This window comes from Myxococcales bacterium, assembly GCA_016716835.1.
Taxonomy (GTDB): Bacteria; Myxococcota_A; Polyangia; order Haliangiales; family Haliangiaceae; genus JADJUW01.
This window is the reverse complement of record JADJUW010000001.1, coordinates 3,031,374-3,089,044: the sequence shown is the minus strand read 5'-3', so window position 1 is coordinate 3,089,044 and position 57,671 is coordinate 3,031,374. Positions and strand designations below refer to the sequence as shown.

46 protein-coding genes and 2 pseudogenes (1 of these 48 only partly in view) are annotated in these 57,671 nt (G+C 63.9%); 29 read left to right on the top strand and 19 right to left on the bottom strand.

Annotated features, from left to right (window positions below):
• The first annotated feature begins 126 nt into the window (after positions 1-126).
• Positions 127-1,185: a hypothetical protein gene (locus tag IPL79_13745; GenBank protein ID MBK9072047.1), complete on the top strand. Its 1,059-nt coding sequence runs from the start codon at positions 127-129 to the stop codon at positions 1,183-1,185.
• Positions 1,186-1,351: 166 nt separating this feature from the next.
• Here IPL79_13745 and obgE read toward each other — a convergent pair whose 3' ends face one another.
• A complete protein-coding gene (obgE, locus tag IPL79_13740; protein MBK9072046.1) occupies positions 1,352-2,380 on the bottom strand; it encodes a GTPase ObgE in 1,029 nt (342 codons plus the stop codon).
• Between the two features lie 493 nt (positions 2,381-2,873).
• Here obgE and IPL79_13735 point away from each other — a divergent pair, with 493 nt between their 5' ends.
• From IPL79_13735 to IPL79_13695, 9 genes are read left to right on the top strand one after another with little or no spacing between them, the layout of a single operon-like run.
• Positions 2,874-3,644 carry a hypothetical protein gene (locus tag IPL79_13735; GenBank protein ID MBK9072045.1) on the top strand — a complete coding sequence of 257 codons (771 nt, stop codon included), beginning with the start codon at positions 2,874-2,876 and terminating at the stop codon, positions 3,642-3,644.
• 26 nt (positions 3,645-3,670) lie between these two features.
• Complete coding sequence (locus IPL79_13730; GenBank protein ID MBK9072044.1) at positions 3,671-6,085, top strand: tetratricopeptide repeat protein; 2,415 nt, start codon at positions 3,671-3,673, stop codon at positions 6,083-6,085.
• 26 nt (positions 6,086-6,111) lie between these two features.
• Positions 6,112-9,615 carry a tetratricopeptide repeat protein gene (locus tag IPL79_13725; protein ID MBK9072043.1) on the top strand — a complete coding sequence of 1,168 codons (3,504 nt, stop codon included), beginning with the start codon at positions 6,112-6,114 and terminating at the stop codon, positions 9,613-9,615.
• Between the two features lie 8 nt (positions 9,616-9,623).
• Positions 9,624-10,727, top strand: a complete 1,104-nt coding sequence (locus IPL79_13720; GenBank protein MBK9072042.1) for a tetratricopeptide repeat protein — start codon at positions 9,624-9,626, stop codon at positions 10,725-10,727.
• Between the two features lie 11 nt (positions 10,728-10,738).
• The gene (locus IPL79_13715; GenBank protein MBK9072041.1) at positions 10,739-11,116 is read left to right on the top strand and encodes a hypothetical protein; all 378 of its coding nucleotides are present in this window, start codon (positions 10,739-10,741) and stop codon (positions 11,114-11,116) included.
• The gene (locus IPL79_13710) at positions 11,116-12,519 is read left to right on the top strand and encodes a hypothetical protein (GenBank protein ID MBK9072040.1); all 1,404 of its coding nucleotides are present in this window, start codon (positions 11,116-11,118) and stop codon (positions 12,517-12,519) included. The genes IPL79_13715 and IPL79_13710 overlap by 1 nt, the downstream gene beginning before the upstream one ends.
• 13 nt (positions 12,520-12,532) lie before the next feature.
• Complete coding sequence (locus tag IPL79_13705; GenBank protein MBK9072039.1) at positions 12,533-13,006, top strand: hypothetical protein; 474 nt, start codon at positions 12,533-12,535, stop codon at positions 13,004-13,006.
• A gap of 18 nt (positions 13,007-13,024) precedes the next feature.
• Positions 13,025-13,627 (top strand): polysaccharide export protein, encoded by a 603-nt coding sequence (locus tag IPL79_13700; GenBank protein ID MBK9072038.1) that lies wholly within the window; start codon positions 13,025-13,027, stop codon positions 13,625-13,627.
• 1 nt (position 13,628) lies between these two features.
• Positions 13,629-15,989 carry an O-antigen ligase family protein gene (locus IPL79_13695; protein ID MBK9072037.1) on the top strand — a complete coding sequence of 787 codons (2,361 nt, stop codon included), beginning with the start codon at positions 13,629-13,631 and terminating at the stop codon, positions 15,987-15,989.
• Here the strand turns inward: IPL79_13695 and IPL79_13690 are convergent.
• The 4 genes from IPL79_13690 to IPL79_13675 all read right to left on the bottom strand — a co-directional run bounded on the left by IPL79_13690 (position 15,961) and on the right by IPL79_13675 (position 22,832).
• Positions 15,961-17,103 carry a hypothetical protein gene (locus IPL79_13690; protein ID MBK9072036.1) on the bottom strand — a complete coding sequence of 381 codons (1,143 nt, stop codon included), beginning with the start codon at positions 17,101-17,103 and terminating at the stop codon, positions 15,961-15,963. The genes IPL79_13695 and IPL79_13690 overlap by 29 nt on opposite strands.
• A gap of 354 nt (positions 17,104-17,457) precedes the next feature.
• Entirely contained in the window at positions 17,458-18,729 is a 1,272-nt protein-coding gene (locus IPL79_13685; GenBank protein ID MBK9072035.1) for a lipopolysaccharide biosynthesis protein, read from the bottom strand.
• Positions 18,719-20,599 (bottom strand): polysaccharide biosynthesis protein, encoded by a 1,881-nt coding sequence (locus IPL79_13680; protein MBK9072034.1) that lies wholly within the window; start codon positions 20,597-20,599, stop codon positions 18,719-18,721. The genes IPL79_13685 and IPL79_13680 overlap by 11 nt, the downstream gene beginning before the upstream one ends.
• A 7-nt stretch (positions 20,600-20,606) precedes the next feature.
• Positions 20,607-22,832, bottom strand: coding sequence for a polysaccharide biosynthesis tyrosine autokinase (locus IPL79_13675; protein MBK9072033.1), 2,226 nt, complete (start codon positions 22,830-22,832; stop codon positions 20,607-20,609).
• Between the two features lie 140 nt (positions 22,833-22,972).
• Here IPL79_13675 and IPL79_13670 point away from each other — a divergent pair, with 140 nt between their 5' ends.
• From IPL79_13670 to asnB, 4 genes are read left to right on the top strand one after another with little or no spacing between them, the layout of a single operon-like run.
• On the top strand, positions 22,973-24,145 hold the full coding sequence (locus IPL79_13670; GenBank protein ID MBK9072032.1) for a glycosyltransferase family 4 protein: 1,173 nt from the start codon (positions 22,973-22,975) through the stop codon (positions 24,143-24,145).
• A 14-nt stretch (positions 24,146-24,159) separates the two neighbouring features.
• On the top strand, positions 24,160-24,813 hold the full coding sequence (locus tag IPL79_13665) for an acetyltransferase (GenBank protein MBK9072031.1): 654 nt from the start codon (positions 24,160-24,162) through the stop codon (positions 24,811-24,813).
• An 18-nt stretch (positions 24,814-24,831) separates the two neighbouring features.
• Positions 24,832-28,293: a VCBS repeat-containing protein gene (locus IPL79_13660; protein MBK9072030.1), complete on the top strand. Its 3,462-nt coding sequence runs from the start codon at positions 24,832-24,834 to the stop codon at positions 28,291-28,293.
• A gap of 19 nt (positions 28,294-28,312) precedes the next feature.
• A complete protein-coding gene (gene asnB / locus IPL79_13655; protein MBK9072029.1) occupies positions 28,313-30,253 on the top strand; it encodes an asparagine synthase (glutamine-hydrolyzing) in 1,941 nt (646 codons plus the stop codon).
• Here the strand turns inward: asnB and IPL79_13650 are convergent.
• Positions 30,243-30,903: pseudogene (locus IPL79_13650) on the bottom strand (sugar transferase). The gene asnB and the pseudogene IPL79_13650 overlap by 11 nt on opposite strands.
• A 140-nt stretch (positions 30,904-31,043) precedes the next feature.
• On the opposite strand from IPL79_13650, the gene IPL79_13645 reads away from it, so the two are divergent.
• Positions 31,044-31,853: a glycosyltransferase family 4 protein gene (locus IPL79_13645; protein ID MBK9072028.1), complete on the top strand. Its 810-nt coding sequence runs from the start codon at positions 31,044-31,046 to the stop codon at positions 31,851-31,853.
• Here the strand turns inward: IPL79_13645 and IPL79_13640 are convergent.
• From IPL79_13640 to IPL79_13620, 5 genes are all read right to left on the bottom strand, one after another.
• On the bottom strand, positions 31,850-32,575 hold the full coding sequence (locus IPL79_13640; protein MBK9072027.1) for an aldo/keto reductase: 726 nt from the start codon (positions 32,573-32,575) through the stop codon (positions 31,850-31,852). The two genes, IPL79_13645 and IPL79_13640, sit on opposite strands and share 4 nt — an antisense overlap.
• Positions 32,572-33,360, bottom strand: a complete 789-nt coding sequence (locus tag IPL79_13635; GenBank protein MBK9072026.1) for a TauD/TfdA family dioxygenase — start codon at positions 33,358-33,360, stop codon at positions 32,572-32,574. The genes IPL79_13640 and IPL79_13635 overlap by 4 nt, the downstream gene beginning before the upstream one ends.
• A gap of 13 nt (positions 33,361-33,373) precedes the next feature.
• On the bottom strand, positions 33,374-37,018 hold the full coding sequence (locus IPL79_13630; protein MBK9072025.1) for a VCBS repeat-containing protein: 3,645 nt from the start codon (positions 37,016-37,018) through the stop codon (positions 33,374-33,376).
• A gap of 76 nt (positions 37,019-37,094) precedes the next feature.
• Positions 37,095-38,309 carry a radical SAM protein gene (locus IPL79_13625; GenBank protein ID MBK9072024.1) on the bottom strand — a complete coding sequence of 405 codons (1,215 nt, stop codon included), beginning with the start codon at positions 38,307-38,309 and terminating at the stop codon, positions 37,095-37,097.
• Positions 38,310-38,341: 32 nt separating this feature from the next.
• On the bottom strand, positions 38,342-39,253 hold the full coding sequence (locus IPL79_13620) for a hypothetical protein (GenBank protein MBK9072023.1): 912 nt from the start codon (positions 39,251-39,253) through the stop codon (positions 38,342-38,344).
• 90 nt (positions 39,254-39,343) lie between these two features.
• Between IPL79_13620 and IPL79_13615 the strand changes: the two genes are divergently transcribed.
• Positions 39,344-40,588: a hypothetical protein gene (locus IPL79_13615; protein MBK9072022.1), complete on the top strand. Its 1,245-nt coding sequence runs from the start codon at positions 39,344-39,346 to the stop codon at positions 40,586-40,588.
• A gap of 22 nt (positions 40,589-40,610) precedes the next feature.
• Here IPL79_13615 and IPL79_13610 read toward each other — a convergent pair whose 3' ends face one another.
• Positions 40,611-41,324 (bottom strand): class I SAM-dependent methyltransferase, encoded by a 714-nt coding sequence (locus IPL79_13610; GenBank protein ID MBK9072021.1) that lies wholly within the window; start codon positions 41,322-41,324, stop codon positions 40,611-40,613.
• Positions 41,317-41,595: a PqqD family protein gene (locus IPL79_13605; GenBank protein ID MBK9072020.1), complete on the bottom strand. Its 279-nt coding sequence runs from the start codon at positions 41,593-41,595 to the stop codon at positions 41,317-41,319. The genes IPL79_13610 and IPL79_13605 overlap by 8 nt, the downstream gene beginning before the upstream one ends.
• 35 nt (positions 41,596-41,630) lie before the next feature.
• Here IPL79_13605 and IPL79_13600 point away from each other — a divergent pair, with 35 nt between their 5' ends.
• From IPL79_13600 to IPL79_13555, 10 genes and pseudogenes are all read left to right on the top strand, one after another.
• Positions 41,631-42,689 (top strand): nucleotidyltransferase family protein, encoded by a 1,059-nt coding sequence (locus IPL79_13600; protein MBK9072019.1) that lies wholly within the window; start codon positions 41,631-41,633, stop codon positions 42,687-42,689.
• Positions 42,690-42,828: 139 nt separating this feature from the next.
• Positions 42,829-43,524 (top strand): hypothetical protein, encoded by a 696-nt coding sequence (locus IPL79_13595; protein ID MBK9072018.1) that lies wholly within the window; start codon positions 42,829-42,831, stop codon positions 43,522-43,524.
• Positions 43,525-43,529: 5 nt separating this feature from the next.
• A complete protein-coding gene (locus IPL79_13590) occupies positions 43,530-44,840 on the top strand; it encodes a hypothetical protein (protein MBK9072017.1) in 1,311 nt (436 codons plus the stop codon).
• 24 nt (positions 44,841-44,864) lie between these two features.
• Positions 44,865-45,917: a Gfo/Idh/MocA family oxidoreductase gene (locus tag IPL79_13585; GenBank protein MBK9072016.1), complete on the top strand. Its 1,053-nt coding sequence runs from the start codon at positions 44,865-44,867 to the stop codon at positions 45,915-45,917.
• A gap of 11 nt (positions 45,918-45,928) precedes the next feature.
• Positions 45,929-47,173 (top strand): glycosyltransferase, encoded by a 1,245-nt coding sequence (locus IPL79_13580; protein ID MBK9072015.1) that lies wholly within the window; start codon positions 45,929-45,931, stop codon positions 47,171-47,173.
• Positions 47,174-47,189: 16 nt separating this feature from the next.
• Complete coding sequence (locus IPL79_13575) at positions 47,190-48,329, top strand: aminotransferase class I/II-fold pyridoxal phosphate-dependent enzyme (protein ID MBK9072014.1); 1,140 nt, start codon at positions 47,190-47,192, stop codon at positions 48,327-48,329.
• 32 nt (positions 48,330-48,361) lie between these two features.
• Positions 48,362-48,532 (top strand): hypothetical protein, encoded by a 171-nt coding sequence (locus IPL79_13570; GenBank protein ID MBK9072013.1) that lies wholly within the window; start codon positions 48,362-48,364, stop codon positions 48,530-48,532.
• 30 nt (positions 48,533-48,562) lie between these two features.
• Positions 48,563-48,922, top strand: a complete 360-nt coding sequence (locus IPL79_13565) for a S24/S26 family peptidase (protein MBK9072012.1) — start codon at positions 48,563-48,565, stop codon at positions 48,920-48,922.
• Positions 48,923-48,942: 20 nt separating this feature from the next.
• A pseudogene (locus IPL79_13560) lies at positions 48,943-49,356 on the top strand (molybdopterin-dependent oxidoreductase).
• Positions 49,357-49,390: 34 nt separating this feature from the next.
• Positions 49,391-50,947 (top strand): molybdopterin-dependent oxidoreductase, encoded by a 1,557-nt coding sequence (locus IPL79_13555; GenBank protein ID MBK9072011.1) that lies wholly within the window; start codon positions 49,391-49,393, stop codon positions 50,945-50,947.
• A 2-nt stretch (positions 50,948-50,949) separates the two neighbouring features.
• Here IPL79_13555 and IPL79_13550 read toward each other — a convergent pair whose 3' ends face one another.
• On the bottom strand, positions 50,950-51,867 hold the full coding sequence (locus tag IPL79_13550) for a hypothetical protein (protein MBK9072010.1): 918 nt from the start codon (positions 51,865-51,867) through the stop codon (positions 50,950-50,952).
• 218 nt (positions 51,868-52,085) lie between these two features.
• On the opposite strand from IPL79_13550, the gene IPL79_13545 reads away from it, so the two are divergent.
• A complete protein-coding gene (locus IPL79_13545) occupies positions 52,086-52,454 on the top strand; it encodes a DUF1801 domain-containing protein (protein ID MBK9072009.1) in 369 nt (122 codons plus the stop codon).
• On the opposite strand, the gene grxC is transcribed toward IPL79_13545, so the two are convergent.
• The 4 genes from grxC to IPL79_13525 form a co-directional block, all read right to left on the bottom strand.
• Entirely contained in the window at positions 52,451-52,720 is a 270-nt protein-coding gene (gene grxC, locus IPL79_13540) for a glutaredoxin 3 (GenBank protein MBK9072008.1), read from the bottom strand. The two genes, IPL79_13545 and grxC, sit on opposite strands and share 4 nt — an antisense overlap.
• 274 nt (positions 52,721-52,994) lie before the next feature.
• A complete protein-coding gene (locus IPL79_13535; GenBank protein ID MBK9072007.1) occupies positions 52,995-53,198 on the bottom strand; it encodes a hypothetical protein in 204 nt (67 codons plus the stop codon).
• A gap of 120 nt (positions 53,199-53,318) precedes the next feature.
• Positions 53,319-53,813, bottom strand: a complete 495-nt coding sequence (locus tag IPL79_13530) for a hypothetical protein (GenBank protein MBK9072006.1) — start codon at positions 53,811-53,813, stop codon at positions 53,319-53,321.
• A 10-nt stretch (positions 53,814-53,823) separates the two neighbouring features.
• The gene (locus IPL79_13525) at positions 53,824-54,597 is read right to left on the bottom strand and encodes an OmpA family protein (GenBank protein ID MBK9072005.1); all 774 of its coding nucleotides are present in this window, start codon (positions 54,595-54,597) and stop codon (positions 53,824-53,826) included.
• A 71-nt stretch (positions 54,598-54,668) separates the two neighbouring features.
• On the opposite strand from IPL79_13525, the gene IPL79_13520 reads away from it, so the two are divergent.
• Together IPL79_13520 and murG are read left to right on the top strand one after the other, a co-directional pair.
• The gene (locus tag IPL79_13520; GenBank protein MBK9072004.1) at positions 54,669-56,102 is read left to right on the top strand and encodes a sigma-54-dependent Fis family transcriptional regulator; all 1,434 of its coding nucleotides are present in this window, start codon (positions 54,669-54,671) and stop codon (positions 56,100-56,102) included.
• Positions 56,099-57,217: an undecaprenyldiphospho-muramoylpentapeptide beta-N-acetylglucosaminyltransferase gene (murG, locus tag IPL79_13515; protein ID MBK9072003.1), complete on the top strand. Its 1,119-nt coding sequence runs from the start codon at positions 56,099-56,101 to the stop codon at positions 57,215-57,217. Before IPL79_13520 ends, murG begins: the two co-directional genes overlap by 4 nt.
• Before the next feature lie 9 nt (positions 57,218-57,226).
• Here the strand turns inward: murG and IPL79_13510 are convergent, their stop codons facing one another.
• Positions 57,227-57,671: the 3' portion of a hypothetical protein gene (locus IPL79_13510; GenBank protein ID MBK9072002.1), read on the bottom strand. 278 nt of this gene lie beyond the right edge of the window; 445 of the gene's 723 nt are visible here — the last part of the coding sequence; the start codon falls outside the window, past its right edge; its stop codon occupies positions 57,227-57,229.

Here is a 57,671-nt window from a genome sequence, read left to right as displayed (position 1 = left end):
GCTAGGTACCGGCTACGCTAATCCGGACCCGGACATCCGCGCAGACCGTGCCCTAATTCACAATAAATGATAATTATTTCGGATATCTGCCCGTATATGGCAGCGCAATCTGATTATCATGTGGTGATGAACGTACGCATGAACCGCGGCCCCTGTCTGCCCTTTGGTTGGCTCGCGTGCCCAGGGCTCGCACTGGCGCTAATGTCTGCTTGTGGCGACAATCGGGCGCCCATCGTCGAACCGCCTCCACCACCCCCGCCGCCCGAGTGCCCCGCTCGCGAATTTGGCCAGCTAGGCGGCCAGTGCGAACAGCACGCCGACTGTGATTCCGCGCCCGATTCTGGCGATGGTTATTGTCTCGACGATCCAAACGGGCCGGTGCCGTTTGACGCCGCGGGCTTTTGCGTGCGTTTTGTCGCGACCTGCGAGGGCACGCCATGCGGCGACGATGTTTGCGCCTTGCTCGAGGCGACGCCGACGTGCCTGCCGGCGTGTTGCGAGGCCGAAACCTGTCCCACAAGCCAGGCCTGCGTCGACTCATATTATGCCTCGCCGCTTGGCGTGATGGCGTGCTTTCCTGGCACGGCGGATGCTAGTGACGGCGACGCTTGCACCTCGATCGCACAATGCACGCAAGACTCCAATTGTCTCAACGACGGCATCGAATATCCCGATGGCCAGTGTTTCCGCGTGGGCTGCACGGTGGGCAACGACACCACGTGCGCTGGCGGCCGCTGCGTCGAGTTCGCCTTTCCTTCGGGGCTCGATACCGCCTGTGTCGATACCTGCGCCAGCGATGCAGATTGTCGCGAAGCCGACGGCTACGAATGCTTTGACGGCGGCGTTGGGGTTGGACTGTATTGCCGACATCCACAAGTGGGCGACGCGTGCACGTCCGATGTCGATTGCGGCGATGCGGGGCTGTTTGATTGCTTGCAGCCCACCGACGGCTTTGTTGGCGGCTATTGCACGGTGCCGCAATGCGACGCCATCGCCGGCACCGGCTGCTCGCTGGGTCATTCGCTTTGCCACGATCCAGACCCAAACAATCCGCCATCGACCGATGAAAACTTCTGCGTCGACCGCTGCCTGCTCGATGTTAACCCGCCGCAAAGCACCTGCCGCGGCGGCTACGAATGCGTCGAAATCCTGCCGACCTTTGGCGCCTGCCTGCCGGCGGTGTGATCGCGGCCAGAGATGAGCTCGCTAGGATCGAAAAAAAGGCGAAGAACAGAGCGCAGTGGGTGGCGGAGATTGCGGTGCACGCCTGCAGCGATGCCGAGGCGCATCCGTCTGGATGTAACGAGGCTCGCGAAGCCGTACACCGGGCACTATTGCCTCCGGTACCCACTCAATGCGTTTCTGTTCGAGCCTTGGGCTTGGCGACGAATTTCCAGAGGGCCTCAAGCACCTCGGTGACGCCGTCGCCGGTGGCGGCTGACATCACGTGCAGCTCGATGCCGAGTTTTTTAAACGCCGCCGTGTGCTGCTCGAGGGTGCCGCGGTGGCCGCTGACATCGATTTTGTTGAGCACGACGATCTGCGGCTTGATCGCGAGCTCGGGCGCGTACTTGGTGAGCTCGTTCATCAGCACGCGATAATCGCCGATTGGATCGCGATCTTCGCCGGTGCTCTCGCTGTCCTCCACGATGTGCAGCAGCGCGCGGCAACGCTCGACGTGGCGGAGGAATTGATGCCCCAGGCCGGCGCCGTCCGCCGCGCCTTCGATGAGGCCGGGAATGTCGGCAATAACAAATGTCCGGTAATCGGACAGCTGCACCACGCCCAAATTTGGCACCAAGGTGGTAAAGGGGTAATCCGCGATTTTAGGTCTAGCGCGCGATACCGCGCTGATAAACGTCGATTTTCCAACGTTCGGAAATCCAAGCAGGCCGACGTCGGCGAGCAGCTTGAGCTCCAGCCGCAGCGTGCGCTCTTCCCCTGGTGTGCCGGGCTCGGAGGTTCGCGGCGCCTGATTCCACGCCGTCTTGAAGTGAATATTGCCAAGCCCGCCCTTGCCGCCTTGCGCGACGACGACGCGGACGCCTTGCTGGTCGAGATCGGCGATAAGTTCATTTGTGGTGTCGTCGTAGACGACGGTGCCAACCGGGACGCGCACCTCAAGATCTTGACCGGCGGCACCGTATTGATCTTTGTTGCGGCCGTGCTCGCCGGGTGTCGCTCGATAATGGCGGCGATAATTAAAATCCATCAGCGAGCCGAGCTGTTCGTCGGCGACAAATACGATGCTGCCGCCGTCGCCGCCATCGCCACCCGAGGGGCCGCCGTGCGGCACGCCATCCTCACGACGCATCGCGGCCGAGCCGTTGCCACCGTCGCCGGCTTTTACGTAGATCCGCGCTTCGTCAATAAAATGCACGCTGCACTCCTACACGGCTGCCCCCGCGGGCTCAAGCCATGACTTGCGCCGTCGGCGTCGCGTCAGTTATCCACAGCAGCTGATTGCGCTAGTTAAAGGCGACACGATACAGGTGAATTATATTCTAGCAAGTAATTACGATATGTTACATTGATTTAGTTCCCGCGCCGTGGTCGCGACATGAGGAACTCGCGATGCATCTTATTCGTGGATTCTTGCTTGAAGACCAGAGTGAAAAGCGGCGATTGGACGCATAGCGTCAATCTACCGGATGCGTGGATGGCAATTGTGAGCTTCTGCACGCTCTGCCAACGACGCCGTCGCCTGCGCCAGCAAACCGTCAACCCCGCGTTGCCAAGGCGGTCGCTTAGTTGCCGCTCCCTCGTCAAAAGTGATACTAATTCAATGTTTACACCCTAAAATCGGGCGGGCTCGTCCGCGGCTAGGGTCGCGCTAGATTTTGAATTGTTAATCTGAGAAGGGTCATCACGCCATGGGACGCCTGTATTGCACAACGCTACTTTCGATTGCCTTCAGCGTCGCCATCGCCCCCGCCTTCGCGCAACCGGGAGCCGCGCCGACGCCGGCACCCGTGCCTCCCGCCTCGACACCGGGTGCGACGCCCGCGTCGCCGGCCGCACCTGCGCCAGACGCGGCGGCCCCCACCGAGCTCGTCACCACCGGCGATTCCGTCCCAACAAGTATTCGCCTACGCGGCCTTGAGCAACGCGTGCAAGCGCTCAAGGAGCGTTCGTGGCGCACCAAGGCGCGCATCACGATGCTCAAAGAACGCGTGCTCGGCGGCGGCATCGGCGCGCAGCTCGCGCTGCTCCACAGCAATAAGATGAGCACCAAGTTTCGCCTCGTCAAGCTCGCCTACGCGCTCGACGGCGCGCAGGTGTTCACGCGCGCCGACGAAAGCGCGACCTCGCTCTATAGCGTCAAGTCGTTTGACATCCTCACCGGGCCCGTCGCGCCGGGCAGCCACACGATCAGCGTGGTCGCCGTGTACCGCGGCTACGGCTTCAAAGTGTTTGGTTACATGGACACCGCCACCTTCACCGCGCGCGGCAGCCATACCTTCACCATCGAAGAGGGCAAGGCGTTGCGTGTCGAGGTCGTCGGCTATGAGCGCGGCAACGCGACCACGCCGGTGCAAGATCGCCCCGCGATCGATTTCAAACTCACCTTCGTCGAAGAAAAAGTCGCTGAACCGACGCCTAGCGTGCCCGCTGCGTCCGTGCCAGCGGAGCCGAAAAAATGAATTTGCCAGCGCGTGGTGAAGGCACCATGAGGCGCGCGATGTTCGCCATCGCCGCGTCGGTCATGGCGATCGCAACGACGGCCGCGCCGGCCAGCGTCCGCGCGGATCTCGCATCGGCGAGCAAGACGATCGACGCCCTCGCGCGCGAGCTGCGCGATCTTAACGGCAGCGTCGCAACGCCCCAGTGGCAACGGCCCAAGGCCGAGACGTACACCCGCCGCCTGATCGACGCGCAAGTCGCCTATGGCACCGGGCGCTTCGAAGAGGCCGCCATCCTCTTGTTCGACTACATGTTGCAGCCTGGCCTGCGGGATCGCGATGTCGCGCTCTACTACCTCGCCGAATCGCTGTATCGCCGGCACGACTACATGAGCGCGCAGCGCTACTTCGGCGATTTGGTGCAGACCTTTCCCACCAGCAAACACTATCAGTCGGCGCTCGAACGGCTGATCGAGCTCGCCGTCGATCTCGACGACAACGCCTCGGTGACGCCGCGGATCGCCGCGCTCGACGCGATACCTGCCGATAAGAAACGCCCGTCGGCGCCGTACGTCCGCGGAAAATACGCGTACGCCACCGGCAACAACGCCGAGGCGCTGACCTTCTTCGCGCAGGTTAAGCCTGGCAGCGCATACGAATTCCAAGCCCGGTTCTTTGAAGGCGCGGTGTTCGTCGCCGGCAAGGAGCTCGACAAGGCGATCGAGGCGTATGCGGGGCTGCTCAAGCTACGGCCGCGCACGGGCGCCGATCGGCGCATCATCGAGCTGGCGCAGCTCGCGCTGGGACGCTTGTATTACGAGAAAGATCTGACCAGCGCGGCGGTGGACGCCTATCTCATGATCGATCGCCGGTCGGATTTGTTTTCCGAAGCCCTCTACGAAATTGCGTGGGTCTATATCAAGGCGCAAGAGTTTGAGAAGGCCTTGCGCGCGCTGGAGCTGCTCGCCTTGACGGATCCAACCTCGTCGCGACTGCCGACCGTACGCATCTTGGAGGCGAATTTGCGCGTGCGCAAAGCGCAAGCCGTGCGCGCCCGCATCATCGTTGGCGTCGAGGCCGAGGCAGGCAATCCAAGCGAAGAGTACGATCGCGCCGAGAAAATATTTATCGCGACCGCCGATCTGTATCGCCCCGCGCATGACGAGCTCGCCACGATTGTCGGCGAGCAGCGCGATACGCGGCTCTATTTGGGCCAAATCACCTCGCGCGCGGCAGACGCCTTTACCGCCTCGGCGACGATGCCAGAGTTGGCAGCAGCATGGGTGCGCGACGATGCCGCGGTTAAGCGTCTTACGGTTGCCAACCAAGACCTCGGCGACATCGGCGACGACTTGCGCACGGCGGAGGACATGATCGCCCGCGTCGACGCGGCACTCTCGGCTGAGCATCGCGTCAGCTTGTTTCCCGCGCTGGCTAAAAAGCGGCAGCGCGCGCTCGCGGTGCGTGAGGAATTGCTCGCCATATACCTCGAGCTGGCGCGCGAGGGCGCCGCTCGTGAAGCCGCGCACGTGCAAGGCGGCGAGGGCAGCTCGATCAAAACCGCCCGCGACGCGCGCCAAGCGCTGGAAACAGAATTGGCGGCATTGCCTGGCTCGGACAAGCCGGCGGCCGACCGCGTCGCCGCGGCGCGCGCCGAATATGACAGCCTCGCGCAAGACGCCGCCACCATGGAATTGCAGCTCGATGGGCTCATCGCCACCTCGAAGGCGCTGCGCAAGTACGCAAGCGAAGCCAAGCCGCCGCTGACCCCGGCGCAAAGGCTTGAAACCGACCAGGCCTTGGCCGCCTATGACATTGAGATCGACCTGCAGCGCCAAGAGTTACAGGTGCTGGCGCGTGAGATCGACGTTGGGCGCGATCAGGCCGGCGTGAGCGACGAAGTGGCCTTGAGGCGGCGCGATCTCATCGCGGCCCTGGCGGGCGCGTACGCCGCCGAATTTGCCGTTGCCTTGCCGGTGTGGGCCCGCGCCTCGCAGCTCGCCAAGGCTGGCGATATCGCCACACGTGGCGGCGCCGCCTGGACCACGGCGGATGAATTGATCGCGCGCATCGACAGCTTGGTCGATGGCCAGCTGGTTGAAGTACGCGCCGAGCTTGAACAGATCCGCGCCGATTTGCTCGCGCATCGCGGCGAGTTTGAGGGCACGCAAGGCCAGTCCGATGTCATCGGCACCGACGTGTTGGCGTTCGCGTTTCGCGAGGTGATCGGCAAATTTTACGAAATCTTGGTGCGCAGCGACGTCGGCGTCGTCGACGTGCACTGGTCGCAACGCGAAGAAGGCCTAGAAGATTTGACCAAGCTGACACTTGAACGGAGCCGCGAGCTCAAACATCTGCGCGATGAGTTTCGCGATCTCATCGAGGAAGACCAAGCCGCCAAGGCCGGCGAGCCCACCACGCCCACCGCGCCCGCCCCGGGCGGCGAAGGGAGCCAGCCATGAGCCGGGTAGCCCAAGCAAGTTCATTAATGGCCGCATCAACGGTGCGGCACCGCCTCATGGCGTCGTTGCTTGTCGTCACCATGCTGCCGCTAGCGGCCAGCGATCGTGCGCTCGCGCAGCCAAGCGCGCTGCCTCCACCACCACCGCCGGTAAGCACGCCGGCGCCCGGATTGGCGGTTGGCGCACCGCTTTCACCCGACGAATTCGTCGCGTTGCGCGATGTCGAGGACGATTTTCTCCGCTTCATGCGCGCGGCGGATTTGCATCAGCTTCGGCTTAAGAGCATCGTGCGCCGCGAATTTGATGACCGCATGTCGACGCTGGAAAAGCGTTATGCGCAGCGCATTGCGGCGGCCGAACGCATCGCCGGCGAGCGCGGCGTCGACATGATCGCGCGCCTCGAGGCCTTTATCGCGCGCTATCCCGAACATAAAAAATTTACCCCCGACGCGATGTTTCGCCTTGCCGATCTATATCTCGACAAGGCCGAGACCGATTTCGAAAACGATACCAATCCCGACGTCGAGCCGATCGTCGACTACTCGCGCGCGGTCGCGCTATGGGAAACCATTCTCGGCAAGTTCCCCGATTATCGCCAATTCCCCAGCGTGCTGTACTTGGTTGGTCACTATGGCAAGAGCAAAGACGAGCGCCGCTCGCTGATCATGTTCCTCGCCCTGACCTGTGCCAATCGCTTCAAATACACCGACGTCGCGCCGCCGGTGCCGACGCGTGAGGAGTTCCTCGCGCGCAAGAAGGTCAAGGAGCTCAATGACCTTTACGCCGGCTGCGAACCGTGGCCAGACGCTGACCCTGAGCTCCTCCGCCATGCATGGGTGCGCGGCGTCGCCGACTACCACTTCAACGTGCCGGGCGAGATCGACGAAACCATCTCGGCGTATCTGCACGTCGTCAAAGAAGGCAACGCCTCGCCCATGTATGCCGAGGCGCTCTATAAGCTGGCGTGGTCGTATTACAAGCGCGATTTTCTCAAGGAAGCGATCGATCGCTTTGACGAGTCGGTCATGCTCTACGACGCAACCGTCGCGGGCAACCAGACCCCGAGCCTCGAGCTGCGCGAAGAGTCGCTGCAGTACATCGCGGTCGCGTTTACCGATCCGTGGGAAGGCGAGACCGACACCGATCCGATCAAGGCGTTTGCCCGCGCCAAAGAATATTATAACGGCCGCGAAGACGAGACCCATGTGCGCGATATCTGGGTCGCGATGGGCAATGCCTTTCTCGAATTGCAGGCGTTTGACCAGGCCATCGAGGCCTTTCGCATCGCCATCGGGCCGCCGTGGGAGCTCGAGCCAACCAACCCACTGGTGCACCAAGAAATCGTCAATGCGTACGACGCCAAGGGCGACAAGAGCGGCGCCGATGATGCCGCGGCCGAACTCGCCGCGCGCTACGCCGAAGGCACGCCGTGGTTTCGCAAGAACGAAAAAGATCGCGTCGCGATGGAAGCGCAACGCCGCATTGCCGAGCGCGCGCTCTACGCGGCGGCGCGCAATACGCACGTTACCGCCGGCACCCTGCGCCGCGAGTGGGTCGAGGGCGGCAAGACCGATGTCGAGCTCCGCGCCGCCTCGATCGACGAGTATCAAAAGGCCATCGAACTCTATCAGGCCTTTATTCGCCAATACCCCGAGTCTGAGTACGTCTACGACTTTACGTTCTATATGGCCGAGGCGCTCTTTTTCAGCGAGCGCTACGACGACGCCGTGGTGCAGTACAGCTGGGTGCGCGACCACCGCGACCTCTCGACCAAATTCTTGATCGACGCCGCCAAGGGCACGCTGGCTTCCTATGAGGCCGAGGCCGCGCGGCAAGTCGCCGCCGGCACCGTAGCTGAATTGGTGGTGCCAACGCCTCAGGAGCTCGCGGCCATGCCAAAGCCCTTGGTGGCCAAGCCTATTCCGCGCATCTATCAACTGTTGCAAGCCGAGTGGGACACATATCAAGACGTTGTGCCCGATCCGGCGACCGCGCCGCAGCAAGGCCTAAACGCCGCGCTTGTTAGCTTGGCGTACCTCCACATCGATGACGCGGTAACGCGGCTGTCCAAGGTGCAGAAAAATTTCTGCGGCTCGCCGGAATCGGTCAAGGCCAAGGACGGCCTGCTCGGCATTTACGAAGCCACCGGGCGCCTCGATAAATTCGAAGAAACCAACGCCGCCTTTATCGCCGCCAAGTGCGGCGACGCCAAGGCGCTTGAAATTGCGCTCGGGCAAAACCGCAGCCTCGAGTTTCGCAAGGCCAACGAGCTCTTTGGCAGCGGGCAATACATGCTTGCCGCCGAAGCCTTCTATCGCTACTACAAGACGACTGCGGCCAGCGATCCCGATGCGCCGACGGCGCTCTACAACGCGGCGGTGGCCTATAAGCTTGCAGATCGGCCAAAGACCGCGATCGCGTTGTTTAAGCAATTTACCGAGAACCGCGACAAGCCGTATCGCGAAAGCGCGTACTACCTTGAGGCGATGCGGCTGACCGCGGCGAGCCACCAAAGCGTGTTTGACTATCGCACCGCGATCGCGCAGTACCTTGAGCTCTACGAGGTCGCAAAGTCGGCCACCAAGCGCGGCATCAAGCCACTGCCCGCAACGGCGGGGCAGCCGGCGCAATCGTTTGAGAAGGTGGCGCTCGACGCGCTTTATAACGCCGCCGCGCTCGCCGAGCTCGATCGCGATTTCCGTCGCGCGCTCGACCTCTACACGCGCTACGAGCGCGAGGAATCGGTGCGGCGGCAAAAAGATCGCGCGCTGTGGGCACTCGCTCGCATCTATCGCGCGCAAGGTGACACCGCCAAGCTCGCCGCGGCTTACGATCGTTGGCGCAAGGCCTATGGCGCCGATGCCGGCAACGAGGAAGACTACGTCGCGAGCTATTATGAGCTGGCCAAGGCGTATCAGCGCAAGGGCCGCAGCAAGGACGCCGACGATGCTGGGCGCCAGGCCATTCGCGCCTGGGACGAGCGCAAGGCAATCAAGAGCGGCGGCGGCGCGCGCATGGCCGGCGAATACGAATTGCTGTTCGCCGAGCGCTACTTTGCAAGTGAGTTCGATCCGTTCCGCATCACCAAGGCGGCCAAGAAGCCCGAAGACTTCAAGAAGGACAAGGCGGCCCTTGAGCGGCGCACGCTCGACACCCAGGCCAAGTACGACGTCATGAAGCGCTTTGGCATCCCCGAATATCTCATGGCCGCCGAAGTGCGCTATGGCGAGACCTTGGCGCGCCTGGCCGAGAAGCTGGCCCAAATGCCGATTCCGACCTTTATCCAAAAACTCGCGGATACCAACCCGGACGCGATCGCAGCCTACGAAGAGGGCGTCGCCAAAGAAATCGCAACCAAGGGTTACTTGACCAAGGCGAAAGAGGTTTGGTCGAGCGTGGTCGAGCTTGGCAAGACGCGGGGCATCTCGAATGAGTGGACCCAGCTTGCGCTGGAAAATCTCGGTCGCGAATTTCCCGACGAGTACACCGTGCAGCATCAAGAACTGTTCGAAGGGACGACAAAACCGTGAGGCACTTCATGATGACGCCCGGGCGTGCGCGCGCATTGGTTTGGCTGTTGGCTGGCGTCCTGTTGGCGGGCACGCCCGCGTGCAAAAAGAAAAAGAAAACAGAAACGCCGGACGCCACGACGCCTGGCAGCATGAGCGACAAGGACCCAGTCGGCGGTGAAGGTCTTGATGGCGGCGGCGACCTACCAGGTAGTGGGGGTGGCGACGCCGGGGGTGACGCGGGCGGCGATGATACGGACGCGCCTGATAGCGGAGCGCCGCGCGACCCCGACAAGCCCGCCGAGATCGTGTTTCCAAATCTCGACACGCCGCCCGAAGAGGCGCGCAAACAAGTCGTGCAACACCTCGCCACCGCGCGCGCCTTGCTCGCCGCGAGCACGCCTGATCCGGACGCCGCGATTCGCGCGGCTCAACAGGCGCTTGCCGCCGATTCCACCAGCATTGACGCTCAGGTCACCATTGCGCACGCCTATTATATCAAGCGCCTCTACGACACCGCCGAGGTCCTGCTCGATATGCTGCATGGCAGCCGCGCCGAGGCCAAGCAAAACGCCGGCGTCTTTTACGTCTACGGCCTCATTTACGACCAAAGGAAAGACTACGACCGCGCGCTAAAAGCCTACACCATGGCGGTAAATCTCAACCCGGCGTTCGCCAGCGCCCACATTAACCTCGGCGTGCATCAGCTGCGCAACAAGCAATATGACATGGCCGTGGCTACCTATGAGAAGGTCTCGGGCGCGCTCGGCCAAACCAGCGCTGAGGTCTACAACTCGCTGGGGAGCGCCTATCGCGGCCGCAGCGCAGGGTGGCCCGCCGGTGCCCCCGACAACACCGCCTATCTGCGCAAGGCCGAAGACGCGTTCAAGCGCGCGCTAACCCTGCGCCGCGACTATGCGACGCCTTACTACAACCTGGGCCTGCTCTACCTCGACGCTGACCCCTTTCCGGGACCGGCCGGCGCGCTGGACACCCTAGTGCGCCTAGGCCAGGCCAAGACGTACTTTGAGGAATACAAATCCAAGCCCGGCGCAGATCTTTCGCTGGTCGAGGCGCGTTTAAAAGATGTGAGCAAGCTCATCAAGCGCGAAGAAAAGAAACGCAAGAAGTAGCAGGGGGCACGATGACGTCAAGCAACACCTCATACAGTAAGGGCTCCCGCGGTAGGGCGGGGGCAGGCGCGCTTACCGGCGCCCCGCTGCTCGCGCTCGCGTTGACGATGGCGTTGGCCGCGATGGCGGGCCCGGGCGCGATGTCCGCGTTTGCCGATGACTGCGCCGACAGCGAAGATGGCAAAAAAGAAGGCAAGAACTTCCACATCGAGTATCGCAACGGCCAAAAAATCACGGTCATTGATACGGTGGTGACGGTTTGCGGCAAGGTGCCGCGGCCGAGTGTTGTCTACGTGCTGCAACCAAAATCGATCAACTACGAGTGGGAGAGCCTCAAGCAAGACTTTCTCCCGCTCATCCTCGAAACCCTTAAGAAGGCCCCTTTCTAATGGCGCGCGCATCCACCTCATCATCGTCGCGCGGCGACGGCGCCAAGCGTGTCCTACGCATCGGCCTCGTGCTCGGCAGCAAGATCATCGAAGAGCGGCTGGTGCATAAGCACGAGAACGTCACGATCGGGCAATCGAGCCACAATATGTTCGCGGTGCCGATCGAGCAGTTGCCACGCACCTTCACCGTGTTGGTGTGGGCAAATGATCACTATGAGCTGCGCTTTCCCGCCAAGATGGAAGGCCGCATCTCGAGCGGCGATCAGGTCTTGACGCTCGAGCAGCTCAAGGCCAAGGCCCGTCGGGTCGACGACTACTTTGTGGTCGATCTCGGCAACGACGCGCGCGGCAAGCTGTGGATCGGCGAATTCTCCATGCTGTTTCAGGTCATTCCTGAGCCGCCGCCGCAGCCCAAGCCCGTGTTGCCTGCCGCCGTGCGCGGCAGCCTGATGGATCGCATGGATCCGCTGCTCATGGCGTGCATGGGCATTACCAACGCCGTCGCGATTGTTATTTGGGTCTATGCCTTTTTTATTGTCGACCGGCCGGCGCCACGCACGCTCGCGCAACAGGCGCGGCAAAAAGCCGGCATCGACGAATACGTGGTGGAAGATTTCACGCAACCCGTAACGCCGACCGAGGTGGCCAAAGCTGAGGACACCAAGCCGGCGCCCGATGCTGGCGGCAAGACCAAAAACGAGAAGCCAAAAACTGACCCCGCACCCGCAGGCGGTGGCCGGACCGCCGCCGATGTCGCGGCAGAAAAGCAAGCCGCGGTTGACGATGCGCAGCGCTATGCCAGCGAGCTGTTTGCCTCCGGCGGCGACGGGCCATCGGATGTTGAGCGCGGCATGGCCGACCGTCGCCCCAGCGAAGATATTGGACGCAGCATCGATGCCGTACGCGAAGGCGGCGGCAAGATCGCGGTTGGCGGCACCGGCAGTGGCGGGACGCGCGATGGCGATGCGCGCACGGGGACCTCATCAGGTCCAGGCACGGGCACTGGCGCGGGCGGCATTGCGAGCGCCGGCGACGCCGCTGGCAAAGATGAAAAGACGCCAGGCAGCCGCGTCACCGTTTCGTCCAAGAAGGCGTTTGACGAATCCACGCTCACGGCAGACTCCGTGATTGCGAAGATCAAGAGCGCGTACATGGCCGGTCTGCAGCGTTGTCACAAAGACTTGCTCAAGACCGATCCGACCGCGGCTGGCACCGTGACCATTGCCTTTACCGTCAACGAAAAAGGCCGCGTCGTATCACCCAAGGCCACCGGCTTTAACAGCGAGCTCGATGCTTGTATTGAAACGCGCATGGCCGGTTGGAGCTTTACGCCCCCGGTCGACAGCGATGGCGATCCGACGGACGCGGGCTTTGAAGTCAAGTTGCCGTTCCAGCCCAACTAAGCGCACAGTTCGCATGAAACGAATCAGCGTAGCGGGGGTTCTGATTGCACTTGCGGCGATGGTGGCCGCGTGTGGCGGCAGGGCCGCGCCTGAGACGCAGACGCTTCCCGAGGGCGAAACCGCGGTTGTGCAACAAGCTCCCGATGCTAGCGACCCGGATGCGCCGGTCGACATCGGCGACGCCACGAATTGCTATCGAGATCCGGACGCCATGGGCAAGTACGCCTGTTTTTCGACCGACCAGCTGGCGCTCGCAGATCGTCGCGCCAAGTTCTTCCGCTGTGCGACGACCACGAAGGTAACGTGGCCTGTAACCCTAATCGCCAGCCGGACGACCGACGCCAATAATGAATGGGGCCCCCTCGTGGTTAGCGGCGACGAAGCCATGGTCGCGTGCTTAAGCGACGTGGTGGCTGCCGCGCCCACCGCGATGGCGACGCCAGGCGCTTCATTGAAAACGGTCATTCGGTTGCGCCGCAACGACTAAGCGCCGTATATTGCGGCGGTGTCAGTGTTTGCGCTTCGCGTGCTAGTGATTGTTGGGCTCGGCGCCGCCGCCCTGCTCGGCTGCGGCGATCCGCCCGCTAGCAAGTATCCGAGCCAAGCAATCTATAATGAAGACACCACGCTCGATGCCGGCGACTTGTTCGAGGTGCGCGTGTTTCGCCATGAAGACATGTCCGGGACGTTTTCGGCCAGCCAAGAGGGCACGATCTCGTTTCCGTACATTGGCCAGGTGACGGTGGTCGGCAAGACGCCGGCGCAGATTGAAGAAGATATTCGCGGGCGGCTCGCTGATGGGTATTTGGTCAACCCGTCGATCGCGGTTTACGTCAAAGAGTATCGCTCCAAGAAGGTGTCGGTGCTCGGGGAAGTGCGCAAGCCAAGCGCGATCTTGTTCACGCCTGGCATGACGGTGGTCGAGGCAGTATCGCAGGCGGGTGGTTTTACCGCCGGCGCGCGCGAGAACGCGGTGCAGGTGACGCGCACCGTCGACGGCAAGAGCGAGACATTTACCGTGCCGGTGCAGGCGGTGGCGGAGAATAAAGCGCCGGTTTTCTACATGCGCCCGGGCGACTCCGTGTTCGTGCCGCGCCGTCGCTTTTAAGATGGCGGCGACGCGCCCACGGCGGCTGACCGATGTGTCCGGATCGCGGACACACAAGTGGGCCTTGGCGGGCCTGGCGCTCGCGATGGTGGTGCTGATTGGCGGCGCCGGCGGCGTGTTGCGGTGGTCGGTCGCGATCGCCATGGCGGCCACGGCGGGAACGTTTGCGCTGGTGGCAGGCATCCGCGCCGAGCAAGGCGCCGAGCTTGGCGGCGTGCTGCCGCGCTATAGCTGGCCGTTGGTGGTGGGCTTGGCCTTCGCGCTGCTGCAAGTGCTGCCACTGCCACATGCCCTGGTGTCTTGGCTATCGCCCGGCAAGGCGGCGTTGGTGGTGGCCAACGCGTCGGCGCTGCGCGTGGCGCCACCGGAGTGGTACGCGCTGAGCTACGACGTGCCGCTGACCTTGCTGGCGATTGGCAAGCTGTTGCTCGCGATCTCGATAGCGCAGCTGTCAATGCGGCTGGCGATGTCGTCGCATGGGCGGCGCAACCTGGCGGCGCTGGTGGTCGGCACGGCGTCGCTCGTGGCCCTAGTGACGTGGGCGAACACCTTGCTTGCGCCAGGTTTTTTGTGGGGCGTGCTGCGGTCGCCGGTCGTCGATGGCCTCACCTCGCCGCTGCTCAACCTGAACCATCTCGCGGGCTTTTTGAGTTTGGCGTGTCCGCTAGCCGTGGCGCAGGCGCTGCGCAGCGAGGGCGCCCAGCGCGCGGTGTACGCGGGGGCGTTGACGTTGCTCGTGGCCACGGTGCTGGCGACGGGATCGCGCGGCGGCCTGCTTGGGCTGTGCGTGGCCCTAATCATCGCCGTGCCGATGATTGTCCAAAGCGAACGCCTTGCCATGCGACACGTTCGGCGCGCGCAGTGGATGGCCATCGCACTGGCGGCGGTGGCGGCGCTGGCGATTTATGGGATTTCGTCGCAGACGCTTGGGCGCGAACTTGCCAAGACCGAGGTCGCTGAATTATCGCAGCGCGGCTCGAAATTTTGGGTGTGGCGTCAAAGCGTCGACCTGCTCGGTGAGGCGCCGCTGGTGGGGGTGGGCACGGGTGCGTTCGAGCCGGCGTTTGCAAAGTACGCGCAGGTGGCAGGCGTGCGCTATTCGCATCCTGAAAATGCGGTAGTGCAGCGTGCGCTCGACGTGGGGTTTTTGGGGGCCTTGGCCATTTTAGGACTGTGGCTGTGGCTGATGGCAGCAGCGTGGCGTCATGCCCAGGAGAGCAGCCTGCGAGCGGCGGCGTGGGCCGGGCTCTTGGGCCTGCTCGTACACGACCTGTTCGACTTTAGCCTCGAGATGCCGTTGGTTCTCGGAGCCGCGCTTGTCTGTGCGGCGATCGCCGTGCCGGTGCGCGCTGTACGGGTTGCGAGCCCACGCGCAGGACTCTGGACAAAAGGGGGCGTGGCCCTCGCCGCAGTGGCGACGCTCGCAATTACCGCCATGGCGCGGCCGACCTCCGCCGAATTGGCGCCGCATAGCCTTGTCGATGCGCAGGCTGTTGCCGAGCTGGAGCGCATAGCCACTCGCCATCCCGCGGATGATCAGGCATGGGCGCGCCTCGGCGAGGCCATGATGCGTCGGCACGATCCGCGCACCTTTGCCGTGCTCGCGCGCGCGGTGACGCTAAATCCCAGTAACGTCGCGGCTCACATGGTGCTGGGCACCGCGATGAGCCGGGCGTCGGCACGGCCTCAAGCACCTGCCGCATTTGCGACCGCGCTCGCGCTGTCGCGCAACGTCAGCCTGGTGCGCGACATCTCGGCCGCGCTGCCCAGCGCGCAAGAGGCCGCGTTGGCGATCCCGATTAATCGCGAAGATGGGGCGTTTTGGCTGCATGAGCTGGCGCGCGCCGGGCACAAAGAAATCGCCCAGGCGTATGCGCGCCGAGTTGGTCAGCTATTTATTGGTGACGGCGCGGTGCAGCTCGCCGCGGCGCAAACGCTCATGACCGCGGAGCCGCACGCGGCGCTGCGGCATGCGCGCGCCGCCGAGGCGCTAGCACCCTCCGTTGATACGGCCGTCGCGCTGGCCTATGCGCACATGCAAACCCAGGCGCCGGAGCAGGCGCTGGCGATCATCGTCGATCCGCGGCTGGACGCCCGCGCTGCCACGCCACGCGGCGCATACCCCTTGCACGTGGCGCGGGTTGAAATTGGCCTTGTGGTGATAGCCACGCGCGCCGACCCGGCCATCGGCGACATGATCGAGCGCTCGCTCGCCGCCCGCGAGCCCTTGCTGCAGTCGACCGCCGAGCGCAACTATTGGTACGAGCAAGGCGCGCGCTGGCATGACCACAACGGCCACACCGAGCAGGCCGCCGCGCTTCGCCGGCAGATCGTCACGTCGCCGCCGTCACCATCGCCTTAGGCCGCGCCCGCTGGCTGCCCACCAACACGAGCAAGATGGGCAGCAGGCCCTGCTTAAAGACGTAGAAGGCCAACACGTCAGAGTCCATCGATAATACCAAGAAGCAAAAAGTCGACAAGAACGGCAGCAGCAGCACGCGACAATCACCTGGCAAGAGGCTGGCGGCGAATTGCCGATAGCGATGAATCAGCAGTCCGAGCAAGAGAAATGAAACCGGTACCGACCACATCCCAAAATTTAGCACCGCCTCGCCGGCGAGACCATGGACCTTGCTCGAGCGAAATTCGGTGCGTTCGTATGTGTTGGGGCCGAACACCACATTGGTGCTTTCGCGCACCTTGGTATCGGGCCTCGACGGCCAGATGCGCGCGGGCACAAACAAGGCCAGTGCCCCGGCATACGTCCGACCGAGCGCCCACTCGTAGCGCATGCGTGGGTGGGCGGTCGCGTACAAAATATAGGCCTGCACGTCGGCTCGGGCGAGGTCGCCGAGCAAGGTGAACTCCGCTGATCGCCCTGTGTTTTCGATCTGCTCCTCGCGCGCGGATTCGCTCGAGATCGCATCGAGGCCGCGACGGCCGCCGGCCTTATAAAAGCCATAGACGTACATGAATGCGACCAGCAGCGGAATCGCAGCCACGAGCCAGCGCCGCGACAACGGCCGAATCATCATGTGGACGATGCCGACCGCCCAGAACAGGCCCCACACCAGATTGGCACGGCTGCCGGCGAGTCCTCCAAAGATTAGACGCAGGCCGAAATAACAGACAAGCATGATGAGCAGCGGGCCCCAGGCGCGTAGCAGCGGCCGCGTTTGTGCGATGGCGGCGTAGATCATGACCAGCAAGATGGGCAGCGACTCGGCGATGGTGAGGACGAAGCCGTAGCCACGAAAGTTGTCGATGCCGCGCTCGAACGTGTCAATGTAACCGCTGATGCCGCCAAACTGGGCAAAAACGAGAATCTGAGCCGTCAGCGCCACGGCGGCGAAGAACGCGCCAAAAAGTATAAAGCGCGTACGATCGATCTTCCAAAAGGGTCGCGGGACGGGCAGCACTTGTTTCCCGTGGGCCCAGCGGTACAGCACCAAGCCCGCACAATTGAGCGTTGCCATGATGCCAAGCCATGGGCGCCAGTCGCGAGGCGGAGCGATGACGGCCAACCAATAGCCGTTCCACATCCATATGTCCCACAGCACATGCAGCAGCGGCGCAAAGAAAAAAGTGCACGCCAAGCACGCTGAGAATGCCCGCTGGATCAAATAAATCGCCGCGGGAGCGCAGCCATTGCAGCAGATCCGTGACGATCAAGGCACCGCTAAAAGCCACTGGAACCAAGAACCAATGTCGATATCGATCATCAAACGTGGCAAAAGCCAACGCGACGACCCCTACCAATGCGAGCGCCCACCAGAACTCCACCGACTTGCGCCAGCGCAAGGCGCGTGGTAGAGGCAGTGCATGGTCGGTCATCGCGCCGCCTCGCGCATGCTACGGCGCGCGTAAACAAAGGCGCCGAGGGGCGGCAGGGAGGAAACGGCGGCTGCGAGCACTACGGCCCACCCTGCCGCAATCAGGCCATGAGGCACGAACAACCAACACGCCAGCGTCGTTAATAGGGCGGAGGCGACTTGCAGCAGGGAAACCAAGCGAAACGTGCGAAGCGCCAACGCCGCGGTGCCAAGGATTCCGGAAATGCCAAACAGGCCGGCGGCAAGGCACATCTGGGCGAGCAAGGTTTCCAGCCCGTGGTACTTGCCCCCGAAGGCAAGTGGAATCACCAGGTCGCCCACGCTAAGTGCCAGCGCAACGCCGACGCCCGCGATTGCCAACATCATGGCGATCAGGCGCGCGGTTAGGTTCGCAAACGCGCGATATGAGCGTTCAAGCCAGAGCTGCGCCAACCGCGGGCCATTGGTCTGCCCAAGCGCCACAAGTACGGTTGAAGATATTGCGAGCACGGCGGAGATGGCGGTGAATCGCCCCAGTGCTTCGGTGCCGAGGTAGGCTCGCACGAAACCGCGCGGCAGGTTGATCTGCAGCGATACGATCGCGGCGACGATGCCCATGGGCCACGCCAAGGCGGCGAGGGCGCGCACGCCCTCACGCGACGATGAGGAGAGCGGGCCATCGGCCCGATCGACCGTGGCCCGGGCCCCGGGCTCGGACGCGACGTGAAAGCCATCAAACCACTGATATACGATTGCCCACACCAGGCTGGTGGCTAGCAAGGCCAAGGGCACAATGCGGGTGAAACGCAGGACGATCACAAAGGCGCAAAGGCCGACCACCGCGCGCAGCGCCAGGGAGCGTGCCACGGCGCTATGATTCCCGTCGCGCTGCCACAGGCCGTAGCGCATCTCGCACAGCGACTCGATCGCCTTGACGATGGCGACCGCCGCGATGGCGGTGAACTCCTCGCGCGACGCCGCGACAGCCGCACCGAGGGCAAGGCAAAGCCCTAGCGCAATCGAGGTGGTGATGTGGCGCAGTCGAACATACGAATCGGCGAGATGCGAGTGCGCCGCATCAGTAAACGCCACCTCGCGCAGCGCCATGCCGGTCGCGAGCATGATCGGCGTGGTGAGCGCCAGCCCAAAGCCGTAGAAACCTGTCTCCGCAAGCGTGGTCCACCGCGTAATTGCGACCAGCATGAGCAGTTGCGCGCCCGCATACACCGCATTGGCCGCAAATATCACCGCGAAGTTTTTACGGCGCTTGGCAGGCCGATCATGGGGCATGGCGCGGGCCAGTTTCTTGATAACCGATGTCGAATTCGCTTAGTACGCGGCGCACGTCGGCCGCATCGCGTGCCGATACCGCGGCCTGCAATGCCACCAACAATTGTGCGATCCGGTCGTGCTCGGCGGCGATGGGGCGACAGCGAAAGACCTTGCGCAAATCCGTCGCCGAAAGGTCTTCGCTCGCAGTCGATAGCTCCTCGAACAACTTCTCGCCCGGCCGGGTGCCGATGATCTTGATCGGGCGCTGTGCCTCGCTAAAGCCGGAGAGGCGAATCATCTGCCTCGCCAGATCGATAATCTTGACCGGCTCGCCCATGTCGAGCAAGAAGACCTCGCCTCGGGCGCCGAGCGTACCGGCCTGCAGCACCAAATTCGCGGCCTCGGGAATGGTCATAAAATATCGCGTGGCATCCGCGTGAGTGACGGTGACCGGGCCCCCGCTTGCGATCTGCTCGCGGAAAATTCCGACCACTGAGCCCCGGCTGCCCAGCACGTTGCCAAAGCGCACGCACGAGTACTTGGTGGTCGCGGTCTTGGCGAGGTCCTGCACCACCTGCTCGGCAATGCGCTTGGTCGCGCCCATGACTGAGGTTGGGTTGATCGCCTTGTCGGTCGAGATCATGACAAAGGCGCCGACGCCGGCCTCGTTCGCAAGCTCAGCGAGGTGCTTGGTGGCAAACACGTTGTTGCGGGCGGCCTCCCACGGAAAGCGCTCCATCATCGGCACGTGCTTATAGGCCGCGGCGTGAAACACCACGTCAGGCGCAAATTCCGCGTACATGCGGGCCACCGCCTCGCGGTCCATAATGTCGATGAGCAACGGGCGTATCTCTACGTTCTGGCGCAGCGCGGCCAGCTCGTGTTCGATGGCAAAGAGATTGGTCTCATCGCGCTCGGCGAGTACGAGCAAGGCAGGTTCGAGCAGCGCGAGCTGGCGCACCAACTCACCTCCGATAGATCCGCCGGCACCGGTGACAATAATGCGCTTGTGGCCATAGCGAGCGCGCAGGTCAAGCATTGACAGCGAGGGGGCCACGGGCTCACGCGCCAGCAAGTCTTCGATGCGCACCTCACGCATGCTGAGGCTAGATTGAGGCGACGGGTCGTCGGTAAGCGATTCGTAGAGCCCCTTGACGATGTTTACGGCGACGCCGTGCGGATTGCAGGCATCCATGATGGCCGCGATCTGCGCCGGGGAAATGGCCTGCGTGGTGATGATGACGCGCTTGCAGCTAGTGCGTTCCAACACGGTAGCGATATCGGGCAAGCCGCCGAGTACCTGACAACTGGAGATCTTCATGCCTTGCTTGGCTGGGTCATCATCTAGAAGGCCTACGGGGGCCATCTGGAGCTCGGGATGCCGCCACGCCTCGCGCAGAATGGCGGTGGCTCCTTGTCCCGCGCCGATGAGCAGCGTGGGAATGCCGACATTGCGCACGCGCTCCGCCATGATGCGCGGCACGAAGCGTATGCCTGTCATGGCAAGCGAGACGAGGAGGCCCTCCATCGCTACAACGGAATAGGGCACGACCAGATCCGGTAGCCGAGCGCCGACGCTCCAGCGAATCGCGACGATGATCGCGCTGACCATGGCCGCGGCCTGCAGGCAGCGGAGCGCGTCGTGCAAGCCCATGTAGCGCCATACGACGCTATAGACCCCAAACGCATGATTAGAAAAAACCCGCGCAATTGACACGATCGGCATCAGCCACAGCATCTGCGTCGCGTAGCTGGCGGGAATCTTAAATTCATAACGGATGGAATACGCGACGAGCAGCGCGACGCAGGTGATGACGATGTCAGCCACCACCGGCTGGTACTGGCTCACGCGACGCGCGTGATCGGTTTGACGACGGGAGCGACTCATGGCTGGCCTAAGAGGCTTGTGCGGCGGTCTCACTGTAGTTGCCGTAGGTGGCGTAGTAGCCGCCATACTGCCGGTCATCTACATTGATGTCGTTGAGAATAACCCCGAGAATTGGCGCGTTGATGGCACGCAGGTGACGGGCGGCGGCGCGCAAGTCGTCAACCGTTGTGGTACCCGCGTGCGCCACCAAGATCACGCCTTCGGAGATGCGTGCCAGCACCACGGCGTCGGTAACCGCCAGCACGGGGGGCGAATCGAGCAAAATCAGATCGTAGTGTTGCTCGAGTTCGGCGAGCACGGACTTAAACTTATCGGTGAGCAAGAGCTCGGCCGGGTTGGGCGGTAAGGGTCCGCATGGCAGCACGAAGAGGTTGGGGATGTCGGTCGACTTGATGCATTCGGCATGGGTTGCATCTCCCAGGACGAGATTGGTGATGCCCTTGGCTTTGGAGACGCCAAGCGACTTGTGCAGGCGGGGTTTGCGCATATCCGTGTCGACGACGAGCACTCGTTGTCCGCTCTGCGCCATGGTGGTGCCGAGGTAAATCGCCGTGGTCGTCTTGCCCTCACGCGGGCGTGGGCTCGAGACGGTGATGGTCTTGATGCGACGATCCGTCGAGGCAAACAGGATGTTGGTGCGGATGGCGCGGCAGCACTCGGCCGCCCGCGACGTGGGGTTGCGAAAGACGAACATATCTCGCGCCTGCATGGCCTGCGGCGTATCGCCAGGGCTCTCTGGTACAATGGGGATGACGCCCAGCAAAGGCGCACCGGTGAGCGCCTCGACGTCGCCCGGCGTGCGAATGCTTTGGTCGAGATACTCGAGGCCAAACGCCAACGAAATGCCAAGGATGAGTGACAGCACCGCGGCTACCACAAGATTTACGGTAAGGCGCGGGCTGACCAGGTAGGCGTCACGTGCCTGCTCGAGCGGCTCGATATTAATCAGCTCGTTGCGCCCTTCGGCTTGCGAATTTTGCAGCTGGGAATATTTCTCTTTGTAACTTGTATCGGCGGCGTCGTGCTCGCGCGCGAGTTCGCTGTAGCGCTTGGCTACGGGGCCGAGGCCGCTGGCTTCGAGCTTTAGACGTTCGAGTTCGGCCGACAGCCCTTGTTCGGTGCGTACCGCAACCATGTACCGCTCTTCGACCTCGCGCACCGCGCGATCCGCCTCGTTGGTGATGGCGGTGAGCACATCGGCAACCTTGCCTTTTTGTTGGATATATTTTTCACTCTTGGGGCCAAACTCGCTCGCGACCTCGCGGAACGTTTTGGCCTCGGCGTGGTACTGCGCCTTGAGCGACTCGACGATGTCGTTGTTGGAGAGCAGCGCGAACAAAGGCGACTTCAGCACGTCATCGGCCTGTAACGACTTGATGCGGGTGCGCAGCGATTCGAGTTCTCTCCGCTTGATCTGCGCGTCGGTAAGCGCCGCGGTGTAGCGCGAGATTTGGTCTGAAAGCACGCTTTGCTTGCCTTCGATGGAGCCGGCGCCGAGATCGTTTTTGGCGCGAAAATCGTAAAGCACCGCCGCCGCGGCATCGAGCTGTGCGCGGGCGACATCGACCTCTTTGGCCAAGATGAAGGAGGCCTTTTCGGTACCGATGGTGCGTTTACCGCGCATGGAGGCGAGATAGCTTTCGACGTGTGTGTTGGCTAGGTCGCGCGCAAGGTCGGCATCGACGTGCTGTACGCTGATGGCAATGATGCGGCTCTCGGGCGCTTGTTCGGCCGAGATCATGCGCTTGAGGCGCGTCGCGGCGAGCTCGACGCGTTCGGTCTCGCTTAAGAGGGGCGCCTTGGCGGCTGGCACGAGCTCAGCCGCGAATTGCCCGGCGCCCGCTCGCGTGGCGTTGACCGTGGCCAGCGCCAGTGGAAAGCTGCGGATGACGTCGAGCTGCGTGTTGTAGTATTCTTGGTTGGACCAGTAGCTGCCGGTGCCGAGTTCGATCACTTCTTCGGACTTGCTGCCAAAGACGCGCGGCGATTGCGGGTTGACCACCACCGTTGCCGTGGCCTCGTAAATCTTGGGCTGACGGAGCGTGTAGAGCACCGCGAGGCCAAGGCCAGCGACAAACACGGCCAACAACAGCCACGCGCGCTTGCGCAGGATATCGAAATAACGGGTGAGCCGGGCGCGGTCAAATAGCGCCTCATCGGTGAGCGCACCAAACCCTCCGCCTGGCGGCGTCGACGGGGTGGTCGGAGGGTGTGCTTGGGCGGGATCTGCCACGATAACTCTTTCCTAACACGTCCCGCCGGGCAGCGGCCGCATTGGAGTGAACTCTAGCATGAGAATTGCGTAAATCCTCAATGTTCATAGTATGATATGGGCACGTGCTGGGTTGTCACCTGCGCGCAAACGCGGTCGCCATGCGCCTGGTTATTACGTCGGAATACCACTTCACGCACACTTCGGAAGGGGTGTTTGCCGACGCGCTGTACGGCTATGATTTTTGGTCTCGCTATCTAGAGGTATTTTCAGACGTCGTCGTCATCGCGCGCAGTGGCGAGCGGGGCGGGTCGGCCGCAGATCAAGCTGCGACAGCGACTCAACTTCGAGTCACCGGTCCAGGCGTGCGTGCGTGTCTTTTACCGAGTGTGCGCGGCGCAAGCTTGCTGCAGCCGGGCGTGGTCGCGGCGGTGGTACGCGCGGCGCGTGAGGCATTCGAGCAACCAGCCGCGCTGTTGTTCCGCGCGCCCGGCGTGGTGCCGCTGCTGATGACGCCGCTGGTACCGCGTGCTCGGGCGCTTGGCGTGCAGGTGGTTGGTGATCCGCAGCAGTCGCTGCGGTCGGCCGGAATGGCCGGTGCCGTGGCGGCCCCCATGTTGGCGCGGCACTTGTCATGGCTCGTCGCGCGCGCCGATGCAACGCTCTATGTGACGGCTGAGGCGCTGCAGCGGCGGTATCCGCCAAATGCCGCTAAACCAACTTTTTCGGCGTCAGATTTGGATTTGCCAGCCGAGCTGTGGGGTGCGCCGCCACCGCCACAAGGCGCGGGGCCAGCCATGGCGCTTATTTTTGTCGGCATGCTCGATCGGGAGTACAAGGGCCTCGACGTGCTGCTGCGCGCGCTCGCGATGGCGGCCGCGGCGCACACGTTAACCGTGGTGGGCGACGGGCTCTTGCGCGCACAATACGAGCATCTAGCGCTTACGCTAGGTCTCGGCACGCGCGTACGGTGGCGTGGCGCGCTGCCGTCGGGCGCCGCGGTGCACGGCGCGCTGGCCCAGCATGAATTATTCGTGCTGCCGTCGCGCACTGAGGGCATGCCGCGCGTCTTGCTGGAAGCAATGGCGGTCGGCCTGCCGTGCATCGCAACGCCAGTGGGGGGCGTGCCGGAGGTGCTGGGCGAGGAGGCCTTGGTGCCCGTAGGCGACGCGATGGCTTTAGCCAGCCGGCTGGATGCGTGGGGTGCCGCGCCTTGGTTGCGGCAGCAGCAGGCGACGCGCAATCGCGCCTATGCCCTGCCGTTTGAACAAAGTGCCCGCGATGCGCGGCTTTTGGCGTTTTGGCGGGCGCTCCGCGCGGCGGCAATCAAATAAGGTATCGTCGCGCCATGGACGTAGTGATCATCGGCGTCGGTGGGATGGGACGCGAGGCCCTGCAGTGGGCTCGCGAGCAGACGGCGCAAGCGCCCTTTGCCGACCCACTCAACGTGATTGGATTTGTCGATGACGATTCGGCCAAGCATGGCACATTAGTGCATGGCACCGCTGTGCTTGGCGACGTCGCCTGGCTAGCCCAAGAGGCGTCGCGCCGTGGTGGGCTTGGGGCCGTGCTAGCAATTGGAAATCCCACGGCCAAACGCGCAATTGTCCAAAGGCTCGCCGCCGCGCCGTTGGCGTGGCCGGTCTTGGTGCATCACACGGCCCTTGTGGGCGAAGGCGTATCGCTTGGCCGCGGCACGATCATTTGTCCGCTCAGCACCATCACCGTCGATGTTCGCATGGGCGCGTTTTGTACCGTCAACGTGCACGTCAACGTCGCGCACGATGTGGTCCTTGAGGATTACGTAACGCTAGCCCCAGGCGTAATGGTCTCGGGCGGAGCGTACCTGCATGAGGGCTGTGACCTCGGTACCGGAGCCGTTGTGATTCCAACCGCACATGTGGGTGCGTGGTCCGTTGTGGGCGCTGGTGCGACGGTCGTCAAGCATGTGCCGCCGGGGTGCACGGCGATTGGCACGCCGGCGCGTCCGATCGTGCGCTAAGGTGCCGTTATGAGGCAAATGCGGCCAATACGGTCGATGCTCGAGTGGAGCGCAAGATCGTGGCCCTCGCTCGCTATGATGGCGTTGTTGGTTTTCGGCACCCGCATCGCCAATGCCGATTGGCCAATGGCCCGCCACGACGCCGCGCGTACTGGCGCCGCGAACGGCGTCAGCAACATCACCTCACCGGCGCCGTATTGGAGACAATTTCTTGGTGGCCGGGTTGGATCGCAGCAATTGCTCACGGCCTTTGAGCCGGGCCCGCTTGATGGCAACGGTGACGCGACCGATGACGTGGTCGTTGCCTACGTCGTCGCCGCCGGCCGTCTCGTCAAGTTTGATGCCTCTGGTGACGTCTCCTGGCGTTCGGCCAATCTCGAGTTAACCAATGTTATCGCGATCGCGGATTTTGATGGCAACGGTGATGTTCAAGTCGCGGTTGCATCGAGCGCCCAAGTCTACTTGTTGCGGCCAGGAAACGGTACCGTGCTGTGGGCCGAGCCATTTGGCGAGATGGGAACTATTGGCGCCGTCCGGGCCGCAGATTTTAATGGCGACGGGTCCACCGAGCTGTGGATCCAAGAATGTTATTGCTGCGGGCTCAATAGCGGCAACACCGGCTACATCTACGACTTCGCTTCGGGGCTCACCAATGCTGCGATCATGGCGGAGTTGCCACACGCTTATTGCGGCGGTGGCACCTCACTTGTTGTTGACGATTTCGACGGAAATGGCCTGCTCGAGGGCAATCTTGCCGATTTTGACACCTGGTCTATGTTTGCGCCGAGCGACGCGGCGGCGCCCATGGCGGCAACGGCACCCTTGTCGGCATGGCTGGGCCTCGCGCAATGCGAGCCGGTGCCACCAGATCAGCAGAGCTCGGGCGCGCCGCGCGATTTGCTTTGTGCGCATTCGAGCCAACTGGCCACCGCTGGGCATGGACATCGCGTATTCCGCCTCGCCTATGTAGCCGCGACAAATGATGACCCGGCGCGACTGGACGTGGTGTGGTTCTTTGATGCCGGCGTGATCGACGGCGGCATGACGCTGGCGCCGAACTCGCTGCTCGATCTAGATGGCGACGGCGCGCGCGAGGTGGTCATTAGCGGCACCTTGGCGGGCGGGCAGTTCGTGACGTATGTGCTCGATGCAGATACGGGCGCGGTGCTTGCGGCGATCCCAGATGCCGTGGTGACCGCCTTGGTGCCGATGCGGTTGGAAGGCCAACCGCCCGTTGCCGCCGGAGAAGTACCGTTTGCGCTCATTGCGACGCAAGCGGGCAAGGATGCCGGATTTTGGCGATTTAGCCGCGGCGGTGCCGAGCCGGTGACGTCTTGGCTTAAGCTAGCAAATCGCCGCATCGCAATGAGCCAAGACTGGCTGCTGCGCGCGCGCCAAACCACCGCCGCGCGACCGCTGACCTTTGACATCACGGGTGACGACTTGCCCGAGCTATGGATGACCGACGCCGCCGCGACGACGCTGTTCGTTTATGACGTCGCCGACGTGCCGGTGACCGCGCCGGTGGTGCGTGCGAGTCGCTCGTTTGGCGCGGCGCAACTGGGTGCGATTGGCGCCTTACATGTGCGGTCGCCCGGTTCAGCTCCGACGGCGCCGGCCGCCGCGCCAGCCCGCCTCATTGTCACCACGAGCGATGGCTACGTGCATGGACTCTTGACGGCCAATCTCGCGTCGCGATGGCGTGCACCGGCGGGTAGCTACTACGATCACGGCGGATGGAATCACATGCCCATGGCGCCGGTTGTAGGCCTGCTCGGAGCCGCTTCGCCTGACGCGATCGTCGTTAGCGATAGCCGAGGTGTGTTGGTGGCGAGCAGCGCCAGCGAGGCGCTGATGGTGCGGCCGCCCGCGCTGCTGTGGGAAGTCCCCGATGCGAAGTCGCCGGCCGTCATCGCCAACAGCGGTGGCTCCGGCGTGATGTGCCGTCGCCTCGATCGCTCGGTGACACCGAATGCGGAACAGGTGATGCGCCTTGACGCCACGGGCAACACCATTTGGTCAAGCACCCTTGGCGGGGGCATCAACGTGTTTGGCGATGTTGTGCCCGCTCAGCTCAACACCGATGGAGTCGCCGATGCCTTGGTGCAGTGGGGTCTGCGTAGCGATCTCGTGGTCCGCATGACCGCGCTCGATGGCGCGAGTGGCGCCATCATGTGGCAATACGAGACGCTTGGCCGCGAGAATCGCAATCCGGCGGGATTTGCCGCGGCCGACGTCACCGGTGATGGTCGCGACGACGCGATCATTCATCACTACGGCACGCGCGTCATTGACGGCGGCACCGGCGTCGAAGTGATGGTGGGCGGTCCTTTGATCATGGCGTATTTCATGCCGATGTGGACGACGCTTGGTGGCGGAAGCACGCCCTCTGTGGTGTTGCAAGGCGGCTTGCACCCGCTGCGCACGCTCGACGAAACGCTAGCCACGCGGTGGACCTCAAGCGAGGACGATCTGCCGTTTCCGTATGCGGCGGTTGCGCAGTGCCCCGGCGTCGATGGGCTGTCGGGCAGCGGAGGCGCTGGCGCGATCGATAGCGTTATCGTCGCTGGCTCGGTTCGAGATGGCGGCAAACTGGCGCTCTATCGCGACGATGGCGCGGGGAGCGGCGGTGCGTCCCGCGCGCCGCAAGTGCAATGGTTGGCGGAAGGACAGGTGTTTTCGTCCGCCCAGGCCATGACAGACGCCGGCGTGCGCGCAGGTCAATTGACCTCGGCGCACGTGCATAAAGACCTCACCGGGACCGGCGTGCCCAGCGCCGTGCTCGGCTCGAGCGATGGCTGGCTTTATGCGGTTAATCCGTGTAACGGCGCTTTGCAGTTCGCTTATGAATTTGACACCGCGGTGGGCGCGCTCGCTTTTGGCGACACCGATGGCGATGGGCTCGATGAAATCGTGGTGTCGGTCGCTGACGGATATCTCTACGGCCTAAAGCACGCGCCGATCGGTTCGCCGGCCCTGGTAGAGGATCTCGCGCCACAGCTTGCGCCGTTTGGCGTCGACGTCGACTACTTAGAAACAGCTGGTGACCTCGCGGCGTCGTGGAGCGCGGTGCCTGGCGCCATTCGCTATCAAGTAGCGCTCGCCGATCACAATGGCGAGTTTATCTCGGCGCCCGCGGGCTCGCCGGCACCCAATGTCGACGGCTGGCTCAACGTCGCCGGCACCAACGTTACGCTAACCGACCTGCCGCTGCAAAACGGCGGCAACTATCGTTTCGCGGTACGCGCCATTGCCGCCGACGGCCGCGCCTCGCCCGACGCCGTCAGCGATGGCGTGACGATCAACACCGATGTCGACGTGCCGCCCCCAATTGCGCCGCCTCCGCCCCCGGGTGAGTTGGCGACGGGTGGTTGCTGCCAGGCGGGCAATGACGATCGGAGCGCGGCAGCGATCGCGGGCGCACTTGCCATGCTCGGCCTTTGGCGGCGAGCCTGGCGACGGCGGGCTCGCGCGCAATAATATGGTATGAACGTCGTGCATGTGCGGGATCACGGGCCTTCTTGACGCCGACGGCCTGGCCGCTGCGCCGGCCCGAGAGCTAGCGGGGCGTATGGCGGCAGCGATCGCGACGCGCGGTCCCGACGACGCCGGCACGTGGAGCGATGGCGCGCACGTCGCGTTTGGTTTTCGCCGTCTTGCCATCCTAGATCTATCGCCGCTTGGACAGCAGCCAATGGCCTCGGCGAGCGGCCGCTACACGATCGCGTTTAACGGCGAGATCTACAACCATCGCGAACTTGGTGTGGCGCTTGCTGCGCAGGGCCATCGCTTTCGGGGCAGATCAGATACCGAGGTATTGCTCGCATGTATCGAGCAATACGGCTTCGTCGCCACCTTGCCCAAGTTGCGCGGCATGTTCGCGCTTGCGGTGTGGGATGCTACCGAGCGGGCGCTGTATCTCGCGCGCGATCGGATGGGTGAAAAGCCGCTCTACTACGGTTGGGTGCGTGGTGGTTCACTTTTGCTCTTTGGCTCCGAGCTTAAGGCGCTGCAAGCGCATCCGCAGTTTGCCGCCGATATCGATCGCGGCGCGCTGATGAAATTCATGCGGCATGGCTATGTGCCCGCGCCGCGTTCGATCTACCAGGGCATTCACAAGCTGCCGCAGGGGATGTGGGTGCGTATCTCGCCGACGCAACGGGGCGCCGAGCCGCAGTCGTACTATTCGTTTCGCGACGTCGCCGAGGCCGGACTCGCCGCGCCGCTGGTGGTGTCGCTCGACGACGCGGCTGACCAGTTTGGCGCCGAGCTGGCGCGCGCGGTGGGCGAGCAGATGGTCGCCGACGTGCCGCTGGGTGCGTTCTTGTCGGGCGGCATCGATTCGTCGCTTGTGGTGATGATGATGCAGCAGCAATCTACGAGACCGGTCAAAACCTTTTCGATCGGATTTGACAGCGCGCGCTACGACGAGACGGCGTATGCGCGCGAGGTCGCGACGCGCTTGGGCACTGATCACACGGAGTTTCACGTAACCGGAGCCGACGCGCTCGCGCTGATTCCGCAGCTCCCAACCATTTACGACGAACCATTCGCCGATTCCTCGCAGATTCCAACCACGCTGGTGTCGCGGTTGGCGCGGCAGCACGTCACGGTGGCGCTTACCGGCGATGGCGGCGACGAGATTCTTGCCGGCTATCCGCGCTATGCCACACTGCGCAAGCTGGCGCGTTTCTACGACCTCCCGGGGCGACGTGCGCTCGCGACTGTCGCCGATCGCTTGGTCGCCGCCGTGTCGCGCGATGGCGACGCCGCTACGCTAGATCGGCGCGCCCTTGATTGGCTGCGCCGCCGCACTGATATCGCCAGCGCCGCTGATCTCGACGCCTTCTACGAGCTATTGATGAGCTTGTGGTATCACCCCGAGTGGGTGGTGCCGGATGTCGCGGAGCCGCGGGGCATCATGCCGCTAACCAAAGACGTCCTGGCGCGGGGCAATGTCACCGAACGCGCTATGTATGTCGACACCGTGCAAAATCTCGCCGACGCCCTGCTGGTCAAAGTAGACCGCGCGGCGATGTCAAACAGCCTTGAGACGCGGCTGCCATTGCTCGATCACCGCGTCGTCGAGCTGGCGTGGCGCCTGCCGTATGCGACCAAGGTTGCCGGCGATCGCGGCAAGCTCGTGATGCGGCAACTGCTCGCACGCCAGTTGCCGCCGCGGCTATTCGAGCGCCCCAAGATGGGTTTCATGATCCCGGTCGTTCCATGGCTGCGCGGCCCGTTGCGGGACTGGGCGGAAAGCCTGCTGTTTGAGCGCGCCCTGCGCGAAGATGGATTTTTGCAGCCGGAAATTATTCGCCGTCGTTGGCAGGGGTTTCTGGCTGGGACGCGTGATTGGCATGGCCCGCTGTGGCCGGTCTTGATGTGGCAGGCTTGGCGTCAGCATCAGACTCGGCTATCGGCGCCGTCGACCCCATAAATTCGCTCATCGTCGCCTCGTCGCCGCTCGCAAGGCCTTGGCGCCGCAACACCGCCATCACCGTGCGCCACAAGATCTTCAGATCGAGCGCGAGGCTCGCGTGATCGACGTACCAGATGTCGAAGGCGAATTTCTCGTCCCACGACAGCGCATTGCGGCCGTTGATTTGCGCCCACCCGGTGAGGCCGGGCCGCACCTCGTGGCGTCGCGCCTGGGCTGGTGAGTAGCGTGTTAGATATTTAGACAACAGCGGCCGCGGCCCAACCAGGCTCATCTCGCCGCGCAGGACGTTCCACAATTCGGGCAACTCGTCGAGGCTTGAGGCACGCAGCCACCTGCCAAAGGGGGGTCAAGCGCTCGGCATCAGCTAACGGCGCGCCAGTTTCATCAAACGCCTCGCGCATGGTGCGAAACTTAATCATGTGAAAGATGGCGCCGTGCCGCCCAGCTCGCGGTTGGGTAAACAGCACCGGCCAGCCACCGCTGCACGCGCTCGCGACCCCGATGCCGACTAGCACGGGGGCGCCAAGGCAGAGACCGGCGCTGGCACCGACTATATCGAGGGCGCGCTTAATCGCGAGGTAGCTGCCGCGATGCACCAAGCAATTTAAACACAGTTGCCGCGGCGGCCGGCAATTACCGCCAGGCATTGTTGAGCGCTGGTGGGCATTCCCTTACGCTGGCGACTTGCGTGTTCTGCACTTAATGAAGACGGCGGTTGGCGGCAAGTGGGCGCTAAGGCAAATGCAGCTGCTGGTGACGCGCGGGGTAGACGCCAAGGCTGTTTCATGTGCCCGGTCCGCTTCACATGGAATACGAGGCGACCGCGCGTGCCGAGCTTGCAACCGCGGGGGAACGAGATGGCTGGATCGGGTCGTGCACATGGACGCAGGCCGAGTACATTCGCCGCGGCGTACCCGCCGAGCGCACCTTTATGGTTTACAACGGCATGGACGTCGATTCGTTTATCCCGCGGCCACCAGGCACCTTGCGGCGGGAGCTGGGCGTCGCCGACGACGTGCCTATCATCGGCATGCTCGCCTATGCATATGCGCCAAAGCGCTATTTGGGGCAAACCCGGGGCCTCAAAGGCCACGAAGACGCCATTGATGCCATGGTGCGTGTGCGCCAAACCCATCCAAACGCATTGCTGGTATTTGTCGGCGGGCCATGGGGGCACGCAGAGGCCTACTTTCAGCGCATCGTGCGCTATGGCAAAGAACGCCTAGGCGACCAAGTGGTATTTCTCGGTACGCGCAGCGACGTGCGCGACATGTACGCCGATTTCAACATCGCGCTGTATCCGTCGCATAGCGAGAATCTTGGCGGCACCGGAGAGGGCGCCTTGCTTGGGGTGCCGGCGATCGCCACGCGCGTGGGCGGTCACCCGGATATGGTGCGCGATGGCGAGACCGGATGGTTGGTGCCGCCGCGCCAGCCCGCCGAGTTGGCGGTGGCTATTCTTGATGCGCTGGCGCGCCCAGACGAGGCCGCTCGCCGCGCTGCCGCCGCGAAACGCCGCGCGCATGAAATCTTCGACATACGGCGGACCGTCGATGGCGTCGAGGCCGCCTACGACCGCGCCGCGATGTGGGCCTAAACGGCGGCGACCAAATCCTCAAGATGAGCTAGTGACGAATACGTAACCACCGCGCAATTGACGCCGCGTTGTCGCAAAACTTCGGCAAGGCATTGCGCGGGCGAGGCCGCTGCCAGCGCCTTGCCGGCGGCCAACGGACGAATGGCAATGGTGCCCATGCCGGCATCGGCCGCGCGCTCGATTTGCGGCACCATGTCGCGCTCCAGCGAATTGAGGTACACCGCGAGGCCGTCAAAGCCGCCGTGCGAAATGAGCGCATCGGCAAAGGCTGCGGTGTACGGGAAGGGCGCAACGGCTGCTACCTTGCCAGCACGCTTGAGCTCGGCAAACGCGTCGACGATTTCGTCAATTTGCGCCGAAAACCCCCGCAACCTGCCGGCCTCGTCTTTAAGGTCGCCGCGCCACATCCACTGGACGGCATCCAACGTAGAGGTGCCCAGCTGCTGCAGATACGCGTCGACCTTGGCAACTAGGCGCGCGCGATCAAACGCGGCATCGCCAAAATGAGGTTCGGCGAGCTTTACGATGTGTTGCACGCGATCGCCGGCGCCAAGCTGGCGCAGCAGCCCGCAGAACCGATCGTGGCTCTCGTACTCGGTCGACGAGTGCAAGGTGGTCACGCCCGCATCGAGCGATGCGCGCAGCAAGCTGAGCCAGGCCGCATCATCAAGCGAGCGCTCGTGGAGGCGCATCGAGCCAAAGGCCAGGCGCGACAGCTTCAAGCAAACACGCCCACGTCGACCGCGCATTTCCACAGAAAGCGCTCGGCCACGGCATGGGCGACAAAGGCGTTGCGCCCGTGCAGCAGGCGGTCGTCATGCCACACCACCGCATCGCCAGGCGCCAATTTCACGGCCGTCGTTGCGGCCGCGACCCCAGGCGAATCGCGCAAGAAGTCAAAAAACTCTTGGCGCAAGGCGGCGACCTCTGGGGCGACATCGCCGGCGACGCAATAGTAATTCCAGTTCATCAAGATTGTGCCAGCCTCGCGCCGAATCACCGGCACCGTGCGCGCATCGCCGGACCGCGCATGCGGCATGAGCGTGCGCTCAAGTCGCGCCAACAAACCTGGCGCCTCGGCGGCCAGCACCTCGACCAGCGCGGGTGCCCCGATAAACGTCGTCTCGCCGCCTTGCCCCGCATTGGCAATGCAACACATCAGCGTCGCGTTAGGAAACGACGGAATGTAAGAGCCATCTGTATGCAGCGGCTGCGCATTGGGTGAGTGGCGATACGCATCTGGGATGGTTGGGTCGTATCTGACCTCCATCCAAAGTTCGCCCGTGCGTTGCGCGCTGCGATCGCCTACGCGCGAGTCTTCCGCCAAAAAGTGCGGGGTCCCAAGCCTCGGCAACAGCGCGTCGTAGACGGCGCGGACGTCGGCCAACGCCTCGCCTCGCGGCGCCTTGATCACGACCACCAGCCCCCCTTGCCACGCCGAAAGCACGTCCTTCGCCGTGGCTGCGAGGTCTTGCGGCCTAAGCTCTACGATTTGCACGATAGACATATCAAGCTCCTATTTAGCGCGTCAGCACTTCAAACAAGCCGTCGCGCGTGTTGTCGTGGCTGCTCGAGAGCGCCAGGTCGTCGAGGCCATCGCCGTTGACGTCGCACCAAAGCAGCACGCCGCCGGCGCCGCCGTTGTTGGGATACGACATCGAGATTGAGGCATCGGCGGGCAAGACGTAGTTAGCGCTGGCCGAGGTGGCGTTGCCGGAAGGGATCGAGCCGCCGTACCAAACCACGTAGACCGCGCCGGGCGCCGTGCTCGCCGCGATGACAAGATCTTCCAGGCCATCGTTGTCGATGTCGGCGGCGCTCGCGAGGCTGTTATTTGCGATCGCGACGCCGAATAAGGTGTGCGGCGCGGCGCCGGTGATCCGGGAGAGACGCAGCGTCGCGTTCGACAACAGCGCGATGCCTTGCGCGTTGCCGAGCACGTTTCCATCCACCACATAGACCGCGCCGGTGCCCTCGCGAAATGCCGAAATAACGACATCGCGCGCGCCGTCGCTGTTTTGGTCATCGATCGAAGAGGCCGCGGCGGCAAAGTCCGTGGTGGTGTCGACGCTATCGAGATCAAAGATCACGTCGCGGGCGACGTCAAAGGCGCGCACGGCGACGGTGTTGTCGGCGGGCCGCGCCACCGTGCCGCGCATGAGGAGCACGCGGTTGTTGGTGGTGCTCGCGGACGCGACGTCGTCGGAATAGCCAATCAGCAAATCATCGGTGAGATCGCTAGCGCCCCCGGTCTTGCCGACGTTGTGCACGTAGTTGGCAAAAAGGTCGGTCGCCGCGGGATTTGGATTGTTGATGATCGACACCGCCGCGCCGCCAAGACCGGTGAAGTCGGTGTCGTCAAGGTCAACCACATTGCCGGTGATGGTGCCGCCGTAGATCACTGCCGCGCCGCCGAGAAAGCCATTGGCCGCCACCGCGCCGATAATCAGGTCATCGTTGGCGTCGCCGTCAAAGCGCGCAGTCGTCAGGGTGTAGCCGATGGCGCCGAAGGCAAACCATCCACCCGCGGCATTGATGGTCACCTCGGCGCTCGTATCGAGCTTGGTGCCCGCAAGACCCGACGCACCTGGCTCGAAGATGTAGATGCGACCGTCGATGCCGCCGGCGAGCGGCGAGCCCACCGCCAGATCGTCCATGGTGGCGCTGCTCCAACGCATCGCGGTCAGGCCATTGCCAAATTGCGCGCTCGCCTCGGTGCCTTGCAGCGTCGCGCCAGGCGTTACCGCGGTGCCATTCGCGCTGCCAAAATATACGTAGACGCGCCCCAGGCCGTCGGCCTCAAAGGGCGCCGCAACGGCCAGATCGTCAAACGCATCGCTGTTAAAGCGCCCGCTGACCATGGTGCGGCCGAGCGCGGCATCGCCAATTGGAAAGCCGAGAAAGGCCGGTCCGATCTTGGTAAAGGCCAAGGTCGCCGAGCCGCTGGCGAGGGTTGAGCGATTGCTCGCGGCATCAAACGCGACCACCGCGAGATGTACCAGCGCGCCTGGCCGCAGCGAGGCGAGATTGGCAAGCTGGGTCGAATTTGCCGCGCCGGCGCCAACCACGGTCAACGCCACCGGCAAGGCATCAAAGTTACCTTCGTTAATCGGCGAATTGCTCGCCTTGATGACATAGCCCGCGACGTCGCTGACGTTGCTCGGCGCCGTCCATTGCAGCTGCAGCGATTGCCGCGTCAGCGGCGTCGCCACCACGGCGGTGACGGCTGGTGGCGGCGTCAAATCGACCATGAGCGCCAGCGTCGCCTGGCCAACGCGCGGCCCAATGGTCGCCTCAGCGAAGATGGTATGCGCGCCGTTTGCCAGCGCGACGTTATCGACGCACCAGGTGTTGCCATTTTCGATGGCCGCCAACGCGGCGCCGCCATCGATTTCAATTTCAACCGCGGTACCCGACTCGCTGACGGTGCCGCAAATATCGAGCACCAGATCGCCGCCGCTAAGCGTGCCATCGAGCGCGCCGACGAGGCCGTCGGCGATCGGCGGCGAGAAGGAAACCGCGAGGTCAGCCAAGGTGAGGCTGCACAACGCGCTCTGCGCCGCATTGCCAAACGTATCCGTGGCATGGCCGCGGAAGGTGTTAAGACCTGGCTCAAGCGTTACCGTCACCTCGCCGCCGGCGACGTTGCCATCTAAGGTCTCCGTCGACGTATCGGGCTTGGTGTGTACGAGTTCACGATCCGTGGTGAGCGAGGCGAGCACGCGCACGATGGCCTGCACCCCAGGCAAGCCGGGATTCGCGTCGTCGGCCGCCGTGATCGTGTTGCCGCACGATACCGGCGGCGCGATGAGCTGCAGCGCCACCGCCGGCGCAATGTTATCAAAGGCGAGCTGCACCGAGTCGGTGGTCTCGATGCCGCCGGCCGTGGTGACGCGAAAGGTGCAGGTTTGCTGCGTCTCGCACGAACTGCCAGCGCACACGGTGACCGCAAAGTTGTTGTTGCCGGTCGCGACGCCGCCAGGGTCGTTGCTGCCGCAATCCGAGGTAATAGTGCGCCCGATGCACGCCGCGGCGACCTGCACATTGGCAGTCACCTGCACGCCGGCGGTCCCGGGGTTGGCATCAATGTTAGTTGGAGCCGAGGTCGCGGTGATTTCGCAACCACCAAACACCACGCGCAGATCGCTGACGGCCTCGCAGGTGTTGCCGGCGCGATCGCTCGCGGTCGCGGCGAGCTGCCACGCCTCGGCGCCGGTATCGGTGAAGGTTGCCTCAAGCACGGCCTGGCCAAACGTAATCGGCACCTCCGCGTCCACCGCCGTCGTGCTGCCAGGCGGCGTGATCGAGATCGTGGCGCTCTCGCCCTGGGCGTCGGCGTCTGCCACCGCGAGCACCAGATCGTATTGCAAGCCGTTGCCGATGGCATCGTCCTTGTCGGCGGCGGTGGTGATGGAAGAGCCGGCCAAGGGCGTGGTGAATTCGCAGGTTGGCGCCACGTTATCGACAAACAGCGCTTGATGGCCCGATTCGCCCGGCGTCAACGTTTCATCGCTGGCCGCGTCGGGCGAGGTGCAGCGGGTAAACAGCGTGCGCTCGCCGTCGCGCAAGGTCACGCGCGCCGTCACCGGCTCGTCCTCGATCGCTTCGATGCTGTGCAGCACCTCTTCGCTGCCTTCCCCGTCAACGGCGATGAACTCCACGCCGTAACCGGGCAGGGCACCGAGCGTCGCGTCGACTTGTAGATCGTCCACCTCGGCGTCGAGGTCGTCGCTGGCGCGCAGCACCAGCCGCGGAGCATAGAACGCATTTTCGTGCGGGGTCGGATCAAGCGCGAGCGTACAATTGGCATCAATCGCGATCTGCGCGACAAGGTCGTCGCTGGCGCGGCCGCACGCCCCAGCCTCGGCGGTCACGGCAAACGTCAGCTCGCCGCTGGGCACGGTGACATCGCGAAATGTCGCGGTGCCATCTCCTGGGGCAAGCAGCACCTGGCTGGTAACCTCCTCGCCGTCGGCCCGCGTCACCGTGAGCAAGAGCGGTACCCGCGCCTGCGCATTGGTCGTGACCACGACGTCGAGCTGCGTGCCTTGCAACTCGGGGTTGCCATCGACGTTGATCACCCCGGTCGGCGTCTCGAGCTCGATGGCGATCGCCTCTCGGCAAAGATCGCCGTCGCCGCAGCCAAGCGTCGTAAGCGACGTCAACGTCAAAAGCCAAACGCGCCAAGCGCACCCAGTAATTGTGATTTATTCACGATGTTCCCCCACGAAAGTGCAAGTCTCAAAGTACGCGCAACCCCTTGGGGCGGCGCTTGCTAGCGATTGGTGCGGATGTCGTCGATTCGCCAAGGTGGCCTGACGTGCGCGTGCGTTCGCCATGTTGACCATCGGCATCGACCCGGCTCCATGTTGGCGGCATCGCCGTCTCGGTCGCCGCAATAAGGCCCTGTTCGCGCAACGTGTCGCGCACCGCGACCGCATGGCGGCACGCCTCAAGCGATGGTCCCGCGATGGCGCCTTGCTCGACCAAGGCCATGCCGTGACAGCGCTGACAATAGGCGCGAAGCTCGCATCGATTGCACTCGGCGATCGATGCCCACGTGAGGTGCCTCACCTCGTCGAGCGCCTTTGAGCCAAACCAAATCTCCGCAAAGGCTTGCTGGCGCAAATCGCCCACGGGCATTGGCAAGGCGTTGCACGGCCACACCTGGCCCTGCGGGTTGATCGAAACCGACTGTTGGCCGGCGCGGCAGGGCGAATGCTCGAGTGGGCGCAGCGACTCGCGCGCGGCCGCGTCGTGGCCGGCATACGTTTGCGCGAGATACTGCTGCATGGTTTCGCCATAAAACGTGCGCAGCGTCGACTCGCGCATGCGCAGATTGACTGGCGCTTGCTCGCCCGTCTCCATGGCGGTGATCTTGGCGTCGAACGCGTATTGCGCGCCCATCGCGGTGGCGAGTTTTGCCAGCTCGTCCAGATCGCCGGCATTTGTCTCCATCACCGGTGCCTTGAGCACCACCGGAATCTGCCGCGCGATCAGGCGCTTTGCCGCCGCGACGGTGCGCGCCCACGAACCCTCTTGCCGGGTGACGCCCTCATGCAGATGCGGCGTCGCGGCGTAGAGCGACATGTCGACCTGCAGCGGCCGCATGGTTGCCAAAAAATCGGCGCGCTTGTCGGTCACGTGATGGCCCGTGGTGAGCAGCTTGATCGCAAAGCCGAGCTCGTGCGCCCGGCGCAAGATGTCATCGGCGTCGCGTCGCATGAAAAACTCGCCGCCCATCAGCGTCAAAAACAACACGCCCGCGTCGGCCAATTCGCCGAGGATGCGCGCGACCTCGTCAAACGACAGCTCGTTTTTATCGACGTGCTCTTGATAGCAATGCGTGCACGCGTAGTTACAGCGATCCGTCACCTGGAAGGTCGCCGTCACCGGTGCCTTGGCGCGAAACGCTCGCTCGGCGAGCAGGTCGGCGGCACCCTGCGAAATCTTCACGCTGTAAGGATAGAGCGCATTGCCGGGCTGGACTATGACGATTGTCGCGAATCCGCCGCCGGCGGGCTCAGGATTGGCCGTAATGGGGTCGTAAGCTCAAATTCAAGGGCATACACCGGCACCTCGGCGCACAAACGGGCGGCCACGCCCAGCACGGCCTCGGCGGTGCCAGGTAACCCGGTGTAAACCAAGATGTGCTTCATCACCTCGCGCAAGGCCTCGCCAGCGGGCATGCGGCGCTTGCGATGAGCGGGGGCTTGTATAAGCATGTGCACCGCGGTCAGCGGGAGCGACGCGCCATGCGGGAGCCCGGCGGCACCCAAGAACGGCGCGACGACGAGCGACCACGCCTGTCCTGGCGCGCGCGGAGACTGCAGCAGCAGCAGTTCGTCGGCGAGCTTTTCGAGCCCCTCGCGCGTCGCGAGCAGCTCGGAAATCGTGCTCTTGCCGGCGCCGCTTACGCCCGAAAACACCAAGGCCGCGCCGCCCAGCTTCACCGCCGACGAATGCATTAAGATCGCGCCCGTGCTCGGCAGTGCCGCAGAAATCGCGATCCGCAGACAGGCCTCGAGGCTATTGGCGCTCGGGCCGACGGTGAAGCGGGCGACATAGCGGCCGTCGGCGCCGCGCGAAATCTCGCCCCACGCGTCGTAGCGGCGCAGGCGCAACGCCGTCTGCGCCGCGCCGCCAGCTGCCGCCCGCTCGCGCGCAAAGGCGGGGAATATCTCGTCGGGCGCATGCGCCGCCGGCAGCGCCGCGAGACGCTCAATCTCGATCACCAAATCGGGCACGTTTTTCCACGATGGAAAACGCGCATAGCCATGCCACAACCCCGCGAGCGCGCCCGGGTTGAGTTCGCGCAGCTCGATTTCGAGATTCGACAGGCACAGCCGGCGCATCGCCGCGACGGTACCACCATCGCTCGGGGCGGGGACTGCCGTCACCTGCGAGGCCGGCGTGGCCTCACCCGTGGCCGCCTAACTAAATGAAATCATTCGCGCTGTCTTGGCGTACGCGTTGCATTACCCTCTGGGATGCAGCGCCAATCCCGTCGACCGCGACCTTCTAGTCACCACGCCACCTCAGCCTTGGTCGCGCTCGTCGCTACCGCGGGCCTTGGCATTGCCGCCTCGGCCTGCATCGACCCGGTCGAGCAAGACGACTCGCACCTCTACGAGTGGGAGGACGAAGACGGCGACAAGTCTTTCGGCATGCCGCCGTGGCTTTCACCGCAAAAACTCAGCGTGTGGTTCACCATTCCACCCAATACCTGGCTCTACAAGAGCGGCCTGGTCGACGTTTACACGACGCGGCAAGAGCGGCTCGTCATGAGCGCCTCGCTGGACTCGCTGACCATCGACGCACCCTTGTTTATCGACGTGCTGGGGCCCATCAACGAAGAGCTCGATGAGGTTCGCTACGACTTCGCCACGGGCGTCGTCACCGTGACCTTTCGTTCATCAGAATTTGGCGGCCTCAATTGGCAGTCCACGATCCAAACAAAACTGCAGGAACTCGTGACCAACACGGTCAAGGGCACGCGCATGTCGGCGCGCGGCTATAACCCCGCGACCGATTCCAATATTTCAGAAACCCTGTCGTCGATCGCCGGCGGCTTCCTGGGCGACGCGCAAAGCGGCCGCAGCGGCCCGTTGTTTGACCTCACGCGTGCCGATCAGCTCGGGGTGCAGGCTACCTTTTTGCTCACCGAAGATAAAAATGTCAATGAAACCGGCACCGACGGCGTGCGGCTATTAAAAGATCACTACCTCCAGATCGAATCGAGCAATGCCTTTCAATGGCCAGAAGGCAGCAATCTGCAGGCCGTGATCGACGCCACCACGCCAACTGAAATCATCGCGGCGTTGGGCATTGATGCGCTTAGCCTGCGCTCCTACCAGCTCGATCAATACGACCGCCCCGCGGCTGGCACCGGCATTATGGTCATCTCCAAGGGCAAGCCCGTCGCGCTGCTGCAAGACGTGAAGATCGATGGCGACGCCATTGAGCTCCATAAATGGTTTCTCGCGGGGCCGGCGTTAAACGCCGCCATCACCGAAAAAATATTCTTGGGGCTGTTCTTTGGCAAAGATCCCGCAACCGCCGAGGCGCGCGCCACCTCGAAAGGCGGCATCATCAAGGGCCTCGTCAGCCACAAGTTGGAAAATGGTCTAAGCGTCGCGTTGCGCCGCCTGATCTACAAGCATCGCGACGTGATCACCGGCATCGATCTGCCGCAGGCGCTGCGCATGACGCCGCCGCCGCCAAAGCAGAACTAAGACACGGACTCGGGGCCGCCGCTTACGGCCGCTTGATCAGCCGCGTTACGACATGCGACCACGCTGGCAGCGCGCACGGCACGGCGATGACATAGGGCGGTATGCGCAGCGGCCGCCAACAGGCGCTGGTCACTTCCGCAAAGCCCGCGCCGCGTGCCGCGGCCTCCCAGCTCGCGAGCGTCTCGATCTCGCGCACGTGCACCAAATCGCTGGCCTCGTAGATTGACGACAACCGATGCATCACGATGTGGTTGAGCGACCAGCGCTGCCGCAACGGTAGCTTCGGCGCGCGATACTGATGCACAAAGGCCTGGCCGCCAGGGACGAGGACGCGCCACACCTCGGCAAACGCGGCTTCCCAGCGCAGATAGCGAAACACGCCCTTGGGCGCGACGACGACATCCACGCTGGCATCGCGCACCGGCAGCGCGTGGGCATCGCCAAGGCGCAAGTCCATTGCGGCAAGCCCAGCGTCGCGCCGCGTGTCGTCGTGCGCGCGCGCCTGCGCCACGTCGAGCATGCGCGGTGACGGGTCGACCCCAATGCGCTGTGGTGCGCGCACCTGCGAGAGAAATCGCCCCGTGCCGACGCCGATCTCCAGCACGACGCGCGCGGCATTGGCCGCCCGCAGCATGTCCGCCTCGATGCGCGCAAAGCGCCGCACGCTTATCTCGTCGCCGTGCCACGCATCGTATTGATGTGCGACCGCGTCGTAGCCGAGGTCGACCTCAGGCAAGGGCAACCAAAATACCCCGCGCCACCAGATCATCCATGCAGCGCGCCGCATCGGCCAGCGCGGTGTCGAAGGTGACGTCAAACTCGTCACATAACGCGGTTGCGGCTTGCGGCAGGGTTAGGCCACTCGCCGCCGCAACCCACAAATGCGTCGCCGTGGCGTTGAGCGAGTGCAGCTTGTTGTTGTCCGGCGTAATGACGAACGCCTGGCCATCGACGATGCGTCCGGCCGTCAGTGGATTGCGGCGATAGGTTGCGGTAGAAACGTCCACGGCGCGAGGGTAGCATGGGCGCGCGCCGCCGCACCATGTCGTCGTTAAGCGTCCCACGTGCCGATGAGGTGTTGTCCGTGCTGCGGACGGTGGCCGCGAAGCTGCAGCTCGGTGCGCTGACTAGCCAGCCGCGCGAGCCGGCGTCGTGGACGCTGTCGCCGGCGGCGCTGCGCCTGGTGCGTGAGCACATGCTTGGGCCGCTGGCGGCGCGCGCCGGCTTGGCGCAATGCCGCCGCGATGCGATCGCGAATGCCCTGCTTTGGGACGTCCGGCGCGAGTTGTGGCGCGAGGTAGTCGCCGCGTTTGCAAAGCGCGGCATCGCCGCGGCGCCGATTAAGGGCATGGCCTATGCGCTCGACCTCTACGACGATCCGGGCTTGCGGCCCATGTCGGATATCGATGTCTTGGTGCCCGCAGATGCGTTTAACGCCGCCTGCGAGGTGCTTGGGGCCAGCGGTTTTGCACATACCGGCGGCGTCCATCAGCGCGCGTCGTCTCACCATGCCATGACCTTCAAACGGCGCGGCGGCGCGGCGAGCGTCGGGGTTGCCATCGATCTGCATCGCCATATCGCGCATGCAGATCGGACGGGCTTAAACGCCGAGGCGTGGTGGGCGCGCGCGATCGATCGCGGCGTCGACGGTTGGCAGCTTGCGCCGCTCGACGCGTTGTTGCTGCACATCGCGCACATGGCTCGCCACGAGTTTTATGTGCCCTTGGTCAATGTCGTCGATGGCGCGTTGCTTATGAGACATTGGCAAGCCCAGACGGTGGCGGCCGGTGCCTTAGAGCCGACGTGGGACGACTTGCGAGACGCCGCCGCGAACGCGCGGATGGCACGGATGTTCAGTGTGTGGCGCTACATCACTCAGGCCACGCTGGGGTTGCCCACCCAAATAGACGCGCGGCCGCGTTCGCTGCTAACCCGTTTGTGCACTCCGGATCTAAACCGCATGGCTGTCGCACTTGCGCCCACACGACCTCTGCAGGTAGGGCAAAAAATCGCACTATGCCAAGGTCCCCGCGAGGTGGTGGCACTGGCCCTGAGCGTCGCTCGGTCAGCTGGGCTTGCTTGGCGTGTGAGGCTACATTAGGGGGTGCTGTCGTCGTCGCTCCCGCCCTCTGGAGAGGGACAGACGTGTGACCAAGGTTGCAATCCTTATGACGAATGTTCGCTACAAGTTGACCGAACCCGTGTCAGTATGTAAATTATCGACATTGTAGGATTTTCTTATGAAACCACTGCGTGACCCAATGCGAATTCTGGCGGCGACCATCATCATGGGCTCGCTCGCCGTGGGAGGCGCTGGCCAACTGTTGGTTGCCCAGCCAGCCCCCGCGCCGGCGCCAGTGGTCGAACCTGTCGTTGCAACGCCTGAGGTCGCACCGCCGGTTGCGCCGCCAGTCGTAGCGCCAGTCGTAGCGCCGGTCGTGGCCGAGAAGGCCAAGCCGACGATGGGCCTGTCGGCAAAAGAGATCTCTAAGCAAGCGGCGCAATACAGCAGCGAAATGCAAAAAATGCTGCGCCGCATTCTCCAACTGCAAGCCCAAGCGCGCAAAGACAAAGACGTCATCAAGCTCAATTGCGTCAACGATCGCCTCGTCGTCGCCAAGCAGCTCCTAAATCTGGCCGACATCGCGACCATCGCGCTGACCGAAGCCACCGCCGCCGAAGATATTGCAGAGCAAGAACACCAACTTGGGCAGCTGCAAATTTCGCATGAGAAAGTCGCCGGCCAACGCGACGATGCCGAGACCTGTCTTGGCGAAGAAATCGTCTTTGTCGGGCCCAATGCCGTGAGCGTCACGGGCCTGAACTCCGACAATAATCCAACCGACGACGATGATCTGATCGCCGATAACTCGGGCGACACGGATCACACGCGTCTTGAGGGAACGGTATACGCTAGCCCGTTTGCGCCGCTGTAACCCAAATGAAGCGCCTCGGATCTTTCGTACTCGCCGGGCTAGGCGTGATGGGGTTGGCGTTCGCGCCAGGCCAAGCCGAGGCCCAGGTTGCCTCGCTGGTGCCTGCGACTGACGTGGAAGGCCCCGGCATCTCGGTTGGCGATAGCCTGGTTTTGCACCCGGCGGTCGAGGCCGAGGCTGGCTATATCAGCAACGTCTTCTACCAGGACGCGGGCGCGATAGGCGCGGGCATCATGCGCCTTAGCGCCAAGCTCGACCTGGCGTCTAAAAAAATCGCGACCGAAGAGTCCTTTGATTTTGAGGAGCCGGCCAAAGACGCGGCGCCGCGCGACGTCGAGATGCGCGTCGGCGCGCGCCTTACGTATGAAGAAATGTTGTCGGATCGCGCCACCGTGCGCGATCAGCGCAACCTGAATTTCGACATCGACGGCGAGTTTAAGTTTCGCCCAGGTCGGCCGCTGTCGTTCCAGCTCGACGAGCGCTTGCTGCGCGATATTCGGCCGCGCAACTTTGAGGACAACTCGTCAACCGCGCGCCTCTCCAATCACCTCATCGTTGGCGCGACGTGGGCGCCGGGTGGCGGCGCGATTTGGGGACAACTGCGCTACGAGAACTACCTCGACATCTTCGAGGCATCCGAGACGCAATTTGCCAATCGCATGAATCACACCATCGGCCTGCAAGGGAACTGGCAATGGCTGCCGTTTACGCGCCTGTTTGCCGATGTTACCTATGGTTTCTTTGGGCCGATCGGCTCGACCGATCTCAATGGCACGCCCTACAAATCGAGCTCGCAACCCATCCGCGGCGTCGCGGGCATTGCGACCAAGCTCTCTGAATCGATGACGATCAAGCTGCGCGCGGGTTGGCAGTACGCGGGCTATTCGTCTGGGCTTGGCTACAACGCGCCGGTGGTTGGGCTCGAGTGGGGCTATCGGTACTCGGAGCGCGGCGGGCTAACCCTCGAGTACGAGCTCGATCGCTTCGACTCGGTGAATGCAAATTTCTATCGCGATCATCGCTTCGACGCGCGCGCCGTTCATCTGCTCGGTCGCATCCAGCTAAGCGGCGGCGTCGCGGCACGGCTTCGCCGCTACGGCGGCATCCCGGTGCATATCGGCGCGCCGGTGCGCGACGACTTTGTGTTTAGCTTGGTGGCGCGCGCGGGCTACACCTTTGGCGAACGCTACGCGCTGACGCTGCAGTACCTTGGCACGGTGGTGACCACCGAGTATCGCTCGGTCTACCAAGGCTTTAGCGACGACCCGAGTTTTGGCCGCGACGAGGTCATGCTGGGGCTTCGCGCCGCCTTCTAGTCTAGCCTGAGCAGAACCGGCGCCATGTCCCGCATTTCCATCGCTGTCATTGGCACGGGAACTTGGGGGCTAAAATACGTCGCGACGTTGGCAGGCCACCCAGATTTTTCGTTGCGCGCGGCGTGCGATCTCGACGAGCGTGCGCGCGCCGAGGCCACCGCGCACTTCGCGGCGGCTGGAGGCGCGGGCCAACTTGCAACGACGCGAGACCTGGACGCCGTCTTGGCCGATCCGCGACTTACCGCGGTGGTGATCGCGACGCCCGCGGCGACGCATGTCGCCTTAGCCACCGCCGCGCTCGCCGCCGGCAAGGACGTGCTGATCGAAAAGCCCGTCGCGCAAACGCTCGTCGAGGTGGAGACGCTCGCCGCCGCCGCCAAGGCGCAAGCGCCAGCTCGCATGGTTATGGCGGGGCATCTGATGCGCTATGCGCCGGCCTTCCGGCAGTTAATGGCCGCGGTGCATGTGGGCCTCGTCGGCGACGTGGTGCATTGCGAGATCGAGCGCTCCAACGATGGCGGCGTGCGCGTCGATGAAGATGTCATTTGGAGCCTTGGCACGCACGATTTTTCGTTGCTCGCGGCCATGTTGCGGCGCGCCCCCGAGAGCATCGAGGCGAGCAACGTCGCGCTGGATGAAGCGACCAAGACGTTGGCCCAGGTGGCCTTGCGGTTGGCGTACGCAGATGGCCCGACGGCGAGGTTGTTTCTATCGCGGCTGGGCGGGCGCCGCGTGCGCAGTTGGGGCGTGCGCGGAACTAAGGGGCAGCTCGCCGTGGTTTGCGATGAGCATGGCGCGCTGACGACGTTGTATGCCGCGGGCGAGCCTGTGGAGGGCGCGGCGCCGGCTTGGCAGCCGCTGCCGGCGGCGCAGGCCGCGGGCGATACGCCGCTGCGCCAACAGCTTACGCATTTTGCGAGGGCCATCGCGACGCGTATTTCGCCGCTGACGGATTTAGTTGAAGCGCGCGAGGTTGTTGACGCGGCGTTGCGAGCACAGCAGGCCGCCCGCGCGGCATATGCGCGTAAATGGCCGGGCAGCGAATTTGCCAGCGCCGGCGCCAACACGACGCCATGATGGAGCCGGCCGTGGCAGCGTCTCCGCTGGCGGTGTTTGTGATCACCAGCGCGAGCAGCGCGGAGTTTTTTCGCGGCCAGCTGCGCGAGCTGGTGCGCGCAGGCGTGCGCGTCATCCTGGTCAGCAGCGATGACGACAGTGGGGCGTCGGCCGCCGATCTCGCGGCGGCGGAAGGCGCGCAGTACGTCGTGGTGCCTATGCGCCGCGCGATGTCGCCATGGGCGGATCTGCGCGCAATTAGCCAATTGGCGCAGCTATTTCGCGCTTGGCGGCCGACGTTGGTCGACGGCTCAACGCCCAAGGCCGCTTTGCTCGCCATGCTCGCCAGCAAGCTGGCGCGGGTGCCGGTGGCACATCACACCCTACGTGGGATTCGCCATGTCACGCTGCGGGGGCCCAAGCGCTGGCTCACCTTTGCCGCGCAATGGCTGACCTGTCGCCTCGCCGATCATACGCTCGCGATCAGCCCCTCGCTGGCGCAACAAGCGGTGGCGCTGCGGTTGGCGGCGTCGCGCAAGCTTACCGTCCTGGGTGCCGGTTCGTCTCATGGCGTGGAGCTGCGTTACTTTGATCCGGCGCGCCACGCCGTCGCCGGGCGCGAGCTGCGGCGGCAGCTGCTCGGCACGGCGATCGGCGCTGAGCCCGACGCCGACGCCGTCATCGTCGGCTATTTCGGCCGCCTTGCGCGCGATAAGGGCCTTGCGACGCTAGCGCAGGCCTGGGCGCAGCTCGCGACATCGCCGCGCTTCCACTTGTTGTTGGTTGGCAATCACGACGCGACGGATCCGGTGGATGCCGCCGCCTGGGGGGCGCTTTGTGCGCAGCCGCGCGTGCGTTGGCTGCCACATCAGCGCGACCTCGGTGCCAGCTACGCCGCGGTGGACATGCTGGTGCTGCCCTCACATCGCGAAGGCTTTGGCAACGTGCTGATCGAGGCAGGCGCCATGACTTTGCCGGTGGTGGCCAGCGATATTGTCGGCTGCCGCGACGCGGTGATCGACGGCGAGACGGGCACGCTGGTGCCACCAGGAGATGCGGGCGCGTTGGCCAAGGCGCTCGCGATCTACGCGCACCAACCGCAGCTTCGGGCCCGCCACGGCGCGGCGGCGCGCGCGCGCGCGATGGCGGCGTTTGATGCCCGGCACGTCGCCGCGCGGTGGGTGGCGTACCTCGGCGCGCGGTGCGGGGTATCGGTGCCCCCCGCGCCTACCACCACGATCGCCATCGATCGCGACGCGACTTGGCGCGATAATTGATTATAGTAGACGCGCCATGGCCCGCCTTCATTTGTCCCCGCCGCACCTCGCGGGCACCGAGGCCGCCATGGTGGCGGAGGCCCTCGCGTCGAATTGGATCGCGCCGCTCGGCCCGCACGTCGACGCCTTCGAAAAAGAATTTTCGGCCGCGTGCGGCGGCGGCCAGACGCTTGCGCTCGCCAGCGGCACCGCCGCGCTCCACTTGGCGCTGCTGGCGCTTGGCGTAAGGCGCGACGATTACGTGCTTTGTTCGGATATGACGTTTGCCGCCAGCGCCAACGCGATCGCCTATGTCGGCGCGCGGCCCGTCTTTATCGATTGCGACGCGTCGTGGACGATGTCGCCAGCGCTGCTGGAAGAGGCGATCATGGCGCTGCGCGCGCGGGGCGGGCGCATCGGCGCGGTGCTCGCCGTCGACTTGTATGGCCAGCTTTGCGACTATGCCGCATTACGCGAGATCTGCGCGCGGCATGGGGTGCCGCTGGTGCAAGATGCGGCCGAGGCACTCGGCAGCCAGTGGCGTGAGAGCACAGGTGCGTGGGTGCCCGCCGGCCTTCAGGGCGAGCTAAGTGTTTTTTCGTTCAACGGCAACAAGATTATCACCACGAGCGGCGGTGGCATGTTGATGGCGGCTAGCGCCGAGCAGCTCGCGTTTGCCCGCAAGTTGTCGACGCAGGCGCGCGAACCGGCGCCGCACTACCAGCACGAACACATCGGCTACAACTATCGGCTAAGCAATTTGCTCGCCGCGGTCGGCCGCGCGCAACTCGCCGTGCTTGGCGAAAGGGTCGCGCGCCGCCGCGCTATACGCGCGCGCTACGCCGCTGCCTTAGCCGACGTGCCAGGCCTCAGCTTGCTTTCAGACGCCCCATGGTGCCGCGGCAATGCCTGGCTGACCTGCCTTGTGATCGATCCGACAGTTATTATGGTCGACCGCGAGCACATTCGCTTGGCGCTGGAGGCCGCCGACATCGAATCGCGCCCCCTGTGGAAGCCCATGCATCTGCAGCCGGTGTTTGCCGGTTGCGAGGTTTTTGGGGGGGCTTATGGCGCGCGGCTATTTGACACCGGTTTGTGCTTGCCTAGCGGCAGCAGCATGAGCGACGGCGACGTTGACCGCGTGGTGACCACCCTGTTGGCGGCCCTAAAACCGTAGCCAGGCCCGGTGTAGCGTGGTAGGCTTATGCTGTGAGCGATACACCAAGCAGCAACAAGCCAGGCGCCGTGCCGCCAGCTCGCATCAAGCGACCGTACGAAGCGCCCGCCGTGGTGAGCGAAGAGGTCTTTGAGACCTTGGCGTTATCGTGTGCCAAGAGCAATCCGCTGGTTTGCCCCGGCGGCAACCCAAATCGCAGCTAAGCGTTTGCGCGCTGGCGCTGCTAGACAAACATGACGCTCCAGACTTCGCTCGTGCTGGCGCAGCTGGCACAAGGCCACCGCGTCGCGGTTACCTGCGCCGGTGATTCGATGTCGCCGACCATCGCGCGAGGCGAGGTGGTGACCGTGCGCGGGGTGCGCCACCGGCGCGAGGTGCGGCGCGGCGACGTCATTCTTTTTGCACTCGCCGATGGCACGCTGCAGATGCACCGCGTGGTGGCAAAACTTGGCAACTGGGTGTGGCACCGCGGCGACTACTACGAAAGTCCGAAAATCGGACGAGTGCGATGGGCCGACGTGCACGGCGTAGTTTTCGGCTATAGTGAGCGCCTATGGCCGAGCCCAACGTCGTCGCCAGCGCCTGTCCGCTAGATTGCCCCGATACCTGCGGGCTGAGCGTCACCGTCAACGCCGAGGGCACGCGCGTCACCGAGGTCGATGGCGACAGGCGTACGCCGCTGACCGACGGCTTTATCTGCGGCAAGGTGCGCAAGCTCGCGGACCATCTCTACTGCCGCGAGCGCTTGGCGACCCCGCTCATTCGCGTAGCGGCCAAGCGGCTCGAGCCGCCGGCCGATCACGCGGCCGCGCGCGCGCAGTTTCGCGAGGCGACATGGGATGAGGCCATGAACCTCATCGAGGCCCACATTCGCGCGGCGATCGCTGAGCATGGCGCGCAGGCAATTGTGCCGTATCACTATGGCGGCTCAAACGGTTGGCTCACCGAGGGTGCCTTGGCGACGCGATTTTGGCGGCGCCTGGGCGGGCGCAGTGTCTGCGCACGCTATGCGCCAAGCCGACCGGCGAGGCGCACGAAAGCCTTATGGCGGCGTCCCCGGCATGGCGATCGAGGACATGGAGCACAGCCGCTTCATCGTGCTCTGGGGCATCAACCCGTCGGCCACCGGCATCCACACCGTCCCCGTCATCGAGCGCGCACGCGCCCAGGGCGCAAAGCTCGTCGTCATCGATCCGCGTCGCATTCCACTCGCCGCGCGCGCGGACTTTCATCTCGCGCCACTGCCCGGTACGGACCTGCCGCTTGCGCTTGCGATGGCCAACTACATGTTTGAGCACGGCCTGAGCGATGCCGCCTTTCTCGACGAGCACGTCAGCGGCGTCGCCGAATTTCGCGCCCGCGCCGCCGCATGGCCGCTGGCCCGCGCCGTCGAGGTTACCGGCGTGGCAGCGGAGGATATCGCCGCCGTGGCGAGGGCGTTTGCCACCACGAAACCCGCGATGATCCGCTGTGGCTACGGCGTCGAGCGCAATCGCAACGGCGGCAGCGCGGCGGCGGCGATCTTGGCGCTGCCGGCGCTCGTCGGCGCGTTTGGCGCGCCCGGCGCCGGCTTTCTCATGAGCAACGGCAAGGCCGATTGGGGCGTTAGCGCCGAGGGCGGCATCGCCGAACCGTTGCCAGCGCCATCCACCACGCGCCAGCTCAACATGGTGGCGCTCGGCGAGGCGCTGACGCAATGGCAAGATCCGCCGGTGCGCGTGTTGTTTAACTATAACTGCAATGCGCTCGCAACCGCGCCTGATCAAGAGGCCGTGCGTCGCGGCCTGGCCTCGCGCGACGTCTTTGTCGTCGTACACGATCAAATCATGACCGACACGGCGCACTATGCCGACGTGGTCTTGCCGGCGACCTCGTTTCTCGAGCATCGCGAGGTGCGGCGCGGCTATGGCAACATGCGTCTGTTTGACAGCGAGCCCGCGGTGGCGCCGTTTGGCCAGTCACGCAGCAACAACCAGATGTTCGCCGAATTGCTCGGGCGTTTTGACCTGGTTCGCGGCGGCGACGCCATGACCGATGAAGATCTCGTCGATGCGATCTTCGCGGCCTCGCCGCGCGGCGAGCGCCTCAAGCAGGCGATCGCGCGTGACGGCGTCGCGACGCCTGTGGTCGCGAATCCCGTGCTGTTTGCGGGCGCGTTGCCCAAGACGCCAAGCGGCAAAATTGAGCTCGTGCCGGCGGGGCTCGACGCCGCGGCGCCGGGTGGCCTGTATCATTATCGCAGTGCGCAAGACGTTGACGCTGCGGCGACCAACCATCCGTTCACGCTGATCTCGCCGGCGCTATCGACGCAGATCACATCGACGTTTGGCCAATTGCGCGAGCATCAAGTGCCGGTGCAAATCGCGCCGAGTGATGCCGCCGCGCATGGCATCGCCGATGGCGACGAGGTGCTCTTGCAAAACGAACTCGGCGTCATGCGCGCCATTTGCGAGGTTGCAAGCGAGGTCCGCCCGGGCGTGCTGGTAGCGCCCAAGGGCATGTGGGCCAAGCACTCGCGCAATGGCCGCACCACCAACGCCTTGGTACCGGCAACCCTCACCGATCTAGGTGGCGGGGCTTGCTACAACGACGCCAGGGTGTCTATTCGCAAGGCGTAACGCTATTCGGGGACGCTAATTTTTCTAAATCCATCGAGAATGATGAAGTCGCCGTCAATAATGATTGCGCGGTAGAGTCCCGGCGGGTCGTCATGCCCACCAGGCAGACGCATGACGCTGTCAGCGAGGGTGGCAGCATCGACGTGGTCATTGGCGGTTACGCCTAAGTCTTGCCTGAAATTATCGACGTCAGAAAAGTGATACGTGGTGACCGAATGCACAAGAGTTGCGCCTGAAAATACAAAACCTGCCGCTCCTGCTTTATCAACAGCGGTCAGCCCGATGGAGTTGGGCGCATAGTGGCGGTGAGCATCCCGCAACGCAAATTTGACCGGCCCATAGTCCTGGCCCGGACGCCCTATGTCGCCGCGCTCGAGCATTTCCTCAATCATCATTTCGCCAAAGGCTGCAAACCTGTCGGGCATATAGCCGAGGTAAACCTCCTCACCGGCCAGCGTGAGCGCGTCGGCATTGTCGACGATTAGCGGGACATCCGAGGTTAGCGCGGTCAGGTAGACGTCTGCCCCTTCGGCCATGTATACGTCTGGCGCAGCGGCGAGACGCTCAATGCGCATCGTCGTAAGCTCGCGGAGGCTGGAGAGCATGGCATCGCTAGTAATCGCAACAGGACAATAAGCGCCAACTTCGCCCGGTGCCGCGCTAGGGCAGCGTTCGGAAAAAAGGTCAGCTCGTCCAGCCTCGACGTCGTCTTGCGAAAGGACGCGTAACTGATAGGACATGCGGTCCTCAGAATGGTGCAGGCCCACGCGCAGCTCGCGCCAAAGCTGGGCCTTATCCTCGTCTGGCGCCCCCTGCGACGAATCAGCTATATCGACGCAGGCTCCGGCGGATGCCGTGAGGCCGGCAGCGAGCACGATGCTGGGAAGCGAAGACCTCGGTTGTTTCATGATGAGGTCCAATAGTGCAACGGCCATGCCATGGGCGGCCAACCAAGTCCTCAATGAATCAAATAGGATAGAGGCCATCGCGAGCGCCTAACTAGCGCCTAACTAGCGCCTAACTAGCGCCTAACTAGCGCCTAACTAGCGCCTATGGGGCGCGATCACCCCTTAGGCTCCCGCCCTGGAGGGCTTGCTAGCCCTATCCACCGCCGCCTCGCTGGCCGTACCATGGCGCGATGAAGGCACTCAAAACCGCCGACGTGGGGGCGTATATCGCCGCGTTTCCGCCCGAGGTGCGGCGCATCTTAAAACGCATTCGGGCAGCCATTCGCACCGCGGTGCCTAGCGCCGAGGAGTCGATTAGCTACGGCATGCCCGCCTACAAATTGAACGGCAAGGCGCTGGTATACTTTGCCGGTTACAAAAAACACGTCGGCTTTTATGCCACGCCAACTGGCCATGCCGCGTTTAAAAAGCAGCTCGCCGTTTACAAGCAGGGGCGCGGCTCGGTGCAGTTTCCGCTCGATCAGGCGATTCCCTACGATCTGATCAAGCGCATCGCCAGCTTTAGGGCCAAGAACGTAGCGCGTCCCAACGTGCGCTAGGCCGAATCGTTAGCTGCGATAAGCTTGGCGAGCGCGCCACCGCGATGCAGCGCAGCCAAATCGTCAAATCCGCCAATGGCGCGCCCGCCAATAAATATTTGCGGCACGGTTGTGCGCCCGGTCTGCTGCACGAGCCATGCGCGCACGTCCGGCTTGCCAGTTACATCGTGTTGCGTGAAGGTGACCTCGAGCTTGCGCAACAACGCCAGGGCCGCCCTGCAATAGCCGCAAGTGCTTGTCGTGTAGATCTCAACCTTGGCCGCCATGCGCTAATTGTACCTCGCTGGCCGAATTTGGCGAGTCGGCCACCGCTGGGCCTGCCCGATTGGCGCGCTAGCCAGAATTGCCTAATCTAAGACCCGAAATAGCGGAGGACAGAACGCGGACACGCTAGTGTCCGAATGCTGGAATCGTGCGCTTGTGTTTCGTAAGAGCCAGGCCGCGCCAACTCATGCACGCGCGATGCCGAGGCGCAGCCGTCTGGCTGTAACGAGGCTCGCGAAGCCGTACACCGAAATTTACCCACCCAATGCGTTCTGTCTAGCTTTTGCAGCGCGACTTGTCTTTGGCGGCCGCCTTCAGCGCCTTGTCGAGTTCGCCGGCGCGCTTGGCGAGGCTTGAGCTGGCATACTTTTGCAGCAACAGTCCAAAGTACGTGCGCGCCTCGGTACAGTGCTTCATCTTTTCGGCCGCCTCGCCGGCGCGAAACAACGCATCGTCGGCGAGCTGGCTGGTGGCGAACATGTCGTACACGCGGCGATACTCGCGGATGGCGGAGTCGAAGTCATCTTCGCGAAAATACGCTTCGCCACGGAAATAGATGGAGTCATCTGCGCGCTCGTGGCTTGGAAACGTTAGCGCCAGCTAGCGATAGTGTTCGCGGGCTTCCGCAAATTTTTTGCCCTCAAAGGCGAGCTTGCCTGCGGCCCACAAGTCTTCCGCGGTGAGCGCCGCGCCGGTTGGCGCCTTGCCTTCGAGCACAAACAGCCGCGCCTCCATGGCCGCCAACTTGGCCTCTTGCGCCTTGATGGCATCGACCAGCTCGGCGGTGGCTTGCTCACTCTTGGTTAACTGGCCGCGCATGATCCGCAGCTCATCGCCGGTGGTACGCAGCTCATCGCCAAAGTCTGCGGCGTTGCGTTTGAGCAACTTGGTGGCCTCTTCGAACGCCGAGCGTTGCTCGGTGAGTTGCGTGAGCAAATCGGATTCGACCTTCGCGTTGAGGGTGGTGACGTCACGGCGCAGCGCCGCGCCTTCTTTTTTGGTGGTTACCCAGAAGCAGCCGGTGAGGCTGGAGGCGAGCAGCACGAGGGCGAGGGTTGTCAACAAGCGCGCGCGGGCGGGTGAAAGCGTACTCATGGGCGCCTTCCTACTTCCAGGTGAATTCGACGCGGCGATCTTTGTCGGCGCCGGCGCCGCTGGCTTGCGTTTCACCCTTGGGCACCACCTGCATCCGCGTCGGATCAATGCCGAGGCGCGATAGGTAGTCGGCGACCGCGGCGGCACGGCGTTCGGAGAGCGCGATGTTGTACTCGTCGGTGCCGCTGTCGTCCGTGTGGCCAAAGAGATAGATCTGCTTGCCCACCGACGTTTCGAGGCATTGCGCGTTTACACCTAACTTGTCGCGCTCGGTGGTGGCGATGGCGTCGTCGTCGTAGGCGAAGAAGACCGTCGAAAGCTCGCAACTGCCGGCGACCGCGGCGGCGGGGCTCCACGCCTTTTGACAACGGCGCTCGACGCAATCCTCGTCGTCGGCACATTGATCGTCGCTGGTGCACGCCTTGCTGCGGACGCACAAGCCGCTCTTGCAAGCGCCGCCCGCACCGCAGTCGGCATCCGCATCGCACATCTGACAGGTGCCATCGATGCAGCTGCCGGTCGTGCAATCCGTATCGGTCTTGCACGAAACGGCCGTGCAGGCGCCGGCCTCGCACGTCTTGCCATCGCCGCAGTCGTCATTGCTCTTGCACATCTGGCACACGCCATCGCGGCAGATCTTGCCGTCGGTGCAATCGACGTCGCCCTTGCACGTCGGGCCCTTCGGTTTCTTGCACGCCGCCGCCGTGAACATCAGCAGCGTCGCCAAAAGGACAAGCATCACCCGCGGTTGGCCGCGGACGATGCGCAAAGAGGCTCGGAACATCGCACCCATAGCGCTGCACACTACTGGCGATCTTGGCGCGAGTCAATGCGATTTTCCCCTTAGATAATGGTATGTTAGGTCAAATGGCGCGCAATGCTTTGTTGGTCGTCGACGACGAGCCGAACATCCTGTCGTCGGTGCGCCGCGCGCTCGAGTTGGAAGGGTATAAGGTGATCATCGCCGATAGCGCGGCGGCGGCGCAGGCGAGGCTTGCGCAGGCCGAGGCCGATATGGTGTTGCTCGACATTTCGATGCCGGGCATGAGCGGCATGGAGCTGTTGCCGTTGCTGCGGCGCGACTATCCCGAGCTGCCCGTCGTGATGATGTCAGGTCATGCGACGGTGGAGACGGCGGTGGCGGCAACCAAACTCGGCGCCCACGACTTTATCGAGAAGCCGCTCTCGACCGACAAGCTGCTGCTCACGGTCAAAAACACCCTGGAACTGGCGCGGCTGCATCGCGAGAACGCGCGGCTCCACGCCAAGCTAACCGCTGACCGCTCGATGATCGGCAGCAGTCCCAACATGCGCGCGGTCGCAGAAAAAATCGCCAAGACCGCGCCCACCATGGGGCGCGTGCTTATCACCGGCGAAAATGGCACCGGCAAAGAGCTGGTTGCGCGCGAGATTCACCAGCAATCGCGGCGCGCCGGCGCGGCATTCATTAAGCTCAATTGCGCGGCGATTCCCACCGAGCTCATCGAGAGCGAGCTGTTTGGCCACGAGAAGGGCGCGTTTACCGGGGCGACCTCGGCGAGGCGGGGCAAGTTCGAGCTCGCCGACGGCGGCACGCTTTTTCTCGATGAAATAGGCGACATGAATCCCGGCGCGCAGGCCAAGGTCTTGCGCGTGTTGCAAGAGGGCGAGCTCGAGCGGGTTGGCGGTGGCGAGACGATCAAGGTCGACGTGCGCGTGATCGCCGCAACCAACAAGCAGCTGCCGCAAGAGATCGCCGCCGGCCGCTTTCGCGAAGACTTGTTTTACCGGCTCAATGTGGTGCCGATCGAGCTGCCACCGCTGCGCGAGCGCAAGCAGGATATTGCGAACTTGGTCGAACATTTCGTGGCCGCGGCCTGTCGCGATCATGATCGCCGCGCCAAGCAAATTCTCCCCGGTGCGGTGACCTTGCTCATGCAACACGACTGGCCGGGCAACGTGCGCGAGCTGCGCAACGTCGTCGAGCGTCTGGTGATTTTAACCGACGAGGCGGGCGCGATTGGCGAGGCCGATGTCGTGGCGGCCTTGCCGGGCGTGCGCGCGGCGGTTGGCGATGGTGCCGGCCGTTTCGCGCGCCAGGTGGCCTTTCGCGAGTTGGTCGCGGCTGCCGAGCGCGATATCATTCTCGCCGCGCTCGAGAGCAACGACTACAACGTGTCGAACACCGCGCGCGAGCTGCAACTCGAGCGTAGCCATCTCTATAAGAAGATGCGTTCGCTTGGCGTCGATCCACGCGCCGAGGCCGGCGACGAAAGCGGAGATGCCAATGAGCAGAGTGAACCGACATGAGCGATAGCCCCTCGCTCAAGGTGATTATCGCGGGCGGCGGCACGGGCGGGCATTTATTTCCCGGCGTGGCGATCGCCGAAGAGCTGCGGGCACGTGGCGGCGCCACCGAGGTCACGTTTGTCGGCACCGCGCGAGGCATTGAAGCGCGGGTGTTGCCGCCGCTTGGATGGCCCCTTGAGCTCATCGACGTGTCGGGACTTAAGACGGTTGGGCTGCGCGGCATGTTGCGAGGCCTGCTTAGGCTGCCGCGCGCGCTGTGGCAATCGCTGCGGCTGTTGCGCCGATATCGGCCGCATGTGGTAGTTGGCGTCGGCGGCTATGCATCGGGCCCGGTGGTGCTGGCGGCGTGGCTGATGCGTATTCCAACCGCCATTTGCGAGCAAAATTCGATTCCCGGGTTTACCAACAAGCTGCTCGGCAAAGTGGTCCGCCGCGTGTTTGTCGCGTTCGCGCAGGCTGGCACGTTCTTTTCGCCGCAAAAAACGGCGCAGGTTGGCAACCCGGTGCGCATGGACATGCTGCGCCGATTGGCGGCGAGCGCCGCGGATACGGTGGAGGCGCGACATGACCGCACTCGTCCCGCGGCCATCTTTGTTTGCGGCGGCTCGCTCGGCGCAACCGCCGTCAACGAGGTCGCGTCGCGTGCGCTCATCGAGTTGGCGGCGCAGCAGGCAATCCGCATTGTGCATCAAACCGGCAAGGCGGACGTCGAAAAGATTTCCGCGCGCTATCGCGACGCCGGCGTACATGCCGAGGTGCACGAATTCATCGCCGACATGGCGACGCAATACGCCGCGGCCGACGTGGTGATCGGCCGCGCCGGTGCAACCACGGTGGCCGAATTGGCTATTGTCGGCAAGCCAACGATATTTATCCCGTTCCCCTTTGCCGCCGACAATCATCAAGAGCACAACGCGCGCGAAATGGCCGACGCGGGCGCGGCGCTGATGTTTCGTCAGGCTGAGCTGACGCCGAGCGCGCTGGCTGCGGCGGTGGCGGGCTTACTCGCCGACGAGGCCGCGCGCGATACCATGGCCGCCAAGATGCGCGCCTTTGCCAAACCAACCGCGGGCGCGGAGATTGCCGCGTGGTGCGCCGCGCAGGCGCGCGCGTAAAGAAATCGCCTACTGCTCAAAGCAGTACAAGCGTCGATCGAAACCCCAGCAGTAGCCGTCGGCGTAGGCAGTCCAGTTGAAGTCGGCTTCGTCGATGTCGCCAAGCCAACCCTTGATGGTTTCGCTATCGATGGTGGTCGTCCAGTCGTCGCAGGTGGTGCTGACCAGATCGCCGTCGGCTGGCGCGACGCGGCCGCCAAGGGCGGTGCCGGTCCAAGCTTCGTAAAAGGGGTCCGGCATGTCGCCGTGCTCGTCGTAACTCAGGGCCACTTGCGGCACGGTCGCAAGGCTGGCCTTGTTGGGAAAGGCTAGCGTGCCGTCGGTGCGGTACCATGGCCCGGCGCCGGTGATGCGGTCGAGCGCGTCGGCGTCCGTCGACGAAAGCCACGCGACCCACTGCCCACCGAGCGCCGCGGCATCGGCCGATAACTGGCAAAGGTTGTCGGCGCTAGCA

Excerpts from the sequence above, each read along its gene's own strand:
- IPL79_13745 (MBK9072047.1), top strand. The coding sequence starts at position 127 with ATGAACGTACGCATGAACCGCGGCCCCTGTCTGCCCTTTGGTTGGCTC.
- IPL79_13735 (MBK9072045.1), top strand. The coding sequence starts at position 2,874 with ATGGGACGCCTGTATTGCACAACGCTACTTTCGATTGCCTTCAGCGTC.
- IPL79_13730 (MBK9072044.1), top strand. The coding sequence starts at position 3,671 with ATGAGGCGCGCGATGTTCGCCATCGCCGCGTCGGTCATGGCGATCGCA.
- IPL79_13725 (MBK9072043.1), top strand. The coding sequence starts at position 6,112 with ATGGCCGCATCAACGGTGCGGCACCGCCTCATGGCGTCGTTGCTTGTC.
- IPL79_13720 (MBK9072042.1), top strand. The coding sequence starts at position 9,624 with ATGATGACGCCCGGGCGTGCGCGCGCATTGGTTTGGCTGTTGGCTGGC.
- IPL79_13715 (MBK9072041.1), top strand. The coding sequence starts at position 10,739 with ATGACGTCAAGCAACACCTCATACAGTAAGGGCTCCCGCGGTAGGGCG.
- IPL79_13710 (MBK9072040.1), top strand. The coding sequence starts at position 11,116 with ATGGCGCGCGCATCCACCTCATCATCGTCGCGCGGCGACGGCGCCAAG.
- IPL79_13705 (MBK9072039.1), top strand. The coding sequence starts at position 12,533 with ATGAAACGAATCAGCGTAGCGGGGGTTCTGATTGCACTTGCGGCGATG.
- IPL79_13695 (MBK9072037.1), top strand. The coding sequence starts at position 13,629 with ATGGCGGCGACGCGCCCACGGCGGCTGACCGATGTGTCCGGATCGCGG.
- IPL79_13690 (MBK9072036.1), bottom strand. The coding sequence starts at position 17,103 with ATGGCAACGCTCAATTGTGCGGGCTTGGTGCTGTACCGCTGGGCCCAC.
- IPL79_13685 (MBK9072035.1), bottom strand. The coding sequence starts at position 18,729 with ATGCCCCATGATCGGCCTGCCAAGCGCCGTAAAAACTTCGCGGTGATA.
- IPL79_13680 (MBK9072034.1), bottom strand. The coding sequence starts at position 20,599 with ATGAGTCGCTCCCGTCGTCAAACCGATCACGCGCGTCGCGTGAGCCAG.
- IPL79_13670 (MBK9072032.1), top strand. The coding sequence starts at position 22,973 with ATGCGCCTGGTTATTACGTCGGAATACCACTTCACGCACACTTCGGAA.
- IPL79_13665 (MBK9072031.1), top strand. The coding sequence starts at position 24,160 with ATGGACGTAGTGATCATCGGCGTCGGTGGGATGGGACGCGAGGCCCTG.
- IPL79_13660 (MBK9072030.1), top strand. The coding sequence starts at position 24,832 with ATGCGGCCAATACGGTCGATGCTCGAGTGGAGCGCAAGATCGTGGCCC.
- asnB (MBK9072029.1), top strand. The coding sequence starts at position 28,313 with ATGTGCGGGATCACGGGCCTTCTTGACGCCGACGGCCTGGCCGCTGCG.
- IPL79_13635 (MBK9072026.1), bottom strand. The coding sequence starts at position 33,360 with ATGTCTATCGTGCAAATCGTAGAGCTTAGGCCGCAAGACCTCGCAGCC.
- IPL79_13615 (MBK9072022.1), top strand. The coding sequence starts at position 39,344 with ATGCAGCGCCAATCCCGTCGACCGCGACCTTCTAGTCACCACGCCACC.
- IPL79_13600 (MBK9072019.1), top strand. The coding sequence starts at position 41,631 with ATGTCGTCGTTAAGCGTCCCACGTGCCGATGAGGTGTTGTCCGTGCTG.
- IPL79_13595 (MBK9072018.1), top strand. The coding sequence starts at position 42,829 with ATGAAACCACTGCGTGACCCAATGCGAATTCTGGCGGCGACCATCATC.
- IPL79_13590 (MBK9072017.1), top strand. The coding sequence starts at position 43,530 with ATGAAGCGCCTCGGATCTTTCGTACTCGCCGGGCTAGGCGTGATGGGG.
- IPL79_13585 (MBK9072016.1), top strand. The coding sequence starts at position 44,865 with ATGTCCCGCATTTCCATCGCTGTCATTGGCACGGGAACTTGGGGGCTA.
- IPL79_13575 (MBK9072014.1), top strand. The coding sequence starts at position 47,190 with ATGGCCCGCCTTCATTTGTCCCCGCCGCACCTCGCGGGCACCGAGGCC.
- IPL79_13565 (MBK9072012.1), top strand. The coding sequence starts at position 48,563 with ATGACGCTCCAGACTTCGCTCGTGCTGGCGCAGCTGGCACAAGGCCAC.
- IPL79_13555 (MBK9072011.1), top strand. The coding sequence starts at position 49,391 with ATGGCGATCGAGGACATGGAGCACAGCCGCTTCATCGTGCTCTGGGGC.
- IPL79_13545 (MBK9072009.1), top strand. The coding sequence starts at position 52,086 with ATGAAGGCACTCAAAACCGCCGACGTGGGGGCGTATATCGCCGCGTTT.
- grxC (MBK9072008.1), bottom strand. The coding sequence starts at position 52,720 with ATGGCGGCCAAGGTTGAGATCTACACGACAAGCACTTGCGGCTATTGC.
- IPL79_13535 (MBK9072007.1), bottom strand. The coding sequence starts at position 53,198 with ATGTTCGCCACCAGCCAGCTCGCCGACGATGCGTTGTTTCGCGCCGGC.
- IPL79_13530 (MBK9072006.1), bottom strand. The coding sequence starts at position 53,813 with ATGAGTACGCTTTCACCCGCCCGCGCGCGCTTGTTGACAACCCTCGCC.
- IPL79_13525 (MBK9072005.1), bottom strand. The coding sequence starts at position 54,597 with ATGTTCCGAGCCTCTTTGCGCATCGTCCGCGGCCAACCGCGGGTGATG.
- IPL79_13520 (MBK9072004.1), top strand. The coding sequence starts at position 54,669 with ATGTTAGGTCAAATGGCGCGCAATGCTTTGTTGGTCGTCGACGACGAG.
- murG (MBK9072003.1), top strand. The coding sequence starts at position 56,099 with ATGAGCGATAGCCCCTCGCTCAAGGTGATTATCGCGGGCGGCGGCACG.